The organism is Verrucomicrobium sp. BvORR106, assembly GCF_000739655.1.
Lineage (GTDB): Bacteria > Verrucomicrobiota > Verrucomicrobiia > Verrucomicrobiales > Verrucomicrobiaceae > Verrucomicrobium.
On sequence record NZ_BATR01000040.1, the window covers coordinates 1 to 57671 of the forward strand.

40 protein-coding genes and 1 pseudogene (1 of these 41 running past the window's edge) are annotated in these 57671 nt (G+C 62.4%); 23 read left to right on the forward strand and 18 right to left on the reverse strand.

The genetic code is table 11. The features are described from left to right. Window positions 1-267 (forward strand): annotated as a pseudogene (locus tag BV106_RS06100) (hypothetical protein); the annotation flags it as partial. 41 nt (window positions 268-308) lie between these two features. Here the strand turns inward: BV106_RS06100 and BV106_RS06105 are convergent. Together BV106_RS06105 and BV106_RS06110 are read right to left on the reverse strand one after the other, a co-directional pair. Next, the gene (locus BV106_RS06105) at window positions 309-785 is read right to left on the reverse strand and encodes a very short patch repair endonuclease (RefSeq protein WP_038162067.1); all 477 of its coding nucleotides are present in this window, start codon (window positions 783-785) and stop codon (window positions 309-311) included. A gap of 1043 nt (window positions 786-1828) precedes the next feature. Beyond that, window positions 1829-5008: an inverse autotransporter beta domain-containing protein gene (locus BV106_RS06110; protein WP_265595383.1), complete on the reverse strand. Its 3180-nt coding sequence runs from the start codon at window positions 5006-5008 to the stop codon at window positions 1829-1831. A 1100-nt stretch (window positions 5009-6108) separates the two neighbouring features. On the opposite strand from BV106_RS06110, the gene BV106_RS35120 reads away from it, so the two are divergent. Together BV106_RS35120 and BV106_RS06120 are read left to right on the forward strand one after the other, a co-directional pair. Further along, complete coding sequence (locus BV106_RS35120; RefSeq protein ID WP_051945236.1) at window positions 6109-7212, forward strand: HD domain-containing protein; 1104 nt, start codon at window positions 6109-6111, stop codon at window positions 7210-7212. 141 nt (window positions 7213-7353) lie between these two features. Continuing rightward, entirely contained in the window at window positions 7354-8502 is a 1149-nt protein-coding gene (locus tag BV106_RS06120; protein ID WP_038162073.1) for an AAA family ATPase, read from the forward strand. A gap of 145 nt (window positions 8503-8647) precedes the next feature. On the opposite strand, the gene BV106_RS06125 is transcribed toward BV106_RS06120, so the two are convergent. Further along, window positions 8648-9118, reverse strand: a complete 471-nt coding sequence (locus tag BV106_RS06125; protein WP_051945238.1) for a thioesterase family protein — start codon at window positions 9116-9118, stop codon at window positions 8648-8650. Window positions 9119-9768: 650 nt separating this feature from the next. Between BV106_RS06125 and BV106_RS06130 the strand changes: the two genes are divergently transcribed. From BV106_RS06130 to BV106_RS06165, 8 genes are all read left to right on the forward strand, one after another. Next, window positions 9769-11298: an SLC13 family permease gene (locus tag BV106_RS06130; protein WP_038162189.1), complete on the forward strand. Its 1530-nt coding sequence runs from the start codon at window positions 9769-9771 to the stop codon at window positions 11296-11298. 369 nt (window positions 11299-11667) lie between these two features. After that, entirely contained in the window at window positions 11668-13053 is a 1386-nt protein-coding gene (locus BV106_RS06135) for a dicarboxylate/amino acid:cation symporter (protein WP_038162076.1), read from the forward strand. Between the two features lie 236 nt (window positions 13054-13289). Beyond that, window positions 13290-14798: an RIP metalloprotease RseP gene (rseP, locus tag BV106_RS06140; RefSeq protein WP_051945241.1), complete on the forward strand. Its 1509-nt coding sequence runs from the start codon at window positions 13290-13292 to the stop codon at window positions 14796-14798. Window positions 14799-14849: 51 nt separating this feature from the next. Then, the gene (ispG, locus tag BV106_RS06145) at window positions 14850-16640 is read left to right on the forward strand and encodes a (E)-4-hydroxy-3-methylbut-2-enyl-diphosphate synthase (protein WP_038162080.1); all 1791 of its coding nucleotides are present in this window, start codon (window positions 14850-14852) and stop codon (window positions 16638-16640) included. Between the two features lie 89 nt (window positions 16641-16729). Then, on the forward strand, window positions 16730-17323 hold the full coding sequence (gene trmB, locus BV106_RS06150) for a tRNA (guanosine(46)-N7)-methyltransferase TrmB (RefSeq protein ID WP_038162195.1): 594 nt from the start codon (window positions 16730-16732) through the stop codon (window positions 17321-17323). Between the two features lie 292 nt (window positions 17324-17615). Continuing rightward, window positions 17616-18098, forward strand: coding sequence for an Rrf2 family transcriptional regulator (locus BV106_RS06155; RefSeq protein WP_038162083.1), 483 nt, complete (start codon window positions 17616-17618; stop codon window positions 18096-18098). A 53-nt stretch (window positions 18099-18151) separates the two neighbouring features. Then, a complete protein-coding gene (locus BV106_RS06160; RefSeq protein WP_038162087.1) occupies window positions 18152-19426 on the forward strand; it encodes a hypothetical protein in 1275 nt (424 codons plus the stop codon). A gap of 18 nt (window positions 19427-19444) precedes the next feature. Then, entirely contained in the window at window positions 19445-19900 is a 456-nt protein-coding gene (locus BV106_RS06165; protein ID WP_038162090.1) for a hypothetical protein, read from the forward strand. Between the two features lie 640 nt (window positions 19901-20540). On the opposite strand, the gene BV106_RS06170 is transcribed toward BV106_RS06165, so the two are convergent. Next, window positions 20541-21254, reverse strand: a complete 714-nt coding sequence (locus tag BV106_RS06170; RefSeq protein ID WP_038162094.1) for an ATP-dependent Clp protease proteolytic subunit — start codon at window positions 21252-21254, stop codon at window positions 20541-20543. Window positions 21255-21395: 141 nt separating this feature from the next. Beyond that, window positions 21396-25514, reverse strand: coding sequence for a tetratricopeptide repeat protein (locus tag BV106_RS06175; protein ID WP_038162097.1), 4119 nt, complete (start codon window positions 25512-25514; stop codon window positions 21396-21398). Between the two features lie 200 nt (window positions 25515-25714). Here BV106_RS06175 and BV106_RS06180 point away from each other — a divergent pair, with 200 nt between their 5' ends. Beyond that, window positions 25715-27013: a PQQ-binding-like beta-propeller repeat protein gene (locus BV106_RS06180; RefSeq protein WP_038162100.1), complete on the forward strand. Its 1299-nt coding sequence runs from the start codon at window positions 25715-25717 to the stop codon at window positions 27011-27013. 237 nt (window positions 27014-27250) lie between these two features. On the opposite strand, the gene BV106_RS06185 is transcribed toward BV106_RS06180, so the two are convergent. Further along, complete coding sequence (locus tag BV106_RS06185; RefSeq protein ID WP_038162102.1) at window positions 27251-27445, reverse strand: hypothetical protein; 195 nt, start codon at window positions 27443-27445, stop codon at window positions 27251-27253. 386 nt (window positions 27446-27831) lie between these two features. On the opposite strand from BV106_RS06185, the gene BV106_RS06190 reads away from it, so the two are divergent. Continuing rightward, on the forward strand, window positions 27832-28686 hold the full coding sequence (locus tag BV106_RS06190) for a TIGR02587 family membrane protein (protein ID WP_038162105.1): 855 nt from the start codon (window positions 27832-27834) through the stop codon (window positions 28684-28686). 47 nt (window positions 28687-28733) lie between these two features. Then, window positions 28734-29126 (forward strand): hypothetical protein, encoded by a 393-nt coding sequence (locus BV106_RS06195; protein WP_038162108.1) that lies wholly within the window; start codon window positions 28734-28736, stop codon window positions 29124-29126. 32 nt (window positions 29127-29158) lie between these two features. Here the strand turns inward: BV106_RS06195 and BV106_RS06200 are convergent, their stop codons facing one another. Continuing rightward, complete coding sequence (locus BV106_RS06200) at window positions 29159-29794, reverse strand: DUF4412 domain-containing protein (protein ID WP_038162111.1); 636 nt, start codon at window positions 29792-29794, stop codon at window positions 29159-29161. 600 nt (window positions 29795-30394) lie between these two features. Between BV106_RS06200 and BV106_RS06205 the strand changes: the two genes are divergently transcribed. Continuing rightward, complete coding sequence (locus BV106_RS06205; RefSeq protein ID WP_265595384.1) at window positions 30395-32905, forward strand: VIT domain-containing protein; 2511 nt, start codon at window positions 30395-30397, stop codon at window positions 32903-32905. A 532-nt stretch (window positions 32906-33437) separates the two neighbouring features. Here the strand turns inward: BV106_RS06205 and BV106_RS06210 are convergent. The 9 genes from BV106_RS06210 to BV106_RS06250 all read right to left on the reverse strand — a co-directional run bounded on the left by BV106_RS06210 (window position 33438) and on the right by BV106_RS06250 (window position 43790). Next, a complete protein-coding gene (locus BV106_RS06210; RefSeq protein WP_081891550.1) occupies window positions 33438-34472 on the reverse strand; it encodes an AAA family ATPase in 1035 nt (344 codons plus the stop codon). After that, complete coding sequence (gene pnuC / locus BV106_RS06215; protein WP_038162115.1) at window positions 34469-35101, reverse strand: nicotinamide riboside transporter PnuC; 633 nt, start codon at window positions 35099-35101, stop codon at window positions 34469-34471. The genes BV106_RS06210 and pnuC overlap by 4 nt, the downstream gene beginning before the upstream one ends. Beyond that, complete coding sequence (locus BV106_RS06220) at window positions 35098-36459, reverse strand: AMP-binding protein (protein ID WP_038162119.1); 1362 nt, start codon at window positions 36457-36459, stop codon at window positions 35098-35100. Before BV106_RS06220 ends, pnuC begins: the two co-directional genes overlap by 4 nt. Before the next feature lie 9 nt (window positions 36460-36468). Next, window positions 36469-37053 (reverse strand): hypothetical protein, encoded by a 585-nt coding sequence (locus BV106_RS06225; protein WP_038162122.1) that lies wholly within the window; start codon window positions 37051-37053, stop codon window positions 36469-36471. Window positions 37054-37132: 79 nt separating this feature from the next. Beyond that, a complete protein-coding gene (locus BV106_RS06230; RefSeq protein WP_038162125.1) occupies window positions 37133-38161 on the reverse strand; it encodes a radical SAM protein in 1029 nt (342 codons plus the stop codon). After that, the gene (locus BV106_RS06235; RefSeq protein WP_038162129.1) at window positions 38158-40047 is read right to left on the reverse strand and encodes a hypothetical protein; all 1890 of its coding nucleotides are present in this window, start codon (window positions 40045-40047) and stop codon (window positions 38158-38160) included. The genes BV106_RS06230 and BV106_RS06235 overlap by 4 nt, the downstream gene beginning before the upstream one ends. Further along, entirely contained in the window at window positions 40044-41120 is a 1077-nt protein-coding gene (locus tag BV106_RS06240; protein WP_038162132.1) for a hypothetical protein, read from the reverse strand. Before BV106_RS06240 ends, BV106_RS06235 begins: the two co-directional genes overlap by 4 nt. A 141-nt stretch (window positions 41121-41261) precedes the next feature. Then, window positions 41262-42845 carry an AAA family ATPase gene (locus BV106_RS06245; RefSeq protein WP_038162135.1) on the reverse strand — a complete coding sequence of 528 codons (1584 nt, stop codon included), beginning with the start codon at window positions 42843-42845 and terminating at the stop codon, window positions 41262-41264. A gap of 312 nt (window positions 42846-43157) precedes the next feature. Then, entirely contained in the window at window positions 43158-43790 is a 633-nt protein-coding gene (locus tag BV106_RS06250) for a DUF4412 domain-containing protein (protein WP_038162138.1), read from the reverse strand. A 138-nt stretch (window positions 43791-43928) separates the two neighbouring features. Here BV106_RS06250 and BV106_RS06255 point away from each other — a divergent pair, with 138 nt between their 5' ends. Beyond that, window positions 43929-44405: a hypothetical protein gene (locus tag BV106_RS06255; protein WP_038162141.1), complete on the forward strand. Its 477-nt coding sequence runs from the start codon at window positions 43929-43931 to the stop codon at window positions 44403-44405. 20 nt (window positions 44406-44425) lie between these two features. Here the strand turns inward: BV106_RS06255 and BV106_RS06260 are convergent, their stop codons facing one another. Beyond that, entirely contained in the window at window positions 44426-46051 is a 1626-nt protein-coding gene (locus BV106_RS06260) for a hypothetical protein (protein ID WP_265595385.1), read from the reverse strand. 996 nt (window positions 46052-47047) lie between these two features. On the opposite strand from BV106_RS06260, the gene BV106_RS06265 reads away from it, so the two are divergent. After that, complete coding sequence (locus BV106_RS06265; protein ID WP_038162146.1) at window positions 47048-48388, forward strand: NPCBM/NEW2 domain-containing protein; 1341 nt, start codon at window positions 47048-47050, stop codon at window positions 48386-48388. Window positions 48389-48480: 92 nt separating this feature from the next. On the opposite strand, the gene lpxD is transcribed toward BV106_RS06265, so the two are convergent. After that, window positions 48481-49533, reverse strand: a complete 1053-nt coding sequence (gene lpxD / locus BV106_RS06270) for a UDP-3-O-(3-hydroxymyristoyl)glucosamine N-acyltransferase (protein WP_081891551.1) — start codon at window positions 49531-49533, stop codon at window positions 48481-48483. Between the two features lie 151 nt (window positions 49534-49684). Between lpxD and BV106_RS06275 the strand changes: the two genes are divergently transcribed. The 6 genes from BV106_RS06275 to ptsG all read left to right on the forward strand — a co-directional run. Next, complete coding sequence (locus tag BV106_RS06275) at window positions 49685-50752, forward strand: putative zinc-binding metallopeptidase (protein ID WP_038162153.1); 1068 nt, start codon at window positions 49685-49687, stop codon at window positions 50750-50752. 238 nt (window positions 50753-50990) lie between these two features. After that, window positions 50991-51296 (forward strand): RNA-binding protein, encoded by a 306-nt coding sequence (locus BV106_RS06280; protein ID WP_038162157.1) that lies wholly within the window; start codon window positions 50991-50993, stop codon window positions 51294-51296. 112 nt (window positions 51297-51408) lie between these two features. Next, window positions 51409-51636 (forward strand): hypothetical protein, encoded by a 228-nt coding sequence (locus BV106_RS06285; RefSeq protein WP_038162160.1) that lies wholly within the window; start codon window positions 51409-51411, stop codon window positions 51634-51636. Between the two features lie 450 nt (window positions 51637-52086). Further along, window positions 52087-53814, forward strand: coding sequence for a carbohydrate porin (locus tag BV106_RS06290; RefSeq protein WP_038162163.1), 1728 nt, complete (start codon window positions 52087-52089; stop codon window positions 53812-53814). Between the two features lie 71 nt (window positions 53815-53885). After that, the gene (gene ptsP / locus BV106_RS06295; RefSeq protein WP_038162166.1) at window positions 53886-56519 is read left to right on the forward strand and encodes a phosphoenolpyruvate--protein phosphotransferase; all 2634 of its coding nucleotides are present in this window, start codon (window positions 53886-53888) and stop codon (window positions 56517-56519) included. Window position 56520: 1 nt separating this feature from the next. Beyond that, window positions 56521-57671: the 5' portion of a PTS glucose transporter subunit IIBC gene (ptsG, locus tag BV106_RS06300; RefSeq protein WP_038162168.1), read on the forward strand. The gene runs 628 nt beyond the window's last position; 1151 of the gene's 1779 nt are visible here — the first part of the coding sequence; it begins with the start codon at window positions 56521-56523; its stop codon lies off the right edge, out of view.

A 57671-nucleotide genomic window follows, 5' to 3' on the forward strand; every position in this document is an offset into this window, starting at 1 on the left:
CCGATGATTCTGGTCGCGGAAGACCTCGCCAGCGGACGGCTGGTCGCCCCCTTCGACGGACCCCGGCTTTCCACCTGGCACTACTTTGCCTATGTGCCCACCGGACTGGAGGACCAGCCCGGCGTGCGGAGTCTGCTGGCCTGGCTGGACGGCGAGGCGGGGCAGGGGGCTGTCATGCCGGATCCGCCGTCGCCGGTGCGGGATAAAAGCTCTGCCCCGGCAACACCTGGGCGAGCGAGGCGTGCCACCGGAAGTCGTCCGGGTTAAGTGCACCTGCTACTCCCGCACGTCTTTATCCACACAGGTTCTCAGAGATGCTCATCAGGGGCGCTGGCCTGCAGCATTCGTCCCAACCGTCCCATCGTCCGGTTCACCTGCTTCGCCGCCAGCGCGCATTCCCAGAGGCGCAGCACCCGCCATCCTGCCTTCCGGAGCTGGCGTGTTACCTTCGTATCCCTCGCCCGGTTGGCGGTCACCTTGGTATCCCAGAACTTCCGGTTCTGCTTCGGCCGCACATAGCAGCGCGGGCACCCGTGCCAAAAGCATCCATCCACAAACACCGCCACCCGCAGCCGCCAGAACACAAAATCCGGCTTCACCTTGAGCATCGGCCGAGTCGCATGGCGGGAGGTGTCCGGCACGGTGATCAGCGCATGCCGCCGCCATCCCCGGATCCCCGCCGCCCGCAGCAGCAGCATGAGCCGCAGTTCCGTGTCCTTGTTGCCCGTGGACCGGATCAAGGACATCACCTGCGAGCGCTTTTCGGGCGTGAAGACGTCAGGCATGAAGTTGATTCGGCTTGATGGTGGGCGAGTCGGTTGTCTCTGACTGTCTGCAGGCGCTCATGCTCGAACGCAACGGGTTCCCTACAACCCTGGCCCGTTCTGTTGGGGGAGGAGTTCGCGCTTACTCTGGCTGCCAGTTTCGTTGTGGCATCAGCTCCCGTTCAAAGACAGAGCGTACCTCTCTCGCGACCCTTCAGGCCGCCATACACGGGAGGGCTCTAATCCCAGGGTCTACGTCCACTTCGTGGCCTCCGCCCCTGGGCTGAGTTCTCTGGGCCTTTCAGGCCCGAAGCGCTTCGCGGGACGTGGGGCAAGCCGTTGAGGAAGCTTAGAGTAGTATAGCGGTGGCACATCAGTCGCGTCCCCAGTGCCTCTATCCAGCCTGAAGCTTCGGAACTCCATGTTACTCGAACGCAACGGGATCGCCTGCATAGGCATGTTGGCATTCGAGTTTCTCAACGTTCTTCGTGGGTCTCAATTGAAAGCAGGTCAGATCTCGCATGAGAGATTGCGCAGATGTGTTTGAAATGTCATTCGGGCCTGAAAGGCCCAAAGAATCCAGCCCAGGGGCGGAGGCCACGAAGTGGTCGCAGACCCTGGGTTGATGTCTCTCCCTTGTACGGCGGCCTGAAAGGTCGCGAGAGTGGTGCGCGTGCCGTTGATATTTGTTCTGCGGTGGATGAATCCAACTCGACTGTCTCAATCGAGGCCGCCGGTCTTCCGTGGTTTGGGCGGTTTGTAGAACTCCGTTGGAGTTCCCTATGCCTTTTCACGATGCCCGGGGTGGCGACCGCTTTGCGGTCTGACCCCGGGCTGATCTGTATCACGCCGTTGGCGTGGGGCTTAACTTTCGGATGGTAGGGGAATGCCGATTTGCGGAAAAGTTCGAGCATTTGTCCGGTATCGGTGGTTGGCCGCAGACCCTGGGACTATGCCTCTCCCTTGTACGATGGCCTGAAACGCCACGAGGGCGCAAAAAAAGGGGTGACCTTTCGGTCACCCCTTTTGCGTTAAGTTAGGTGCTAGAACTTGGCGTTTGCCGCTTACGGCAGGTCCACTTGGCTGCCGTTCAGGAAGAAGCTGCCGGCTGGATCATTGCCCGGGATGTAGATGAGGTCAGAGTTGACATCTAGAATCTCGTTGGAGGCGGCGGGGATGGGGGTGCCGTCGATTTTGATTCGGCTGGTGCCGAATTCACCCAATGACAGACCGTCATCCACGTTGCCGCGGATCAGGTTGCGGTTGAAGTTCTGAATCACGACGTCGGAGTCATCGTAGGACTCGATGTGGAGGAAGTCCCCGGCTGCAGTTGCCACATTGCGCATGCGGTTGTCTGAGATGGTAGCCTCAATCCGGGAGTCGTCAGCGGCATACAGGTCGAAGATGCTAGCCCCGAAGCTGCCCTCGAAGATGTTGTCGGTGATGACGGCGTCCAGTTTTGAGTCAACGTGGGAATCAAGAACGATGGCTCCATAACCGCTGTTGGTGTTGTGTTCTCCGCGGAACTGGTTGCCGGTGATCGAGGCGATCATCCGATTTTCTGGGCCCTCGCCACCTGCGGTGTAGAGGTTGATGGTGTCGCTCTCGAACTCACCCTGGAAGCGGTTGTCCCGGATGGTGATGTCCACCAGGGCGTTGTCCAGCTTGTCGACATCAATGGCTATGCCCTCGAAGTATCCGTTGAAGATATTGTCACCGATCACAGCCACCAACTCGGAGTCGTTGGCATGGCCGTTGTAGCCGTTGAGCTCGATAGCGCTGCTGTTGTATTCACCGTTGAGGACGTTGTTCGTGAAGGTCACGTCCAAGGTCGATTGACCGTATTTTTCACCCTTCAACACCTGGTTGAGCTCGCCGGGGAAGTTGTTGCCGGAGATGGTGGCGATGAGTTTGGACTGGTTGGAGGTATTCAGGTCAATGGTCTCGTCGGAAACGTAGCCACCGAACCGGTTGTCCTGCACCAGGAGCGTTCCATTGGCAGCTGCTTCCAAGTAGAACGCGACGGCGCTGTCACCGAACGTGCCTGCAAAGAAGTTGCCCACGACGACAGCGTTGAGGGTGGCATCGTCCGCAAAGAGGTCGACGCCGTCTTCAATGTCGCTGGAGCTGTCGAACCGGTTGCCGACGAAGTTGAAGTCAACGGTGCCGTCCAGTGCCCTGACCCAGGCTCCTCTGCCTCCGAAGGTGCCTTCGAAGTTGTTGTTGTAAACATTGGCCGTGAGCAGCTCGTCGCTGTTGCTTTCAATCAAGAGGCCCGTTCCATCACCACCGAAATCAAGGCCGACGAACTGGTTGCCGTAAACGTTGGCGGTCAAGGAAGAGTCGCCAAAGGTCACCAGTCTGGCCCCGACGGTCTCGCCCAGCACATAGAGCTGGTTGTTCACGAGGTCCAGACGCATGCGGGCATCGTCACGCAGCTCGACTTCAACCGCCGAGGTGGCGAGCCCGGCAATGTTGTTGGCGATCAGCGTGTAGTAGTCCTCGTCTTCCGTGGCTTCCACGTAGATGGCCGCATCCGGGGTGAACCCGACGATGTTGTCCGTGATGGCCACATTTTTCACGTCATAGGCTTCAATGAGGGAGCCGAAGCCGCCGAAGCCTTCACCGAAGAGGGTGTAGCCGCGCACCACAAGGGTGTCGACGTCTTCCGCATGCACGGCACCGTTCCAGAAGGGTCTCTCGGTATTACCGCCGAACTTGGTGCCATTCAGACCGTTGATGGGAGTGTAGGAGCTGATGAAGCGGGTGCTGCCCGTCGTGTCGAAGGTGTCTTCGTAGAGGTTCCCGGTGTCGCCCTGGGTGTACACACTCCAGAGGCGGGTGCTGGTGTTGCTGTTGTTCCCTGCAACCACGGCGCCTTCGGTGATGGTGTTGAAGGGGTGCTCGGCCGTGCCGTCGGCACCGTTGGCCTCGGTGTCACCGGTCTGGATGCCGTTGCCCACCGCGCCGCCGTTGTTCACGAAGACGATGTCATCTGCCAGGATGATCTGGCCCTGACGCTGGGAGACTACCTTGGTCACACGTTTGACCTTGGTGCTGGTGGTGGTGTCCACATCCACGCTGTTGGCGATCTTGATCGCGGCGTTCTGGCGGTGCACGGGCTCAGCCATGCGCTCGGCCAGGTGGCGGCGGCGGGGCTTGAAGGCATCGCCCATGCGACCCCAGAAGCCTTTGCCATCGCCGAGGTCACCCATCTCAAAGGGAAGCTGAAGCTGGACACCTGCGGTCCAGTCGCTGCCGGTGAGGCGGTCGTCCTCATACCAGGTGCCGGTCAGAATGACGGCTGGCACGGGGCGGATCTCCACGCCGGCCTTCCAGCCTTCCACATTGCCCGTGCCGCCCTCCTGGGGGCCAAAGGGCTGGTTGTCGAAGCTGTAGTAACCACCAATCAGACGGAGGTCGAAGTACTTGTCGAGCCCGGGAACCAGAACGGCCACCTCAGCGTCCCAGCCTTCCATCCCTTCCTCATAGCGGCGGAAGAGGCGGTCAATCGTCGTCGTACGGGTGGTGGTGGTGGCGCGGGTGGTGAAGAGCGCGTCCTGGGCCACCGTGTTGCCTGTCGCGTACGGATCGCTCAGCGGGGTCGTGCTGCTGGACTGGCGGGTGCTGGAGTTCCGGATGATCTCGCGGGTGCGCGTCTGCTCGGCCAGCTGCTTGTCGGAGAGGGGGATGTAGTAGTTGCCACGAACTTCGACATAGCGGGTGCCGGCTTCCACGCCGACGCCGAGCTGCCAGAACTGGTTGTTGGCCTCGGTGTCGAGCATGTCCACGAAGACGTTCGCACCGATGAAGAAGCCTTCCTCAAGGAACCCGGCCTGGCCGGCATCCCTGCGGGTGAGGGCCGAGACAGGCTGCGAGCCGAAGAGGTGACGCCAGCCCAGGCCGAGAGAGGCCGCGACCTCGCCGCCCTCACCCCAGGAGGTGTAGGGTTCGAGGTAAAGGACGTCACCTGAGAGGGTGGCGTCGGCACCCAGCGTGCTGTACACCGGAGCCACGATGGAAAAGTTGCCCTCCGTGTACACATCGCTGGTTTTTACACCCCCGGTAATCGTGCCGAGGTACATGGGGTGTGCTTCCTGAACGGGATCCAGGTTCGGGTTCTTCACCGGATTCTTGTCGAGAGGACCGGCGAAGGTCGCTACGGGGGAAAGGGAGCTCAGGAGCAGCGCAAGCGATGCCAGCCTGAATCCCGCACGACGAGCGTGAGGAGTCGGAGTTTTCAAGAGAGGATGGATGGTACTGTTTGTCTCAAGCGCGGCGTCCGTGTGCACGGTCGGCCGTAGTACCGCAGGGAGGGAGTACTCTGCGGCAACACTATAACTGTTTCAGATCGCATAGAATATCCTACCACGTGTGAAAAACTTCAGAATCGTTGCAATACTATCCGATGGAATAGTTGCTCTTTGCATTAGTATCCGAGAGAAATTATATTTCCTTGAAGTTGGGCGATGGGGGTGCCGGGACAAGCTGTATGACCCCCAGTTGAAGAAACTAGAATGAAGGGTCAGGAGCGGGTTCTAGGCGTCAACCGATGACTCGGGCTCCGGCCCGTCTCTGCCGTTTCATTGTGCAGATCACATTCTGCGATGACGCATACCAAGGCTTGTTTGAAATGATGTTCGGGCCTGAAGGGCCCAGAGAGCCCAGCCCAGGGGCGGAGGCCACGAAGCGGACGCAGACCCTGGGGCTATGCCCCTCCCTTGAATGGCGGCTTGAAAGGTCGCGAGAGTCGTGCGAGTGCCGTAGACGTTCCTTGGGCGGTGGATGAACTCCATATCGATCATCGCAAACGAGTCCGCCTGCTTTCCAAAATGGCCCGCGCCGAGGAAGCTTGGGGAGCGCGCGCATCCTGCGTGCTGTTCGCGGCATCTTGCCGCGAGCGTCAGTCAACGCACGACATCACATACGGCTGAAGTGGGGAGTGTTGATGGCGGTGGGCGGAAGCGGATGCTGTCAGCCTTCCCACCTGATCATCTCCTGCAACGTTACCCAACGTTGACTCGCTTAGGGCTCGTCCAACGTTGGGCTGTGGTAGAGATCCCCGCTGGGGATCAATTTCGAATTGAGTCAGGCACCTCCAGATGATGCCTTGGCGACCACCCTATCACGTACGGTTGGTCTGTTCTCCTGGCAATACCCGAAATGGCGACCGCTTTGCGGTCTGACTTCGCGCTGTTTTTGTCTCACGTCGTTGGCATGAGGCTTCCCTCTTGGAACAGGGGCCCTCGCTCGTCTTGACCCCTGACCTCAGGTCTGGTGTCTTGGGTCTTCCCGTCTTGAGTCTCTGTGATTGTGTCTCCAATTTTGCCGCCTACTATCCCGCATGTCCGAAACCCACAGCGCCTCCCCCTCTGATCTCGATCTGCTGACCGTGCGTCAGCTCAAGACGGTGGCGGGGCCGCAGCCGCAGCCTTACCGGGTGCATGTGCAGGTGGATGGGAACTTGGTGAAGGAGACTTCGCAAGGGAAGCCGTACCATGAGGTCAAGCTGACGGACGGGACGGAGTCACTGGTCTGGCGGGTGTTCGATGGCAGCCCGCTTTTCCTGGAGGTGCAGCCTCTGAAGCGCGGCGGCTGGATCGAGCTTTCGGCCCACTGGGTGGACGCGGGGAAGTTCGGTCTGGAGCCGCGCAATCCGGTCATGCGGGTGCTGGAGGACCAGGAGGTGCAGGCCATTCTGGCCGGGGACGAGGAAACGCGCGAACGCCAGCGCGTGGACTATCAGGCGATCGTGGAATTTGTCGCCAGCATGTCTGATCCTCGCCTCAAGGGCGTGTGCAGTCTTTTCCTGCAACAACACGGTGAGCGCTTCAAGCGGGCGGCGGCGGCGCGGGACTATCATCACGCCCGCCGGGGCGGGCTGGTGGAGCACGTGTCCCAGATGATGCGCAGCGCGGCCAAGATCTGCGAGGCCTATGCAGAGCTGAACCGCGACCTCCTGTTAAGCGGCGTGTTGTTTCATGATTGCGGCAAGCTCTGGGAGAACAACTACCTGGAGGGCGGCTTCACCATGCCCTACACGCTGCATGGCGAACTCATCGGCCACATCTCCCTGGGGATGGAACTCCTGAACAAGCTCTGGCGGCAACTCTTGGAGAGCGATGCCGCGGCCACCTGGTCCACCCTGCAGCCGCAGAATGAACTGGTGCGACTGCACCTCCTCCACCTGGTAGGGTCACACCACGGGGAAATGCAGTTTGGATCTCCCGTCATCCCCAAAACCCCCGAGGCCGTGGCCCTGCACTACGTGGACAACCTGGACGCCAAGCTGGAGATGTTCCGCAAGGGCTACAGCACGAGTGCCGAACTCGGCAACGGCATCCTGGAACGGGTGCGCCCGCTTACCTCGAACCTGGTCAGGCCCTTGGAGGTGGTGGTGAAGAATGCTTTGGACAACCAAAGAGACACAGAGGAAGAACAAAATTAGGAATTAGGAATGATGAATTAGGAATGAGCTGCAGTTCTCTCGGGTTCGGGCATGTGGGACTTCCATTCTTAATTCCTAATTCAGCATTCATAATTTTTGAGGCCTCTGTGGTAGAACCGAATTGAACTCAACTCCAGACACATGCTGAAGATCCTTCACCTGCGCGGTTACCGGTCGCTGTTGGACTTTCGTCTCAGCTTGGCGCGGCTGACGGTGATCACGGGAGAGAACGGGGCAGGGAAGTCGAATGTGTACCGCTCCCTGGCGATGTTGCAGCGGCTGGCGGAGGGGCGGTTCGCGGAAGCGATTGCCATGGAGGGCGGGATGCCCAGTCTGGTGTGGTCGGGAAAGCGGCTGCAGAATGAGCCGGTCAGGGTGAAGTGGTCACTGGAGCACGAGCGCTTCCTCTATGAAATGGAGTGTGGGCTGGTACCGCTCGCTCCCGGAGCGCCTACGGCGTTTCGCACCGATCCTGATGTGAAGCGAGAAGAGCTCTCTCTGGTGCCGCTGCAGGCAGGTGGGGGCAGCAAGGGCAAGGTGCATCTGGTGGCCAAGCGCAAGGGGCCCATGGTGGAGTTGCGCAGTTTTGACAGCGGCTGGGAGAAGTCGCCGTTTCCCCTGCATACCCCGGAGTCCCTGATCTCGGAAGTTCGAGATGCCAACCGTCACCCCGGTCCGGCGCTGGTCCGGGAGACGCTGTTGTCGTGGCGGTTCTACCACCAGTTTCGCACCGATTCCGAGTCGCCCCTGCGGCGTCCCTTGACGGGGGCCTGGTCGCCTGTGCTGGCGCATGACGGCTCCAACCTGGCGGCCACGCTGCAAACGATCATGGAATCGGGTCGGGGCCATCTGTTGGAAGAAGCCGTGCAGAACGCGTTTCCCGATCTGCAATGGCGTCCCGTGGATGACCAGGGGCGGTTCCAGCTGCAGATCTGCCGCGGTTCGCTGAAACGCTGGCTGGAGGCGCATGAACTCTCCGACGGCACCTTGCGCTACTTCTGTCTCTGCGCCGCCTTGCTGGGGCCCAAGCCACCTCCGTTGCTGGTGTTGAACGAGCCCGAGACGAGCCTTCATGCGGAGCTCATGCCGGCGGTGGCCCAACTCATTGCTCAAGTACCCGAGGAGACCCAGATCATCGTTGTCACCCATTCCCAAGCCCTCGCCGCCGCCATCGAAGAGCGCTGCTCACCCTGCCGTCGCCTCGACCTCATCAACGCCCACGGCGAAACCCGCCGCGCCGGGGATGAAGGGGCGAAACGGGTGTGGGTGTTTGAAGAAAATGAGGAGTGAAAAGTTGAGAGTAAAAAGTGAAAAGTGGGGAACGGAAGAGTTAGAAGTCAGGAGTGAACAGAGGGGCTCAGTGGTCCGACGTGAATTGATCGGAGTGGCTCACGAGTCGCGTCGCGACAGCAGCTCTACTTTTGACTCTTCACTCTCAACTTTTTACCCCTTCTCCCTCATCCCTTGACCCTTTTCCCTTCACCAAATGCGCATACCTCTCCGTCCAGTCATCTGGCAGACGCAGGGGGCGCCCTTGGGGCATTTGAACGAGCGCCAGTGACTGGCGGCAGGTGATGAGGAGGGTGTTGTCCACCATGCGGCGCATCTCAAAGGCACACCAGAAACGGACGCGCTCCACGCTGTCGAGGCGGCCGTGAATGACGAGTTCATCGGCGAGCACGGCCGGCTTGCGGTAGTCGATCTCCGTGCGCAGCACCACGGGGAACACCTGGGTCTGCGCCATCTCCTTGAGGGCCATGCCCAGCTTGGCCGCCAGACGGGTGCGGGCGGTCTCGATCATCCGCAGGTACGCGATGTTGTGCACCACGCCACCGCAGTCGGTATCAAAGAACATGACTTCTTCGCGGGTCTCGATGGTGGGCGTCAGGGGATCGGGGGAGGACATAGAGCGACACTAGACTGGCCGGCTGCGCCGGAGACACAAGACTTCCAGACTCCAGACATCAGACTTGAGGTCAAGGGCAAAACCCGCTGCGTGTGAGACACAAGACGCAAGACCTGAGTCTACGCGTGGGAGACTGCTTCCGCGAAGAGGTCAGGTTCAAAGGAGGCGGGGGTTCCTAGCCCCGCGTGGGAGCGGAGGATGGGCGCGTTCGCATTCATACCTGCCAAGTTACCGCCTTGGACTCAGTGCGCATGTTCCTCTGGCGTACTGAACGGCTGAGGACAGCCGAACTACATTTGAGCGGCCGAGTGCGGGCGTAGTCCGACGGTCCCCGTCGGCTTTGGGAGCGGAAGCTGCAGCGTGTTCGGTTTGGCGGTTGAGCATGAAGAGGTCTGCCACCTCAGGGGCCGCACGTCCGACCGGGACAGGAATGTCCCTTGCTCCATTTACTGACAACGAGGCGAAGCAATGTAGTGCAGAGCTTTAGCTCGTCAGTCGCACCACGCCAACGCTCCCATACCGAGCAAAAGCTCCATACTACTTTCAGCTGCCGCATCCTCAGGTCTTGCGTCTTGTGTCTCCCTCGCAGCGGGCAGAATTCACATTTGTACCGTTGCGTTCTCCAAGCGGCGACCTCTAGCATGCGCTCCATGCAAGGTGAAGAACGTCCTGATCAACTGGTGGATGGCGAAGGCAACCTGTTGGAGGGAGGCTATGGCTGGCGTCAGAAGATCGGGTTGTTGCTGGGGTTGGCGCTGTTGCTGACCACCTTTCTGAGCCCGCCGTTGCTGGGTCTTTCTCCCAGTGCCACCAAGGTCGCCTTGCTGGCGGTGACCATGGCCGTCTTCTGGGTCACCGAGGCGCTGCCGATTCCGGCCACCGCGTTGTTTCCGCTCGTCTTGCTGCCCCTGTTGGGCATTGCTCCCATGAAAGAGGCCGCAGCAGCTTATGCGGACCCGATCATCTATCTGTTCATGGGGGGCTTCATGCTCGCCATCGCCATGGAGCGCTGGAATCTCCACCGCCGCATCGCCCTGAACATCATCCATGCCGTGGGCACAAGACCGCGGGCGCTGGTCATGGGCTTCCTGCTGGCGGGCACGTTCATCAGCATGTGGACGAGCAATTCCGCGACCGCGATGATGCTGCTACCCATCGGCATCAGCGTGCACGGTCTGCTCCGGGCCAGCCAGGGGGCCAAGGGCGGCACGGTGGAGATGGGGGCCGCACTGGTGCTGGCGATTGCGTACGGGGCCAACATCGGCGGCATGGGCACGCTCATCGGTACGCCGCCCAATGCCATCCTGAAGGCCTTCCTGGCCAAGACCTACGGCGTGGAGGTGGGGTTCGGGCAATGGATGCTCATCGGGGTGCCGCTCATCCTGCTGGCCCTGCCGCCCGTGTACTTCATCCTCACGCGCCTCAGCTTCAAGGTGGGGAACGAGGAAGTGCCGGGAGTGAAGGACGAGCTCACCACGCAACGGCAGAAGCTGGGTCGCATCACCGGGCCCGAGTGGGCGGTGATCGGGGCCTTCTCCCTGGCTATTGTGCTCTGGGTATCGCGGGAGGCTTGGAAGGCAGAGGTGCCCAAGGCGCCCGGGGCCAGCTGGCCGCTGGGGGCGCTCCTCACGGATGAGGTCATCGCCATGGGCTGCGCTTCGCTGCTGTTCTTCATTCCAGTGGATGTGAAAAAGGGCGTCTTCGTCCTCGACTGGCAGAGCCTGAAAAAGCTGCCCTGGGATGTGCTGGTGCTCTTTGGCGGCGGACTTAGTCTGGCTGCGTCGTTTGAGAAAACCCAGCTTGTGAAAGCCATGGCGAGTGGTCTCTCGGTGATGGCCTCCTGGCCCGCGCTCGCCATCGTGTTCCTGGTTGTGGCTGTCATGATCGGGGCCACCGCCCTGACCAGTAACACGGCCACCACCACCGCCTTTCTTCCGGTGATCGGAGCCCTGGCGGTGGGGATAGACCAGCCAGCCGTTTTGCTCTGCGTTCCCGTGGCCATTGCCGCCAGTGCGGATTTCGCGCTGCCGGTGGGAACACCGCCCAATGCGATTGCCTTTGGTTCCGGCTTGGTGAGCCTGCCGCGCATGGTGAAGGCGGGCCTCGTGGTGGATCTGCTCTTTGCCCTGCTCATTCCGCTGGTGATGTGGACCTTTGGGCGCTGGGCCTTCGGCTTGTGAAGAGTGAAGGGTAGGTTGGACGGGGCGGTTGGTGTTAGTGCATTGAACCCTGGCGGCGGCGGGCGGGCCTGCACATCCGATCCGGCGTCCCTCCGGGACGGAAGGTGATGCCGGGTGGGGGATCCGGTGGTTGTCACCACCGGCTAATTTCCGGCGTCCCTCCGGGACGAGGAGACAGACGCGGTGGGGGTGAGGCGACCGTCAGTCAGACAACATCCCCTGAAACCTTCGGCCGGGGACGGCGTTGGAGTCAGCCGTCGATTTTTCTTAATGGAAAAATGGTTCGCCTCACCTATCTGATGCGGCCCCGGCTCCTCTCCCGGCCGAATCTCCGTTTCCTCACCCTCCCTGCTCTCACCACTGCCGACCATGACCAGCTCTGCCGCCACCGCCCCGACACCGGGGGCCAGGAAACCATTCTACAAGATCCTCTACGTCCAGGTCATCATCGCCATCGTCATCGGGGTGCTGCTGGGCTACTTCTTCCCCGCCACAGGCGCGGCCATGAAGCCGCTGGGGGATGGGTTCATCCGGCTCATCAAGATGCTGATCGCCCCCATCATCTTCTGCACCGTGGTGGTGGGAATCGCCGGGATGGAGGACATGAAGAAGGTGGGTAAGACCGGTGGTCTGGCCCTGCTGTACTTCGAGGTGGTGAGCACTCTCGCGTTGATCGTGGGCCTCCTCATGATCAACATCATCCAGCCGGGCAAGGGGATGAACATCGATCCTGCCACGCTGGACACGGCCTCGGTGGCCCAGTACTCCGGGCCGGGGAAAATGCAGTCCACCACGGACTTCCTCCTCAACATCATTCCCACCAGCGCGGTGGACGCCTTTGCAAAAGGGGAGATCCTCCAGGTGCTCTTGTTCGCCGTCCTGTTCGGTTTTGCCCTGCACCGTTTCGGAGGGCGCGGCACGCTGGTGTTTGATGTCATCGAGAAGACTTCACACGTGCTCTTCGGCATTGTGGGCATTGTCATGAAGGTCGCGCCCATCGGTGCCTTTGGCGCCATGGCCTTCACCATCGGCAAGTACGGCGTGGACTCGCTTTTCTCCCTGGGCAAGCTCATGGGCACCTTCTACGCCACCTGCCTGCTCTTTATCTTCCTGGTGCTGGGGCTCATCACCAGGTTGCACGGGTTCAGCGTCTGGAAGTTCATCAAGTACATCAAGGAAGAGCTCCTCATTGTGCTGGGCACCTCCTCCTCGGAGTCCGTGCTGCCCCGCATCATGGCCAAGCTGGAGAACTTGGGCGTGCAGAAGTCCACGGTGGGTCTCGTGGTGCCCACGGGGTACTCGTTCAACCTGGATGGCACTTCCATTTACCTGACCATGGCCGCGGTGTTCATCGCCCAGGCCACGAACACCCCGCTGGATCTCCAGCACCAGATCACCCTGTTGCTGGTGCTGCTCCTGACCTCGAAAGGGGCTGCCGGGGTGACCGGCAGCGGCTTCATCGTCCTCGCGGCCACGCTCTCCGCGGTCGGCCATGTGCCGGTGGCCGGGCTGGCCCTCATCTTGGGCATCGACCGCTTCATGTCTGAGGCCCGGGCCCTGACCAACCTTGTGGGCAACGGTGTGGCTGCCATCGTGGTGGGCAAATGGTGCGGGGAGGTGGACGAAGCCACCCTGCGCCGCCGTCTGAACAACGAAACCGAGGTCGAGGCCAGCACCCCTGAGGTGGTTCTGGACCGGAAAGAGGCCCACATGGCCGTGGATGATGCCGTGCCGCCGTCTGCCCCGCAACCGTAAGCTGAGGTGGGAGGCGACGCGATTCAGCGGACGTCCGAAAAATGGCGTCCGCTCCTTCTTCCGGCATCCGATCAATGAACACAATGCCCGATTGTGGCTCCAACTCCGGCGTAACACCCCGCCCAGACCGGGCGGGGGCCTGCCGTTCTGCCCTTTGACAACCCTCCGCTCCCCCTGAACTCCTGCTTTGCACGCCCCCAGCGCGGGTGCTAGACTCCCTTTCCCCTCATCCTTCTATGGAATCAGTCCTCAACGCCCTCCATTACGCCGGCATCATCTTCCTCGTCATCATGGTATTCAACCTGATGATCCTCGTACACGAGTGGGGCCATTTCCTGGCAGCACGGTGGCGGGGGCTGAAGGTGGACAAGTTCCAGATCTGGTTCGGAGCCCCCATCTGGAAGAAGACCTACAACGGTGTGCAGTACGGCCTCGGTTGGATTCCCGCCGGTGGTTTCGTGGCCCTGCCCCAGATGGCACCTATGGAGGCGATCGAAGGCGGCAGCGGTGAGCGCGAGCAGCTCCCGCCCATCAGCCCTCTCGACAAGATCATCGTCGCATTCGCGGGCCCGCTCTTCAGCTTCATGCTGGCCTGCTTGTTCGCCGCCATCGTGTTCAAGGTGGGCAAGCCCGAGCAGGAAGGCATGGTCACCACCACGATCGGGTGGGTGGCCCCGGACAGCAACGCCGACAAAGGCGGCCTGAAGGCGGGCGACAAGATCCTGGAAATCGACGGCCGTCCGGTGAGGACCTTCGGCGGTCTCGTGGACAGCGTCCGCTGGAACGTGGTTTCCAGTGAGAACAATCCCATCCCCTTCCTGGTGGAGCGTCCTGGCCAGCCCAAGGCGCTGCTCATCCCGGTGACGGCGGAGGTCGTGGAAAAGGAGAAGGGCTCCATCTTCTCCTTCCTCTTCAAGCGCAAGCAGCTCCGTGAGGTGGGCATCGCCGGGAAGCAGACTCCCATGGTAGCCGGCACCCAGGAAAACAGCCCGGCTGCTGAAGCAGGCATCCAGGCCACAGACCTCATCACCTCCGTGGACGGGCAGGAACTCCTCAGCCTCTATCAGCTGGGTGACTACATTGAGAAGAACCCCAGCAAGAAACTGGAGCTGGGCATTGTGCGGGACAAAGGGAAGCCGACTGAGAAGTCGCTGACCGTGCACGTCACTCCCCGCCTGCCGGACGTCCGCCCGGATGATGACAAGGGCCGTCAGCTCATCGGCGTGATTTGGGATCAGAATGGTCTGCGCCAGATCTCCCATCCGCGTCCCTGGACGCAGATCCAGGATGCGATCAAGACGATGGGGGCCACCATTTCCGCCATCATCTCCCGCAAGTCCGAGATCAATATGGGCCACCTGAGCGGCCCCATCGGCATCGGCCGCGCTTACTACACCCTGCTGGATGATCCCTACGGGCTTCAGCGCATTCTGTGGTTCAGCGTGGTGCTGAATGTGAACCTGGCCATCATGAACATGCTGCCGTTCCCGGTGCTGGATGGGGGTCACATCACGATGGCGCTGTTGGAGTGGATCCGCCGCCGCCCGATCAACATCCGCATCCTGGAGGTCGTCCAGATGGTCTGTGTGTTCCTTCTGCTGGGCTTCATGGTCTTCGTGAGCATGAAAGACGCCGGTGACATGGTCGGCGGGGGAGGCAAAGGAAGCAAACGGGAGCCCAAGCAGGAATACCGCTTCCTCCCAGCCAACCAGCGCCAGACCGCCGCTCCGGCACCCGGCCAGTAAGCCATCTGCTTCTCCCTTCTCTCTCTCTCTTCCCTTTTCCCTCTCCCTGTAATGCACCCGCTTCAGTACTGCCCCGATCTCTACCACTACCAGCGCCGTGAGACCCGGGAAGTCCGGGTGGGCAAGGTGGGCATCGGTGGCGGCAACCCCATCCGGGTGCAGTCCATGCTGACCTCGGACACGCGTGATACGGAGGCCTGTATCCAGCAGACGCTGGACCTGGTGGCGGTGGGGTGTGAGATCGTCCGTATCACCGCCCAGACGCGGCCCATTGCGGAGAATCTCCAGAACATCAAAGCAGGTCTCCTGGCCGCCGGCTGCGATGTGCCGCTGGTCGCGGACATCCACTTCAAGCCCGACGCCGCCATGGAAGCGGCCAAGTGGGTGGAGAAGGTGCGTGTGAATCCCGGCAACTTCGTGGACAAGAAGAAGTTCGCGATCCGCGAGTACACGGATGACCAGTACGCGGAGGAACTGGGGCGCATCGAAGAGGAGTTCATCCCGCTCGTAGAGCTCTGCAAGTCCAAGGACCGCGCCATGCGCATCGGGACCAATCACGGCTCCCTGAGCGACCGCATCATGAACCGCTACGGCGATACGCCGCTGGGCATGGTGGAGAGCGCCCTGGAGTTCGCCCGCGTGGCTCGCCAGCAGGACTATCACAACTTCGTCTTCTCCATGAAGGCGAGCAATCCCAAGGTCATGATCGAGGCCTACCGCCTCCTCGTGGCCCGGCTCAATGACCTCGGTGGGGACTGGAACTACCCCATCCACCTCGGCGTGACGGAGGCTGGCGACGGTGAGGATGGGCGCATCAAGAGCGCCATCGGCATCGGCTCCCTCCTGGCAGACGGCATTGGCGATACCGTGCGCGTGAGCCTCACGGAGGACGCCGTCTATGAGATCCCGGTGGCCCAGACTCTGGTGCAGCCCTACAACGAGGGGCTCCCGGCCCAGTTTGAGGGCGTGAGCAATCCTTCGCCCGTCAGCTATGATCCCTTTGAGTTCGAGCGCCGTCAGTCCTCGGTGTTGAAGGTGAACGGCGTGAGCGTGGGTGGCCACGAGACCATGGCCGTCTTCACCAGCCGGCGGAAGTGGGACGCCGTCGCCCATAAGATCGACAAGCTCGGCGACTACAAGCCCGAGGTGGTGGTGGAGGACAGCGAGGTGGTCGCCCTGGACCCCCGCGACGATGCCGCCATCACCTATGTCAACAGCTCCACCAGCCCCTGTCTGGTGACGGTGAAGGACGGGATCAATCTCCCGGTCATCGCTGCCTTCCGCCTGCTTTCTTCACGATTGGAGTCGCGCCACCCGATCCTGCTCAAGGACACCTTCACGCCCGCCACAGAGCCCAAGGTGGACTTCGTGCCCACGCTGCTGGCGGCGGCCACGAACATCGGCTCCCTGCTGTGCGATGGCATTGGCGATGCCATTCTGGTGCAGGGCGAGGAGGCCCCCGGCCAGTCCTTCCGCATCTCCTACAACATCCTCCAGGCCGCGGGCACCCGCATTTTCAAGACGGACTATGTGGCCTGCCCGAGCTGCGGCCGCACCCTCTTCAACCTCCAGACCACCACGCAGAAGATCCGCGCGGCCACGGGCCACCTCAAAGGGGTCCGCATCGCCGTCATGGGCTGCATCGTGAACGGTCCCGGTGAGATGGCCGATGCTGACTTCGGCTACGTGGGCGGAGCGCCAGACAAGATCAACCTCTACGTCGGCAAGACCGCCGTGAAGTTCAACATCCCCGAAGGCGAGGCCGTGGAGCGCCTGATCGATCTGATCAAGGAGCACAACCGCTGGGTGGATGCCCCAACCGCCCCGGTGGAAGCGGCCTGATTTCCCTGAGATTGAGTTGAGTTGACCAAGCTTTGCCGTCTGAACCCAACTTCCCAGTGGAGTTGGGCCAGACCGCCCCGACATCCGGCATGACCCCTGTTTTTGTCCCCGAAGACTACTTCCAGCATCACGATCCCCACGCGCTCTTTCCGGAAACGGGAGACCGCCCCCTTGAACTGGATCTTGGTTGTGGAGACGGCACCTTCCTCATCGAAATGGCCACCGCCCACCCGGATCGGAACTTTCTGGGCGTGGAGCGCCTGATTGGCCGGGTGGAGAAGACCGCCCGCCGGATCGAGCAGCGGGGGCTGAAGAACGCCCGCGTCCTCCGCCTGGAGACCACCTACACCCTCGGCTGGCTGCTCGCCGCAGGCAGTGTCAGCCGTCTGCACCTGCTCTGTCCGGACCCCTGGCCCAAGAAGAAACACCACGGCCGCCGCCTGCCCAACAGCGTCGCCTTCCTGGAGTCCCTGGAGCGCGTGCTTGTCCCGGGCGGGGAGTTTCTGCTGAAGTCAGACGACCTCCCGTACTACGAAAACGCCCTGGAATCCTTGGCCCAGCGTCCCGCCATGACCCGCCTGGAGTGGCCAGACGGAGCCTTCTACTACCCCACGACCGACTTCGAGAAACAGTGGGTGGCCCTGGGGAAACAGATCTATCGGGCGAGATGGCAGAGAGAGTAGGGATCAAAAAATTAGGAATGCTGAATTAGGAATTATGAATGGAGTTCCCTCGGGCGTCCGACAGCTCATTTCTAATTCATCATTCCTAATTCCTAATTTTTGTTTTCCTCTGTGTTCTCTGTGCCTCTGTGGTTGAACTTCAACGTTCTCCCACCCCTGACTCCCAAAGTTGCCCGAAAGAAGCGGGTTATCTCTACCTTGGCCCAATCCATGCTTGGCATATCGCAACTGACGCTCCCACGTCTGCGCAAGCCCGTCAAAGGTGCATGCGTAATTCACTTTATGCCTCAACATGGAACTCAGCCGTTTCAGCGATTACTCCCTGCGCGTACTCATGTACGCGGCTGCGCGCGAGCATGAAAAGGTAACCCTAAGTGAACTGACCCAGGCTTATCGAGTCTCCCACCACCATCTCGTCAAGATTGTCCACTTCCTCGGGAAGCAGGGCTACCTCAGCAACCGCCGCGGCCGCAGTGGGGGCATTCGTCTGGGCAAGGCCCCTCGCGACATCAAGGTCGGGGATGTGATCCGCCACACCGAGACTCATTTCAACCTCGTCGAATGCTTCGACCCCGTCAACGATCTCTGCAAGCTCTCCCCCACCTGCCGTCTGCGCGGGGTGTTCCGGGAGGCGCGGGATGCGTTTCTGGATGTGCTGGACCATTACACCCTGGAGGATTTGGTGATGGACGGGAAGCCGCTTCTGCGTCTGCTCAGCCCCAGCCCGGGTCACGGCTACGTCGCGGGCGCGACGCTGAACGGCACGCACCCCTGAGGCCCCGGGCTTCCAGCCGGTGGGGGCGCGTTGTTTCCTCATGCTGCGCCGCCTTGCTCGCCTGTACGCTGCCGCTTGCTGCGGCGACCCCGGCACCCGCCGAGCCGTGGAAGACATCTTCTGATCCCGTGGCCAAGCTCTGGCAGCGGGTGCAGAGCGGGCAGGTGAAGCTTCCGGTGGAAGGGGATGAGAAGACGTTTCTAAACGCCGTGCTCAAGGAGCTGGATGTGCCGGTGGCCTCGCAGGTGCTGGTGTTCTCCAAGACCAGCCTGCAGAACGCGTTGATCGGGCCGATGCGACCCCGAGCCGTCTATTTTTCTGAGGAGGTGTACGTCGGCTGGGTGCAGGGCGGCATGATTGAGATAATCGGCATGGACCCGGAGACCGGGCCGCACTTTTACACCTTGAGCCAAAGAGGCGGTGCCGACGCCCCGCACCGCCCGGAGCTGGCCACCGATGAGCAGTGCCTGAGCTGCCATGAGAGCTCCCGCACCGGAGGGGTGAAGGGCCTGCTGGTGCGCTCGGTGTTTGCCGATGCCTCCGGGCAGCCCATCCTCAGTGAAGGGAGCCATGTGACCACGCACGAGAGCCCGCTTTCAGAACGCTGGGGCGGCTGGTATGTGACGGGCCGCCATGGCAAGGACCGGCACATGGGCAACGCGATTGCCAAGGAGACCGGGGCGGGCGTGCAACTGGACCGGGAGCGAGGAGCCAACCTCACTTCCCTGCAGGACATCATCTCCACGCAGCCTTATCTGACGAAGACAAGCGACCTGGTGGCCCTCATGGTGCTGGAGCACCAGTGCAGCACGCACAATCTGCTGACAGATGCGGCTGGCAGCACGCGCGCCGCCATGGCCCGCCAGCGGGATTTGCAGAAGGCCTTCAACGAACCCATCACGGATGTGCCTCAGGGCTCCGCGCAGAGCGTGGTGCGCAGCCTGGCGGAGAAGCTGCTGCGGCAGATGCTCTTTGTGGGCGAATACACGCTACAGGATGACGGGGTGGAGGGAGATCCCGCCTTTCAGGATGCCTTCCGCCGCAACCGGCGGGAGACAGAGGAGGGCCGTTCACTCAAGGACTTCCAGCTTCGCACGCGGCTCTTCAAACACCGCTGCAGTTATATGATCTACTCGCAGGCGTTCGAGGCCCTGCCCCGGCAGATGAAGGACGAGTTCTACTCCCAGCTCTGGCAGATCCTGCGCGGTCACGACGGGCGGGACAAGGAATTCGCCAGCCTCTCAGAGAGCGAGCGGACGCACATCCGTACCATCCTGCTGGCCACCAAGAAAGACCTGCCTGCGTGCTGGCGCGAGCAGACGCCCTGAGTCATACTCGCGCCCATCATGCGCCGTTTTGCCCTCTATGCTTTTGTCATCACCCTGCTCTGGCTGGGGTTTGTTTGTGCCATCAGCTTTGTGGAAGCCCCGCTGAAGTTCAAGGCCCCCGGCGTGGAGCTCAAGCATGCGCTTAGCATCGGCCGGCTCGTGTTTCATGCGTTGAACCGGGTGGAGCTGATCTGTTGCGCGTTCTCCTGGTTCCTCATGATGCGGCTGCGCGTGGTGCGTACGCGGGGCAGCTTGGTCCTGCTCGGTCTCATCACCGCGGTGTTAGCCTTTCAGGTATGGGGCCTCATGCCCGCGCTGGATGTGCGGGCGCAGGCCGTGCTGGCGGGTGAGGTGGTGGCCTCTTCCTGGCATCACAACGCCTACATCGGTCTGGAGTTTCTGAAGGCCGCGCTGCTGGGCGTGCTGGCTGCCGCGCAGATCCAGTCCTTTGCCCGCGCGGTGCTTTCGGAGTGAGGTAGGGAAAGTGGGTCTTGAGGTCCAAATGCAGGCGCACGTTGCTGTCACCCCTCCGGGTGAAGACAAATTCTTGGTCTCCGGGGGTATCGCTACGCTCAACCCCCGGCTAATAGCTGGGATGCCTCCGGCATCCAATTGCTCCGTCACAGTGTTCCGATTTCGATCGGTCATCGACGCAACCTGCCCGCCTTTCCACTGCCAATCGAACTCCATGCCGAAGGCATCCCAGAAGGTAGCCAGGGACTGGGCGAGTTCGACGAGCCCTGTCCCTGGAAAGCTTGGAAAGAGGATTGCACCCTGAAGGGGTGCCAGACAAAAACCCCAGGCGGGTTGTTGCCAGACACCATTGCAGGCGGTCATGGGTGACGTCGCATGCGAAGTCCTTCCCTTCGCTCGCCCGCGGGGCCGGTGACCCCGCCTCCTTTACGCTGCGGCCAAATCACATGAGGCGTGTCGGCAGGCACAGGAGGCGGGGGCGATTCACCTCACTGCATGGCACATCCCCTGACCTGACACGGCTCCCGCCCACAAACAAAAAAGCAGGACCCTTGCGGATCCTGCCTTGCTTGTGAAAACGAGCTGCGTTCGCTGAAACAACGGCCCCCTGCGGAGCCTCTGTTTCAGTTTCAAATTCAGACTACACAGACGTCTGCGGGGAGACATCGCCGCCGCCGTTGCCGCCGCCGGTGGCATCTTTAACGACTTCCATGACGGGCGTGAACTCTTTCTTGTTGTCCAACACCTTGTCCACGAGGCCGTAGGCTGCGGCTTCCTCACCGCTCATGTAGTAGTCGCGGTCGGCGTCACGCTCGACGGCTTCCACGGTCTTGCCGGTGTGGTGAGAGATGATCTTGTTCAGACGGCGCTTGAGGCGGTACATGAACTCCACGGTGCGCTCCACGTCACTGGCCGTGCCCTGGGCACCGCCGCTGACCTGGTGGATCATGATGTGGGAGTTCGGGAGCGCATAGCGCTTGCCCTTGGTGCCGGCGGTCAGGAGCACGGCGCCCATGCTGGCGGCGATGCCGATGCAATAAGTGTTCACGTCACAGGTGACGAACTGCATGGTGTCGTAGATGGCCAGGCCCGCGGTCACAGAGCCGCCGGGGGAGTTGATGTAGATGTTGATGTCCTTCTTCGGATCCTGCATCTGCAGGAACAGAAGCTGGGCGATCACGATGTTGGCCACCTGGTCATCAATGGGGGTGCCGATGAAAATGATGCGGTCCTTGAGGAGGCGTGAGTAGATGTCATACGCACGCTCCATGCGTCCTTCCGCCTCAATCACGGTGGGGATGATGTAGTTGGACGGGCGCTGAATCATGGTGGGGAAATTGGCGGTGGTTGACATAGGGACGAATGAAGGGGGTGGTGAAGGGTTTGTCAAACCCAGCGGAATCGAGTCCGGGCTCTGGAGCGGCTCTCCATTGTAGCAGTACGCCGGGTCCGCGCCCGTGGACGGGAGAGGCGCAAAATCCTCTCCCGTCGCCATTCACTCCTTCCCGGCGGGGGCTTCTTCCCATTGCAGAGGCGGAGTCCACGAGCGGCGCGCAGCCTCCCAGGCATCATGAAACTCAGCGTAGTCGGATGCCGGGAACTCTCCCGTTCGGTTCTGGAAGTCAAAATCCACGGTGACCGTACCGTCGTCGGCGACGGAGGGGGCGAGGTGCCAGGTGGTGAACTTGGAGTCTGACTTTTGTGCCAGGGCTTTGACGGCCTCAGCGCGCAGTCCTGCGGGAATTTTCCAGGTCAGGCGAGACTTGAAATGCAAGGGGTAGAGAAACTCGAACCGGCTCTTGCGGTCTTTGATGTATTTGGTGGCGAGGTAGTCGTCCTCCCAGCATGAGGGGAGTGAGGCCTGGCGTGCGGTCCCGGTCACGGAAATGGCATCCCGCACCCGGTAAGTCGTCACCAGCCGGGCAGGGAGGTCCGGATCATCCAGTGCCTCGAAGCGGAAGGACTCCACCTGGATGGTGCCATACTGAGCGAGGATGGACTGGATCTGATCCTGCTGTTCCTTGGGCGTGAGCCCGGAAAAGCTCTCCCGGATGGCGGAGGCATAGTAGCCATTGAGCTCCAGCTGATCCACCACCACCCAGTCACGCTCGCTGATGGAGACGGTGCGGCGGTTTTCCATCTCCCCACTTCCCGCAGGCATGCTCCCCTTGGGGGAGATCAAACGGGGGCCGGCGGGATCCAGGATGAGGGCTCCACTGCGGAGGGCCACCTGAGCGGGATACCGGGAGAGGCTGAGCGTCTTGTCCGTGGGATCAAGCAGCCAGTTTTTACCCAGCACAGGCACATGGACCACCATGTGGTTGAACTGGTCCAGAGAGGGCAGGCTGGGCGCGGTCTCCCAGTCCGTGTTCACCAGTGCCAGATGGCTGGGCACATCCGCCGCCTTCAGCAGCAGATGCAGGAGCAGGGCATGGTCCTTGCAGTCACCGTAGCGGGAGCGGATCGTATCGGAACCAGCGTTGGGGCGGCGGGCCCGCACCCCGAATTCGATGGCTTTGTAGCTGATCTCCTTCTGCACATGCCTGGCCAGGACCGCCACCCGGGCCTGCGGATCCTTGATGCCCTCCACCAGCTTGGCGGCGAGTTCCTTGAGGTCCTGGCTTGCCTCCAGTCGATCCTGGATCTGCTGGAGATACTCCTTCCCTACGGCGGCCCAGTCACCCTCGTCCCCACCGATCCACAGCATGGGGCATCGCCTCTCTCCCCACACCGAGTAGCTCTCCACCTCGGTGGTTGCTTGGGGCGGCATGACCCACGCCAGGAATTTGTCGTTCCGCAGGGTCTGGGCAGACTCCCCCTGGGCGAAGTGGTGCTTCACTCCACTGGTCTCTCCGGTGATGAAAACCGCCTCTCTCTCGATCGGTGCGGAATTGGCGAACAGACGGCGGGTGAACTCAAAGTGTCTGGCGGTGGACAGGTCCTCGATGGTGACTTCACACTCGATGATGTAGCCGGGTTTCACTCCCTCCACCTGCAGATGCAGCACGCGGTCGGAGCTGGCAGTTCCGTCGTGGAGATCCCGCACATAGGCATCATCCACCGTGGCCTGGGAGATCAGCTTGCCGTCGCCGTCCCGGACCTCCAGGCGGTTCATGAAAATACGCTCAGCCAGCGGGTTGAAGGCGAACTGCATCGAGCTCAGATCCTTCGCCCCCTGGTTGTCCAGCACCTTCACCTTCCGGAACAACGTGCGCCGTGAGGGCTTGCCCTTGGCGTAGTGATATCCCGTCGTGCGCAGCAGGGAGACGGCGGACTGTCCTTCCTCGAACGCGTCCGGCACCTTCACCCCTTCCAGCGCCGAGAGCACCTCTGGCGGGGTTTCCACCGGAGGCAGCAGTTGCTTGATATCCGAGTTGTCGCCCTGCCCGAGCGCCGCTGAGGCGGACCGGATGGCTCCCTGGACATCGCTGTCCTTGGGGTTCTTTTGCGCCACCCGTTCAAAGGTCAGCTTCGCATCCTTGTACCACTTGCGGCCCATCTGGCTCCAGCCCAGGGCCATCAGCGCCCGGTAGGATTCCGTCTCTTCCTTGAGCACCTTCTCCGCCACCTCGGCCGCGCGATTGTGTTCGCCAGCTTCATTGCAGTATTCGGCCAGGTCATAGGCAGACCGCTTGTTGGCGGGATCCGTCGCCAGAATTTCCTCAAACTTCTGCAGCGCCAGCTTGTGGTCGCCACTGGAGAAGAGGGTCTGCGCCAGCCAGCGCCGCACGTTGAGGCTGGGGCGTCTTGCCAGCCAGGCCTCCCCCGAGTGAAGGGCGGTCTTGTAGTCGTCCCGTGCGACCAGCAGTTTGATCCAGGCCAGCAGATCGTCCTCATTCTTCAGCCCCTGGTCGAGCAGCCCCAGGAATTGTTTTTCCGCCTCCTCCGTCTTCCCCGTGAGCACGGCGAGGCGGGCCCTCCGGACTCCGAGTGGCAGGTGCTCGGTGAACCTTTCGGAGAATGGTTTGAGGTACTCCACCGCCTCGGCGGCCTGCTCCGCGTTCTCCAGCGCGTGCGCGTAGTTCTCCAGCATCACGGGGTCGGAGTGTGTTTGCTCGAACCCTTTCTTAAACCACCGCGCGGATGTGGGATACTCCTCCCGCTGGAAGTGATGCAAGCCGATCTGGTTGCACGCCGTTCCGTAGTCGTTCAGGGCCGGGGTGCCGATGGGCGGTGCGGCTCCGCGCGGTTCATGCAGTTCCACGGAGGACATGGCGTTCTCCACCAGCTTCATGTCTCCTTTGCCCTCAAGCACCCAGCCCGCGACCATCACGGCCCCTGTCGGCCAGTGGGCCACGCGGACCTTGTAGCGATACGTTGTGCCATCCACATGCTTGAGCTGCTGCCGGATCTCCAGCCCTGACGCAGCGCCGCCAGAGGGTGCGCCTGGGGGTATCCAGGACTTCTCCGAGCTGGTCTGATCTTCACTGTTCGTGGGATACTCCAGATTGATGGTGGAGAGCAGGGCACTGGCCGCGGCATCGAGGCTGACGGCACCTTCCTCAAACCGCAACGGCACGACCACAAACGCCTCAAGGTGCCGTTGGGCGGAGAAATCAGCGAGCCCGGTCAGTTCTGCGGGGTTGGACCATTTGTTCCACGCGCCAGGCTCCAGATGAGTGGCGTACCCCAGCTCCGGTCTGGCCCGATTCTCGACAGCCTCTCCCAGGATGCGGTCTTTGTTCAGCACGCGGAAGGTGCTCATCATGGCCGTGGCCCGCTCCTGCACCTTCTTCTCATGCTGTTCCGCACCCCAGAAAAGCAGCTGCCAGCAGCGGCCGCCATGCATGACCACCCACTGGTCATAGTACACATTCATGAACACCCCTTCGGGTCGGGTCAGGGTCTGGATCCTGACAAAATCCAGCCCGTTCATCTGCACATTCTCCTGAGTCTGCCTGGAGTTCTTGGTATTGGGGAGGGCTCCGATCCTGACACTCTCACTCAGATCCTCCAGGCGGATTCCGATGCCTGCCTCCTCCGCGATCACGACCATGAAGACCTCGGAATTCTTGAGCCGCAGGGCCATGCAGGACAGCTTGTTGAGCTGCTTGGGATTCGGGATCTCCCACCAGGAGTCGTTGGCGGTGACAGAGAAGTTGAACTGCTCGTTCTTGATCTCGCGTGGGGTTCCGCCATCCACCAGGGAGGAGGAGTCATCGTCGTTGTGCTGGATCTTGCTCGCGATGTTGACCGCGGCGCCAACACCGACGCTCAAGACGATCACTGATGAAAGAACGATCGCCCAGATGGCCTGGGCCTTGCCCTGACGGTAGCGACTGGCATCATAGAGACAGAGGCCCACAATCCCGACCGCCAGTCCGCCAATCAGGATCGCCACCATCACAAAACTCAGGATGATGTGCAGCAGCTCGCTCCGGTAGCCGGTCATCAAAGTGAAGAGACGGACGCTAGACGAGAGTGCCCACCCGATGAACACCAGCAGAAGTGCCGTGACGCACAAGGTGCTGGTGGTGGGGCGGCGCAGGATCTGGGCACAACGGACGACGCCGAAGAGGGTGCCCAACGTTGCGAACACGGTGCCCACGTAGGCGCCTGCTTCTTCCGCCGGGTTTTGGAAAGTCTCTGTCAGTAGGAAGGGGGTAAATTCCATGGAGCCTTCTAGCTTGCTCCGGTGCGCCTAGGCAACCAGGTTTTTCCGTCTTTTTCACGAGCGGCAAGCACCGCCGGCCGAATGGCCCCAGGGCGGACGCGGGCATCCGTTTGAAAGATTTGGCCTCTTTGGGGTGATGACTCCCTGACCAGCGGGAGCGAAGCCTGCCCGGTCGCTTGAAACCTCTGGCCCCGCCCTCAATGCCCCACCGGTTCACCTCTGTCCCCCGTTCGTTGCCGTTTCTTGCGCTGACCGTCGCCGTGACGCTCTGCGCCGCCGCTCCATCCTCCATCCAGGCCAGCGGGACGGAGGAGTGGCCGCGCTTTCGCGGTCCCAACGGCAATGGCGGCTGGAATCCTGCGGGTGTGCCTGGCGACGTCACCGAAAGCGAACCCCGCCTGCTCTGGAAGGCGGATCTGGGCGGCGGCTACGGCGGCGTGACCGTGGCCCAGGGGAGCGTGTATGTGATGGACCGCCAGTCCGGCTCCGGCAAGGCGGAGGTGGAACGCATCCTCTGCTTTGACGCAGCGACTGGCAAGCTCCGCTGGGAGCACTCCTACCCGACGAGTTATGACTCCATGGACTACGGCAACGGGCCGCGTGCCTCCGTGACCGTGCATGAGGGGCGCGCCTACACTCTGGGAGCCCGCGGCGTGGCCGTGTGCCTGGATGCCGTCACGGGCAAGGTGCACTGGCAGGTGGATCTGGTGAAGGATCACGGTGGCGTCATCCCCACCTGGGGCTTCGCCGCCTCTCCCTTCATCTGGAAGGACACGGTACTGCTGCATTGTGGGGCGCAGCCGAATGGCAGCGTGGTTGCCCTTGATCGCCACAGCGGGCGCGAGCGCTGGCGCGGCGGCAGCGATCCCGCCGGCTACTGCACCCCTGTGGTGATCCAGTCGCCCGCAGGTCCCCAACTCATCCAGTGGGGGCCCAAGCACATCACCAGCCTGAACCCAGACTCCGGTGCGGAGCACTGGCGCTTCCCCTATGAAATAACGTACGGCGTGTCCATCGCCCAGCCGCTCTATCATGAAGGCCTGCTCTTCGTCTCCGGCTACTGGCACGGCTCCCGCGCCCTGCGGCTGGGGGAAAAGGATCTCAAGGAGGTGAGCCTGGCATGGAGCGAGGAAAAAACGCTCTGCGGCCTCATGAGCCAGCCCCTGTACAAGGACGGTCATGTGTACCTTCTCACCAAGGCCGAGGGCGTGATCTGCTTCCGCCTCCAGGACGGCAAGGTGCAGTGGAAGGACGGCCATCAGCTGACGCCCAAGGATCGCAATCCCCAGATCAGCCTCGTCTGGCTGGATGAAAAACAGAACCTCGCCTGTGGCCTCAATGCCAGTGGCGAACTCTTCTACGCCCGCTTCACCCCCGAGAAGATGGAGGAGCTGGCCCGGCACCAGATCATCGGCAAGACCTGGGCGCATCCGGCCTTCGCCGGGAACCGCGTGTTTGCCCGGAGTGATTCGGAGCTGAGAGTGTGGCAGGTTTGGTAGCGTGGTTCTTGGTTTGAAGTTTGAAGTTTGAAGTTTGAAGTTTGAAGTTTGAAGTTTGAAGTTTGAAGTTTGAAGTTTGAAGTTTGAAGTTTGAAGTTTGAAGTTTGAAGTTTGAAGTTTGAAGTTTGAAGTTTGAAGTTTGAAGTTTGAAGTTTGAAGTTTGAAGTTTGAAGTGGCGCGTTATCTCATGAACCCTCCGGGTTCGAATCCCACCACTTACCTCTAACTACTCACCGCTCACCGCTCAAGATCGCCCCGCAACATGAGCCGCCGCTCCGCATCCTGCACCTGGGACACGAGACCCCGGGCTTCCTTCAAATGCTCCTCCATCGCCTGCTGTCGTCTTAAGCCTTTCGCGGCACGGGCCAGGGCCTCGTGCGCGTAGCCAAGGTAGAAGGGCGTGTCCCCCCTGGCGAATTCCAGGGCTTGCAATCCGTGTTCCCAGGCCTCGGCATGCCGGCGCGGCCACCGCGCAGGCCCGTGAGACCAGCCAGTGGCCGATGGAACGGTTGCGATCCGTCACGTCCGCTCGCTGGCCCCAGTGTTCCAGCGACTCCAGGGCCAGACGGACCATCTTGGTGTCCTCCTCCTTGCTGCGATCAGTTTTGACCAGCAGGTCCCACGTGAGATTGAAGCACTCAGCGGAGAGCCGGATGCGATCCTGTTCTTCGCTGGATTCCATGGATGAGCCAAGTCCACCACAACGGTGGAGAAGTGACAAGGGTGTTTTGCGCCAGCCTGCATCCATGCCGGAGCCTGTCCGCGATGTGTAAAGGAACGGGAGAGACGGCCCTGGTGGCCTCAAGACCCCCATCCTCATGAGCCGCCGCGCCAGCCCGTCCCGGAAACCCGCCCCCCGCGGCACGAGCCGTCATTTCCTGCGTGGCCTGGCCCGCGCCTTCGCCGGGGCCATCGTGTTTGGCCTGCCCCTGCTCATGACCATGGAGATGTGGTGGCTGGGGTTTCACGCTGACCGCGGGCGCCTGGCCCTGCTGTTCATCTTGTCTTTCCCGCTGCTAGTGGGGCTGTCTCACTACTCGGGGTTTGAGCCCACCTTCGGCTGGGTGGATGACGTGGTGGACACCTTCGTGGCCTGCGCCGTGGGCTTTGTCTCCAGCGGGGTCATCCTGCTGCTCTTTGGCCTCATCGAGCCCGGCATGGCCGCGAGCGAGGTGTTGGGTAAGATCGGGCTGCAGACCCTGCCGGCCAGCATCGGGGCGCTGCTGGCCGCCGGACAGTTTGCCTCCCGGGAGGAGCGGGAAGCGGATCAAAAGCGATTCAGGAAATATCAGGGAGAGCTGTTTCTCATGATGGTGGGGGCCATCTTCCTGGCGCTGAGCATGGCCCCCACGGATGAGATGATGCTCATCGCCTACATGATGACCCCGGCCCACGTGCTGGGATTGATCGTCCTTTCCCTGGGGGTGATGCACGCGTTTGTGCATGCAGTCGAGTCGTCTGGCAAGGCGTACGTGCCCGCTGGCACACCCTTCTGGAGTGTGTTCCTCCGCATCACCATCCCGGGTTATGTCATCGCCCTGTTGATCAGCGCCATCATCCTGTGGGCGTTTGAGCGCACGGATTCCTCTGGTCCCGCCACGTTGATGGGCACTGTCATTGTGTTGGGCTTCCCTGCCGCGGTCGGAGCTGGCGCCGCCCGGCTCATCATCTGACGGCGCAGGCCTTCCACCGACCATCACACCAATCCCCACCCAAATCCATGAACGCCAAAGCTTCGCCGCCCATCCCGCCCGCTGAATGGATCGTTGCTGGCATCGGGCTGGTGGTCTTTGCCTCCGTGCTCGGGCTGATGGTGTGGGATGCCGTGGCGGGAGATCAATCGCCCCCGCGCATCACGGTCCAGGTGGATTCCATCGCTCCCAGCGGGGACGGCTTTCTGCTGAAGTTCCTCGCTCGCAATGACGGTGGTGAGACCGCTGCGGAGGTGGTGGTGGACGGGGAGTCGCCCACGCCTGGAGGGCAGACAGAGACCGCCAGCGCCACGCTGGACTTCCTGCCTGCCCACTCGGAACGTAGGGGCGGATTTTTCTTCAAGACCAAACCGGATCAGAACACCGTACGCCTGCGAGCGAGTTCATTCCGTGAACCCTAGAGCTTTCAGGACGAGCGGGGCCTCCCGGTGACTTAATCTGCGGCCCGGGTCACGGTGTAGCCAGCGGGGGCCTGAAAGGCGGAGTCGGGAATCTCCTCGAACTTCACCGACTTCACCGTCGTGATGCAGGGGAAGCTTTCGCTGCCGGTGCAGCTCTTGAGGATCATCCCATCCATCTCCGGGGGCAGGATGGTCGCATCCCCTTCAGTCTTCACGGTGGCCAGCTCGGCCTTGATGCGTTCGTAGTCCGGGTAGCCCTTCGCCACCCAGAAGGTGGACTTCATGCCCAGCACCTCCATGGTGATGATCGCACATTCGTATCCGTTCACCTTTTCGGTCGTGCCCGTGACGGTGTACTTCGGAGCCGTGGGGGAGGTCGCGGCATCCGCCGTGACCTGGGGCTGGCGCATGACGGTCACTTCACGGGCCGGGTGCATCACGGTCATCACTTCGCGTGCTTTGGTATTGGCGATCGTGCTGAGCTCCTCACAGATGTCGGCGCGGATCATGCCGCCCTGAATGCGCATCACGGTTTCGCTGCGGACTTCAGATCCCTCCACCGTCTGCTCCAACACCAGGCCAGCCCGCAGAGGACCAGCGGTGCAGAGAATCGCGGCACTGGCCACAGCCATGCCGAGCAGGGGGCGGAGGATTGGGCTCGTCTTCATACTACTGGATGCATTTGCGTTTTCCGCGGTTTGTGACGGATTACGTGTGTGACTGGATCTCAGATGGAGCAAAAGGCCTCCTCCGCCGTCGCCTCGCGGTCGGCTTCCTCGCGAGCCGGGCTGGAGGTAATTGTTTCTGCATCAACGATTTCCACCGCTGTGCGGAGACACAAGACTTGAGCTGAACTGACGCCCAAGAGCCCGTGCCCAACGGAACTGATCAGTAAAAGGAGTGAGGGACATTCTTGTCCCGGTCCCGTCGTGCTACCCACGTCAAACAACGCCAGGCTAAAGCCCAGCACTACTTTGAGCTGCCGCCTGCGGCGTAGTCCGGTTGTGCCAACCGGCTCCGTGAGCGGAGGAATATTGCGTCTTGGGCCTTTGAGCGCGATGTGGTCTGCCACGTCAGGGGCACGCGTCCGACCGGGACAAGAATGTCCTTCGCTCCTTTTACTGACCGCTTCGTTGGAGGGGGACTTCCGTGCGCCAGCTCAAGTCTTGCGTCTGGCAGTCTGGCGTCTTCCTCGAAGCGGGCCAGTCACACACGCTCAGAATTCTGATTCCGCATGTTCCAGTCTTGTGGCAAGATCGATGAAAAATATGACCCGATTTGCCAATTTTCTGGCCAGAGCATCGCTCTGGCTCGGGGTGATCTTGCCCATCATCACCCTGGTGTTTGAAGGCCTGACACATGCGTGCTCCAGCACGTTCTTTGATCCTCTGCCCACCTGGTGGCACTATCTGGCGATCTTGCCGGTGCCCATCACCTGCTTCCTCACTTTGCGTTTGTGGAAGAATCCGTCTGAGCAGGCGATCGAACGGCTGTCGTGGGTCAACCGCATTGCCTGGCCCGTCATCCTTCTCTACAACGTCACTTTCGCCTGGGTCAGCATGGTCGCGTGTCTGCTCCTGCCGTTTTCGTTGGCGATGATCTTCAGCAAAGAGGCCCTGTTTATCGTGCTGATCCTGGCCAGCTTGGGGCCGTTGGCGGGCTTCGTCGGCTTGGCAGTTGCTACGGGATCCCTCTCACGGATTCGCGCCTCTCTTCCAGATCCTGTCGCTGCTCGTTGCATCAGGAAAGGCCGCTATGGCTGGATGGCCGGGATCGCTATGCTCTTGATCGCGGAAGGGCCGCTGCTCTGGACGGAGTTCTGGATTGAGGGCGCCGCCGCCAGAGGCCACCCTGCACAAACCACAGCACTGCAGATCTTGCGCAAGACCGGTCGTGAAGACATGCTGCTGCGCCAAAGCTATGAGGCCGGATCTTCCGGACTTCAGGGCCCCAGCCTTGCGCTGCTCTTTGGCAGAGAAGGCGTTCCGTTCTCGTTCCGCGAAGTCCTGCCGGGAGGCCCGATTGGGTTTAACCAAGCCCGGGAGATTTACTTCAAAGTCACGGGCATGCCCTTCAATGAGGCGCGTCCACCTCGCACGTCACAGTTCAGACTATTGGGGATGAACGAAGGCATCCAGCGAGATGGTTCACTCGATGGAGTGGATTGGGATGCGGAGCGGGGTGGAGATTCGGTGGGGGCCAGAGTTCGAGGACTATCTCTCGCGACCTCGAGCATGCAGTGGCATCTCGACTCGGTCGCGGCCCAGGCCTACGGCGAGTGGACGCTGGAGTTTGGCAACGTCCACAGCAGTGCACAGGAAGCCCGCTGCCAGATCCTGCTGCCACCTGGTGGATTTGTCTCCCGGGTGAATCTCTGGATCGATGGTCAGGTGCAGGAGGCTGCCTTCGGGGCCAGGGCCCAAGTGAAGGCCGCCTACCGGCAAGTGGTCGTGGTGGAGCAGCGGGATCCCGTGATGGTGAACATGAGCGGTCCTGATCGGGTGGCGGTGCAGTGCTTTCCCGTGCCGGCGGGCGGTAAGATGAAAATCCGCCTGGGCATCACCGCGCCCCTGGTAGGGGAGCCTGACCACACGGGTCAGCTGGCCCTCCCTGCCTTCCTGGAGCGCAATTTTGCCATTCTCCCGGGATTCAAACATGCAGTCTCATGCCAGCGCGACCGTGGAGCCGTGGAGACACGGGAGGCAAATGACACCACCCTTCTGGGGGAGCGGGTGCTTCCATCAGGAGACCCCGCCCCGCTGGTCTGGGCGAAGGATCCCTTTGCCGCCAATGCGCCCGGTGGGACGCAGCCTGCCTACCTGGCACGTGTGCGGGAGTCCATTCAGCAGGCACCCGCCGCTCGGGTGGTGGTGGTCTTGGACGGCTCGTTTCGTCTCCGGGGGCATGCCGAAGCCATCCGTAATGCCATTGAGGCAATTCCCTCGAACCTCAAGCTGGAAGTCGTCATGGCCACTGACGGCGAGCCGCTGATCTTCGGCCGCGATGCTCTGGCTCAGCGGATCGTGCCCAAGGCATTTGTCGGTGGTCGGGACAACTCCCCGGCCCTTCTGAAGGGTTTGAAGCAGGCTCTTCCCTCCGGCGGGGAGCAAGTGCCTGCCACGCTGATCTGGATGCACGGCCCGCAACCGTGGGCCTTTGATCGTCGCGACGTCCTTCCGCCGTCACGCGAGACTCCCACCAGGGCTGTGGCAGTTCAAAATTCGGAGAGCTATCCGACCGAGCTTGTGGAGTATCTCGCCAAGCTTTCTGCGCCACCCACCCTGCACACGGTGGAGATGGTGCCCGGTCCCAACCGGTTGCTGGAGCAGCTCTATCAATCCACCGAACTTCGCAGCGGCATGCGCTGGAACGGGACGCCTGTGGGATTGAAAGCTCACCTGGCCTCCATTGTGGGCGGAGGAGAGCGGTGGCGATACCGCTACACGCGCAGTGACATGGCCCCCCAAGAGGGAGTTCAGGTGTGGGATCAGCTTGTCCGTCAGCAGGTCTATGAAGAAGTGATGGATGCGTTCAAAGGGGTGAATGTCGTGCCGGACGCCCAGGCAAAACGAGCGGCCCACTACCAACTGGTCACGCCGTATTCTGGGGCCGTGGTGCTGGAGACGAAGCAGCAATATGCGGCGGCGGGTCTCAAGCAGGCAGATCCTGACTCCAGCCCCAAGATTCCCAGTGTTGTTCCTGAACCCTCCCGTGCCTTGTTGCTGGTGGTGGGACTGGGGTGGGCGCTGCTCCGGCGGCGGCGGCGCGGAGCAAAGTAGTCTAGAGCTTTAGCTCGTCAGTCGTGCCACTCCACGCTTCCAATACCGAGCTGAAGCTCTGCACTACTTTGAGCTTCCGATCCCGCGGTCAGTAAAAGGAGTGAGGGACATTCCACCGCTGTGCGGAGACACAAGACTGGAAGACTCCAGACACAAGACCTGAGCTGAACTGAACTGACGCACAAGAGCCCGCACCCAACGGAACTGATCAGTAACAGGAGTGAGGGACATTCCTGTCCCGGTCGGACGCGTGCCCCTGACGCGGCAGACCACATCGCGATCAAAGGCCCAAGACGCCGTATCTCTCCGCTCCCAAAGCCGGTTGGCACAACCGGACTACGCCGCAGGCGGCAGCTCAAAGTAGTGCTGGGCTTTAGCTTGGCGTTGTTTGACGTGGGTAACACGACGGGACCGGGACAGAAATGTCCCTCACTCCTTTTACTGACCAACCCCGCTTTGCGGCCTCTTTGATGCGTGAGCTCAGGTCTTGTGTCTGGAGTCTTCTACTCTTCTGTCTCCCGCGAAGCGGGCGCTACTTTGCCCCGCGCAGGCACGCCTCCACCTGCCTCACCCGCTCTGCAACATTGCCCTGCACCTCCACCCACGTCTCCCCCATGGCGGTGAGTTGTTCCTCGTACCAGTCGTGCTGTTGCTGGCGGAACGCCTGGTCCCGGCGGGTGCCGTCCTGGTCAAAGGGGATGTCCGGGGCACAGAGCACGTAAACGTCGTACTTCCGCTTCGCCAGGGTCCACAGGTCGGGTTCGGCCCGGCCGTGATCTTCCAGGCAGTAAAACAAGGTGGTCAACGGCGAGGTGTCGCAGAACAGATAGCGGTTCGCCCTGCCAGCGGACTCTTCCTCCCTGGCCACCTGCACGACTCCGATGTGCAGCAGGTCCGCATACGCCAGATGGCCGCCCTGGTTCACCCAGAGCTCTCGACCGTACTCCGTGACATACAGCGTGTCGTATTTCTGCGCCAGCGCGGTGGCCAGCGTGCTTTTGCCGGAGGACTCTCCGCCCAGGAGGCAGATACGTTTCACAAAGGAGGCATAGACCACGGGGGACAACCACTGCCGCAGGCCATGGGGATCTGCCCGCAAGGCGGTGCCGCTCACGGGCAGGGCGGTTCTTGCAGGGTCCACCGATACATGGGTCACTACCGGGTGAGCGGGGGTTTCTTCACGGAAGTAACGGGTCAGCTCGGCCGCGAATCCCTCACCGTAGGCTTCACTGGTGAACACCGCATCCACGGTGGCGCGCAGCACCTCCCGGCACACCTGGCCGACAAACCGGCGGTGCCGCGATTCATCGGGATCGTCATTGGGCGGTGGCACCAAACCCCAGGGATTGTCCGCGTCCAGTACGATGCGGGTGGTTTCTGGAAACAAGCTCTCCAGCCACGCCGCCCGCTTCTCCGGTTCACAACCCGGGAACTCCGGCACGGTGTAGCTCACCACCACCACGGTCTCACATTCCGCCAGGGCGCGGCGGATCACGGCCTCATGACCCTTGTGCAGTGGGCAGAACTTGCCCACCACCAGACCACGCTGAAAGCGGCCCGTGATCATGCCACAGCAGAGGCGGAGCCCGCCTCCGGGGTGGATGCCGCTGCGCTGGCCTGTTGCGCCCGCAACAGCCGGTGCCAGTGCCACAGGGAAATCACGGCATTGATCCAGAAGGCGAAGTACAGGCCCGCAGTGACATAGAGCCCGCGACTGGCAAAGAGCGGCACGGAGATCGTGTTCACCACCAGCCAGCACCACCAGTTCTCCACCCGACGGCCCACCAGAAGGAACTGGGCCACCACGCTGAAGGTCAGCACGGTGGAGTCCCAGTAGGGCGCATAGGCATCGGTGTAATGGTGCAGCATGAGCCCGTAGGCCCCCGCCACGGCCAGGGCTGCCATCACCAGCACCAGACCCATCATCGGCGGCGTGCGGCGGATCGGCAACTCGGTCTGCGCCAGACCCTTGCTGCCACCGTGCAGCCAGCGCCACCAGCCTAGGGCACTGGCGGCGATGAAGAAGAACTGTAGCGCCACATCGGCATATAAGTTCGCGTCATAGAATACCTGGGCAAACAGCGCGCAGCCCAGGATGCCCGTCCACCAGGTGTGCACGCTGTTGCGTCCTGCCAGCAGGATGGACAGGGCGTTGACGGTGTTGGCGGCGATTTCCAGGATCAGATCCAGATTCATGTGGTGGCAGGATCGGCGAGATCCGAGGTGTATTGGATGACCTTGCCATCCAGGAAGGCTTGTTGTTCAACATGGAGACGCTGGCCGTCGCCAAGGATCGATTGCAGAATCTGCCGCAGTTGGGTGTTCAGAGAGTCCATGCCGGCATGACGGAACGTCACGGTTCCGTCCGCCGCTTGATGCACGGTCCATTGGGGCAGGGCCAGGGGGCGCAGCGCGTGGGTGATCTCGATGTTGTTGATCCATGAACCCGAGGTGGTTCGATACCGCACGGGGGGGCGCCCCTGCAGGCCCACCAGTACCGGTTCCGGGCCGCTGAAGTCCAGCGCGGCATGATCTCCGGTGCGATAGCGCAGCAGCGGCAGGCAGAAGTTGAACCCGCCCGTCAGCGTCACCTCGCCCCGCTCGCCGGGGGGCAGGGGGCGGTCTTCTTCATCCAGGATCTCCACATACATGCGGGGTTGTAGCAGCACATGTCCGCCCGCGGCGGGATCTGCCACGGCGATGGGCCCCGCCTCGTTCATGGAGTACAGGTCCAGCACTGGGCACTGGAAGCGTTCTTCGAGTCGCTGGCGCAGCCCTGGCAGCAGTGTCATGGACGTGCTCAGGAGCGCCCTCGGCCGCCAGGTCACGGGCAGGGTGAGGAGCTCGGCAAAGGAGATGGGATCGCCCGTGTACACCTCCGCCTTCAGATCGTCGAGGTACTTTGCCCGGTCCTCGGGATCGCGCCAGTCGTCCGGGTGCAGGTTGATCTTGGCCAGCCCCGCCTCATTCATCGTGGGCGTCACGGAGACATAGGTGAAGCACTTCTTCTGGTGACCGATCAGCACCACCCCCACCTCGCCCGCGCCCGCCAGCAGCGTGATGCCGTGACGGCGCAGGGCCCGCTTGTGAAAGGCCAGGTACGAGGCTGCCACCACGGGGTGGGAGGCCAGCAGCAGGGGATGCCCGCTTGTGCCGCTGGTGCGGAAGTTGATCATCCGCTCCACCGGCACGCTGTCCGGCACGAAGGAGGCAATGTCCCGGCTCAGGTCTGCGCGGGAGATGGAGAGAATGTCCTCGAACCTCGCGGGTGGCGTGCCCTGTCGGCGGTAGTGCGGCACGTCGGCATAGGTGCTGGCGGTGAACTCCTCCAGCCAGCGCGGCGGTTCCCCCGCGCGCCAGTCGATGGCGGCCGCGGCCACCTCGCTTTCAAAGGACCGCACGCGCGTCACTTCCTCGGGCAGCAGGCGGTTGCCGCTTTCATTGCGGTAGATCGGGGCATGGGGATGCTCCTTCAGAAAGCTCAGCAGGCGCTGCCCCGCTGGCGTCAGGGTGGGGTAGCGGTCCAGGTCGGTGGGCTGGGGATCGGCGTCCATGCGGAGAATTTATTCGCGGGTGTATTTGTCAGCCGATTCCTCCGCCGCCTTCTTGGCCAGCGCCTCGCGGATGGCCCGGGCCCGCAGCTCGGCAGCCCGGGCGGCGGCGATGACGCGGGCCCGCTCCGTGGCGCTCAGGCTGGTGAGGCGGTCCTGAGCCTGGGCGGACGATTCGCCCTCGGGGCGGAAGTCCAGCCGCGCCAGGGTGATGCGGGTGATTTCCTCGCTCCGGTCCGGGTCGGTGAGGAAGGCACCCGCCACCGTCTGCTCCGCCAGCTCGCGGGCCGTGCCTTCCAGCAGCGGCAGGAGTGTGGCGGCATTGAACCGGTGTTTGATGAACCACTCGTCCGCTGCCAGCCACGTGAGCAGGAGGGTGACGGCCAGCCGGTTGCGATCCCGGGAGGCATCCTTGCCGGTGAAGGCTGCCATCTCGGAGGGCGTAGGGGCGGCACCGTGCAGCCGCAGCAGATCTGCCACCACGGAGTCCACATGCACCCGTCCCTTGGAGCCGATCTTCGGTTCATCCAGAAACTCAGCCGGCGTCTCCGCGAGCCGGTGCAGCAGGGTTTCGAGCGGGGGGCCTTCGTGGGTCATGGAGCTAAGGCAATTATGAATTATGAATTATGAATTATGAATGCGGAATGCGGGGCGGGAGGGATCAAGGCTGAACTCATCACCCATAACTCCTAACGTCTACCTCGACAGTCGTGAACTTCGCACAAACTTGGGTGCTGTGACAGTCTTCACACGCGGCGGCACGCCGGCCGTTGCGAAGCCGACGAAACCGGTCCGGCAGGGACAACAGATCACGTGCGGTCCGCAGTTCTGAGATGGGCACGCCATAGGCCTCCGGCGTGTAGCTGCACAGCGCGATGCGGCCAGCTTCATCCACAAAGAGAAAGCGCTGTCCCGGGTGACAGTCTGCCACGGGCAGATGGCGGCCCTGGGCGGTCATGGCCAGGCGTTGCAGATAGGCAGCCCCGCCCAGCAGGCGCACCCCTTGATCGGCCAGCCGCTGTTGCCAGCCAAGCCAGCGGGCGGTCAACCAGTCCACCTGGGTCGGGAGGAGCCGGTGGTCCGGGTAATACTCCGGCCGGTCCAGCCCGCCGAGCTGGTTGCACGTGATTTCCTCGATGCCCCAGTCCGCGAGACTCTGGCAGAGCGCGGGGAAGGCAGTCACCGTCTCCCGGAAGAGCACCACATTCGCCCGCAGCAGGGGGCCGTGGCCCGTGAGGTGTTTCTGTCGTGCCAGGGCCTGCACGCCGGTGCGCAGGCGGTCATGCAGCCCGGCTTGTCCACGCAGGGCATCGTGAATGGCGGCAGGGCCGTCCACGCTCACGGTCAACTCGGTGTAGTATTCCTGGAGGTGCGCCTGCACCTCGGCGCGATGCAGCGTGGTGCCGTTCGTCGTCGTGCTGAGGCGGAGGTTCAGATCATCCCGGCAGTGGCGGGTGAGCGCCTCCAGCGGCTTCCACAGCAGCGGTTCCCCACCCAGCCAGCTCAGCAGCACCGGGCGACCCGTGGTTTGGGACCAGTCGGCCAGCACGGCGGCAAAACGGCGGATCTCGGCCGGATCCGCCACACCCCGGGGGCGCTCCAGCCGGGCGTCATAGGCGCAGAAAGGGCACCGCAGATTGCAGCGCTCCGTCACACGCCACACCACCACCAGTGGATCCTGGGAATCTGACGCCAGGGAGTTCACAGTTGGATGGGAGGGCGGGGGGCACCGTTGCCGGCGGGTCCGCTGATGGAGGTTCGAGGTCGCACAGGACGGGCGTTCTGCTGGCCCCGGCCGTAGTGCTGCCGGCTGAAGGCCCGGGCAAAGGCCACCAGATCCTCCCAGGTGGCCACCCGGTGCACGTTCCAGCCTTGTTCATCGCGGGCTTTCTTGATGGCGGCGAACGAGGCATAGGTCGATGCATGCTGCTCCCAGTTCTGGGCCAGGTTCAGCACCATGGTGCCGCCGCCGCGCGCCTTCTCCAGGGCCATGGCGCTCACGTCCCAGCCAGAGTTGCCCTTCTCATCCTGTTGGAAGAGCGTGTCCACCCCGTCGTCAGAGATGATGAGGATGTGCGCGGGCCGGGCATCCGGTGGGCGCGGGCCAAAGGTATCGCGGAGCTGGTGGATGGGGAACGCCGTGCCTCCGCCGAAGTAGCCGGTGAGCACGCGCAGGATGGACACCTCATCCCGCACAAAACCCGGGGTCGTGGTGTATTGCTGCTTCCAGCTCCACAGGGTGGCCTGTACGCGTGCGCCGGTGCGCAGGGCGGAGAGGCAGATGATCGCACCCGCCAGGGCAGGGTAGGAGATGAGCCTCTGCGGATTGGCCATGGAGCCGGAGCTATCCACATAGATGTCCAGATCCAGCGGTTCCTTGCGGGGCTCCACGCCCTCGCTCTCACCCCAGATGCGCTGCACCGTGGTCACACCGGGGATGACCTTGGGGCTGATCAGCACACTCTGCATCCAGTCCAATGCATCCATGGGATCGCCCAGCGCCCAGGGCTCCAGCCCCTCCGGCAGGGGATCAGAGCTGCGGGGCAGTTCCCGTGTGGGGAAGGGGATGAGATGGGGCAGGGCCTGTTCGCGGTAATAACGCACCGCGGCATCGTGATCGCTGATGGGCACTCCGGCTGCGCGCAGGAGCTCGCCGTATTCAAACGGCTGTCGTGCCTGTCCCCGCGCCTGCTGATTGGCGGGTACCATGGAGGGCAGAATGTCTGCTGCGACTTCGGTGTCCGCGTCGGCTCCCGTGGACTCGCCGTTCAGTTCCGGATCCAGCGCGGGATGGATCGCCCCCTCCTTCTCGCCCGGTTCCATTTCCGTGAGACCGGTGATCTCGCCACCCACGGCTGCGCCCTTGGTGTCGAAGAACTTCTCCAGCAGCTCCTGGGACTTCTTGTCCTCCAGCAGATGCGGCAGGAGCAGCGCGGCAAAACGTCCGCTGCCCTGGAGCCAGTCGCGGGAGTACACGCGGATGAGCCGCGCCCCCAGCCAGGCATCGCCGTCTGTGCGGTCATCCACGCTGCCTGCCAGCGAACCGCGCTCCAGCCGCCACAGTATTTCATAGATCCGCATGTAGAGCTTCCACACCGCGCCATCGGCGGAGCCCTCCTGTTGTTTGCGGATGCGGCGGTACACCTCATCCATGCGCAGGCCCGCGCTGCGTTGCAGGCGGTCGTTGATGAGGAGGTCCGTGTACAGATTCGCCACCATGGGGGCCATGGCCTCCAGCGTGGGCAGGCCCCAGCGCATGCGGGAGAGCATGCGGCCGTGGTCGGTCAGGTTGGCCGGGGCCAGCACGTGGTGGCCGATCTCGTGGGCCAGGATCTCGACCCCCAGCTCCGCCACATCGGAGGCCATTACCTCCGCCAGGCTCACCACCACCGCCTGGTCCGCGAGACGGATCATCGCAAAACTCCCGGCCAGACCCTCGCGGCGCTCCTCTTCCGGTGTCAGGCAGAGCCGGGGTGGGCTCAACCGGGTGAAGCGGCTCCACGCCTCCAGCGCGGCGGGCCATTGCTCCACCCACCGGAGACGCAGCGCCTCCAGTTGTTGGGGATCGAACCGATGCGGTTTGCGTTTCATGGTTCGTCGCCCTCTTCCCCTCCGTGGCCCGGCACGGCGTAGAGCAGCACCGCATGGGTCAGCGCCCCAGTGATGGCCACGGTGTGGTCCAGCCGGGCCACGCTGGTCACGGGGCCGATGTCCTCAGGTACCTCCACGCCGGCAGGCACCTGCGGGATCTGCGGACGGGCGGCGGCCAGCTCCTCCAGCGTGGCGCGGTGGAAGGTCGCACCAAAGGCGTCTGCCGTGAGCAACCAGCCGTCATTGCCGCTGCGCACATAGAGCTGGTCCTGCGCCACCACCAGACGGGGAGGTTCAGGAAACAGCCCGCCAAAACCGCGGAAGGCCCCCGTGCGCCGCATCAGCCTCGGGGCGCTCGGATCACTCCGGCCGGAGTGGTTCCGACCGTTGTTTCCCAGTCCCCGGGTCCAGCGCTCGTCTTGCAGGCGCTGACGGATCTCTGGCCAGGTAGCGGTATCCGGCGCGGGGGATTCCGCAAAGTGGGAAGCCGGATCTCCGTTGACCTTCCCCGGCACGGTCAGCGCCGCCAGCGCCAGCGCGGGAGGCAGCGTGTCCGCCACCGCCAGGGCACTCTCCCGGTAGTGGGCCAGCCCGCAACGCCAGGCCGCCACCTGTCCGGCTTTGAGAAAGCTTCCTGCGCTGTCCGACAGTGGGGCCACGTGGGTGAGCAGGGCCAGCCAGTCCCGTGGCCGGGCCCCGGGCACGCTGCCCAGTTGGTGGGCTGCATTGCTCAGGGCGCCGATCACCTCACGCGGTGCCGCCGTCACGTGCTGCTCCGCTACGGGCAAGACCTCGTCCCAGAGTTGCTGAATCCACGGGTGCCGGGCCTGTGCCCCCACCAGCCGTTGGGCCACCAGCTCCAGCCCCACTTCATACGCCGCCTGCGCCACCGGTCCCGCAGCCTCAGGGTTCGTGGAATGCACCGTCGCCACCAGCGGATCCACCGTGGCCTGCAGGAAGTTGGAGAACGCCTCCGCCTCCAGCGCCGGGAACTGTTTCTTCGCCAGCGCGTACTGGGCGTTGAACTCCTCGCGACCGGACTTGAGGATGGCGGTGAAGACTGCGGAGATCATGGGGGAAAGAGGTCCATTCTGTTTAACCACAGAGACACAGAGAGCACAGAGGAGGGGAAGATTCTGGATTCAACGACTCGCCCGCATCCCGGTTCACTGAATCACTGAGCTACTGAATTACTGGCTTACCGAATTACTGAATTACCGGCTCTTCAGCCATCGCAGGTAGTTCGTGTACCGCTGGTGCAGGTACTTCAGCTTCAGCATGTCGTCGTAGAGATGGCCGTACAGCTTGTTGCCCCGGGCCCAGTCGGTGATGAGTCGCTCGATCCTCACGAGGCGGGAGGCCACTTCGGATTCGGCCACGCCGTCCAGCCCCAGGCGGAACTCGCTGGCCAGTTGGGCCACGGGATCGTCGCGATCCAGGTTCAGGCGGTCGTACTCCGCACAGCTCAGGTCGAAGACCCGGCGCAGCCAGCCCACGCGGTCGGAGCGGAAGGCGGTGTTGCCCGGGCTTTCGAAGAACGGCGCGTCCACGTCCTGCACGAGCTTGTCGAACAGCACGAACGGCAGGATCTGCCGCAGGTCCTCCAGCTCCACCTCGGGGTTGCCGCGGAAGTAGGCGATCGCCTTCGCGTAGTGGATGATGGTCATGAGCGCCCGGACGGAGAGACCGTTGCGGGTCTGGCAGCCCAGGTCCTTGATCTTGTCGCGCCCCGTGTCGCGGGCGGTGAGCGTGGCCCATTCCACCCCCGCCAGGCGGGCGGTGTCCTTCGTTTTGTACTCGAACTGCTCGCCTGCCACCTCGCAAAACTCAAACTGACTGGTGAAGAACTCCAGCCGCCGCCGCACCTGGACAGGCAGCGCCACCGTGCGGATCTCATCCTGCAGGCGGTCGATCTCGGTCTCGGTGAAGATGATCTGCTTGGGCACCACTTCCTCGGGGCGGATCCTTTCCTCGATCCGTGTCACCAGATCGGAGAGGAAACGGGGGTTGAAGGCCAGCGCCTGCACCACCACGTCGATACGGTCGCGCAACGCCTCGATGACCTGGTACGTGCCGCCGCCCTGGTCGTCATTTGCCGTCAGGAACCACGCCGCTTCCGGGCACTCATGGATGTGGTCCATGATCTCCGCGTAGTTGTCACCCATCACCGTCAGCAGGGCGCTCTGGGTGCGGGTGGGGATGCGGTTGTATTCGTCGATGATCTTCACCCGCATGTCCAGCCAGCCGCGCCAGGCGATGCGGATGTCCTTGATGTCCTGCGCGTTCACCAGGTCCGCTGGCAGGGGATTGCCCAGCAGGTCGGCGATGGTCATCTGTGGGTGACCATGCAGCATGGCCCGCCGCACCTCCCGCACCGGGTAGCCACCCAGCACGCCCATGAGCAGGGCGCTCGCTGTCTTGCCGCGGCCCGGCCCGCCGATGAAAAGGCACTTGCGCCGCGTGGCGAAGGTCAGCAGCGGCAGCAGCACAAAGCTGGAGTAGCTCTGCGAGGAAGGGAGGGTCAGCCGGCTCTTGGAGTCGCCCAGCACAAAGGAGCGGGGCGGCTCCGTGTTGTACTCCACATCATAGTGCGGGCTGATGATCGCCGTGTTGACGATCCAGAAGTACGCCTGCCGCAGCTTTTCATCCAGCGGCAGCCCTCCGCCCGTGCCGGTCGCGGCGGTGTCGGACACCGGCCCCCGGTAGAGATCAGCCACATCAAACTGCCGGCTGACCGGGGCGGTGTGGGGGTTCGTGGGAGCCTGGGACAGGCGCTGAAAGAGATCTCGCAAGGCCATGGGGAGTCAGTTGTCGAGGGGGGCTTGGCGTGAAATGCCGCGTCGTGGGGGCGCGGCAGGCACGGCAGAATTCAACACGGAACGGCGGGCGGAGGCAAATGGGAAGCGTTGCTTCTCCTATATCGCCAACGGGGCAGGAGCGCCCCTCCGCCGAACCTCAGACCACGTGAGGGCGCCCCGGGCAAGGTAGAAGAGCCGTCCCGGCTCTTGGGAGCGCTGGGTGAGGCGGGGGCAAAACCGAGACGGTTCTTCTACACTGGCTGCATACGAGCGCGTCAACCAAGCTTCCCTCCCTCAGACCTCAACCGCACCTCACTGGCGGCTCACCGTGTACCCGGCCGGAGCCTTGAACACGTCTGCGGGTATTTCCTCGATCTTCACGGACTTGATCGTGACGATGCCCAGGTACTTCGGGCCCACGGTACTGGTTTTCAGGATCAGCCCGTCCAGTTCCTTCGTCGTCTCGGGTGCACCACTGGCCGGCTTGATCGTGGCCATCTCGGCCTTGATCTTGTCATAGTCGGGATACGACTTGGCCACCCAGAACGTGGATTTCATCTCGCCCATCTCCATGCTCACGACGTTGCATTCGTAGCCGTTCACCTTCTCGGTCATCCCGAGCACCTTGTACTTGGGCGTGGGCAGGTGGGGGATCTTCGGGGCTGCATCGCCTTTCGGCTGGCTGATCACCGACACCATCTTGGCCGGGTGGATGATGGTCATCACCTCTCCTGCCTTCGTGTCCGCAATCGTGGAAAGCTCCTCACTGATATCCGTCCGGATCATCCCGTTCTGAATCCGCATGGTCGTCTGGCTCGGCGCCTCCGAGCCCTCCATGGTCTGTTCCATGATCAATCCGGCGTGGGTGGCGGCAGGAGTCAGCAGGGCGGCGGTGCTCAGGGCGAGGCCGAAGAGAGGGGAAAGGAATTTGTGAGTGTGGATCATGCTGAGTGCATTTGGGTTTGGTGGAGATTGTGACGGAAAACCTGAGCTGATATTGCTTGCGAAAATGATGCAATCGACAAAAAGTTTGCACGTCAAGAGCAGGATGAGGTAGCGTGTGCAGGTCTTCCAGCCGTTGTGATGAAAAAACTACTCTTCAGTTTGCTGCTGATTCATCTGACAGTCCTTCCCTCCAACGCCCGGCTGGGGGAAACCAAGGCCGAATGCGAGAAGCGCTACGGAACGCCGACCGAATCCGGCCGCGAAGATGGCAGGTTCTCTTATTTGAAAAACGGGGTGACGATCGTCGCGAGGTTCCGAGAGGACAAGTGTGTCTCCATCACCTATCGCAACTCGGCGAGACCTTCAGCTGGATCGGCCACGCCATTCACCAACATCGAAATTGGCATACTGAGAGCTGCCAATGAAGGCGGGCAAGTTTGGGAGCTTGTGCCTCCCGGTGCGCCGGAATCTGTCTGGGAAACGACGACCCCTCCCGAAAAAGTCGCACGTCTGAGCTCCAACCACTCCGTACTCAACTTTACCACCAAGGCAGAGGAGCTGCGGTTAAAAACAGAGAAGGCCGAAAAAGAGAAGGAGCGCCTGAAGGATTTTTGACGGGCGAGGAACTGGCGCACCTACAAGCCGGATCGTACGGCTGTCCGCAGTGTCGGTGATGTATTGCCAACATCAGTGCTCCCGGGGAACTCATACCGCGCCCGAGCGCCATCTTCCCACAGGCAATCAAGTTTGCGTTCGGCAGTGAACTTTGCCTGCAGCAGTTGAGCAACGTTGAGGTCGTCCAGCTTTGCTTCTTCCGTCAGAGGCCAGCCTCGGGTTGAAGGCGATGGCGCGAAGCGCCAGTACTCGGACTGTCCGCTTGGACTGACCACCACGAACTCTGCGGAATTGTCCTTGAGGCTGCCGGTGAGGAAGCGCCAGGGGCCTTGAGCGAGGGCGTCATCTTTACCGGTCAGAGCCAGGGCGCCGTTTCTGCCGGGATGCAGGATCAGTCTGGCCATGGTGCCCCCGTTCTTCGGGGCACGGACAACGCGGACCTCGGTGGTGCCGAGGGGAAGGAAGTCGATGTAGGAGTGGGCGTTGATGCCTGACTTCGTTAACAACTCAATGGGTAAGGGGACCGCGCCCCAGTTCTGAACTTGTAGGGGAATCAGTTCACCATCGCAGGTGATCAACGGCAGCTCAGCACCTCCCGGTGACAGGTGATCCAATACCTCGAACCTTCGTGGTGGTCGCCCTCCGCGCATGTAGAGAAAGCTCTGTATGCCTGTGAACTGGGTTCCCGAGCTTTCCAACGCGGAGCCGATGGGCGTGAAGGCGGTTTGCTGCCAGATATCCTGAGTTTTTGTAAAGCCCTGGTAGTAGGTGAGTCCCGCTGCGCTGCCCCGCCAAATGGCGATCTGGTGATCCGTCGCAAATCCTGCGGAAAGGGTGAGATGGCGATCTCTCAGTTCAGCACCAGAGGTGCGTTGGAGCATTTCAGGGCGGCCACCATTAGGAAGCCAGACCAGCGACTTGTCGAACTCTCCAGGTTGAGCGGGGTGTTTGATGAGGTAAAGCAAGCCATTGTTCAGCCGACGTTTCGCGCAGACCTCTGTCTCATAGCCAGGAGGGGCCAGCGCGGGTTTTACTGCATCCAATGGAAGGGCCAGATGAGTCACATCGATCACCGGGCCGCCCGGCTCCCGGGTGGCTTTCAGGGTGAGGGGCCGCTCCTCGCTCGCCGTCACCAACAACGGGGGCTGGGAAGAGGAGTAAGTCAGTTCCAGCTCCCGGGCCGACTTCAAAGTGATCTTCCGGTCTTTGGCATGCGTGACCTGATGCAGCAGGGCTGATTCGATGGCGAAGCCGGTTGGGCTGGAGGAGCCGGGCTGCCACGCAATGAGTTGGTGGTACGAGAAACCCTCTTCCAACAGGACGAGCACTTGGTCGCCCACTCGGTTCGCCGTGATGAGGCGGGTGGGAGGATGGTAAAGCTCATAAGGCAACGCATTCCAAAGCCGGACTGGTTTGCCCTGAGGGGGATGATAGGTGAGTTGCTCGCGGAAGCTCCCGTAGTAGTCCTGTGAACTCAGAACTACCTTTCCGCCGCCGGGGAGGGGCATTTCGGTGGAGCGGTCCGTGGATGGTGCGGAAGTCGAGGCGGTCGGCGAGGATGGCTCCGCCGCAGCGGCGACGGGAAGAGAGAGACTGGCCAGGACGCAGGCACAGCCAACCAGGGAGAGGAGGGTTTTAGGGGGCATGGCGTGGAGAAAAAGCATGCCAGTGCCGAGGCGGGAATGCCAGCGCGAAATGCAGTGGGGCGGGAGGAGCGGTGATGAAGGGTGAATGCGACGGTTTGTAGAACTCGCTTTGGAGTTCCCAGCTTCATGACAAGCGTACCCAGGGTGGCGACTGCTACGCGGTCTGACCCCGGGCTATTTTTTATGACGCCCTTGGCGTCGGGACTGGGAGACTCACGAGGTCGCTGGTGCATGCACGGTGCATCCGCTCCGGCGAAGTAAAGTAGTCACAGGCTTCAGCCTGTTCAGTCGCGAGGTCCACGTCGCACAAAGGCAGGCTGAAGCCCACCACTACTTTCCACGTCGCAGCCTGCGATATCGTAGGGAGCTTTAGCTCGTCAGTTGCGCACGCTAGGCTGGAGACTCCAGACGAGAAGACGCGAGACACAAGGCCCACCTGACTCACAACGGCGCACCCGTCAGTAAAAAGGAGCGAGGGACATTCTTGTCCCGGTTCCGGCCAAACGTCCCATGATGTTTTCTCCTCCCTCAGCCCCCAAACTTCCCAGCAGTATCTGTAGGGCGACCGCCCCGGTTGTGCCTCAGTCAGGGGCCGCTCGCGGCATGCGGGCGCTTGCCCTACAGCGTCGATAGTTGAGATGCCGGAGACGACGTCGCTGGCATCTGCTCCGGGATGCAATCCTGAATCTGAACTTCCGGAGGTATCAGTCGCTACGCTCCTTCAACCGTCCGGCTAATGGCTATGATGCCTCCGGCATCGGGCAATCCGGGCTGGGACACCATCAGATCGTCAAAGTCGACAAGCCAACTTCCCGATGAGTGCACTGGTTGATGGGGACGCGCAGGGAAGCATCTCGCCAATCGCTCCTTGCGCCAACCCTGCCGCACGGCGGCCGAGGTTCGTGATTCCTCTGAGAAAATCTCGAGCGATCACGTTTCATCCTTGCTCATCCGGTCATTGCACGGGTGTGGACATCGATCTGCCTTTGTCATGTCATGAACGCCTGCACCCGCTTCCTCCAACACCGCCTGTTCCCGTTGGCCCAGGTATTCGCCATCGCGGCGGTCGCGCTCCTGCCGCTCTCATCCGCCCACGCCTGGGGTGAGCCGCATCTGGCCATCACGAAAGCCGCCACGGAGGCTCTCCCTGACTGGCAGAAAGAATTGCTGGGCCCCGAGATGGAAAAGCTGGCGAGCAAGTACTGCCTGATCCCTGATGAGGTGTACACGGACAAGGAGAACGCGAAATACGCAGCGATGCCGGAGGCCCGACCGGGAGAGGTGTACCTGCTCAACCTGCACCTGCCGGATGCCTCCCAGGCGGTGAACCTGGACACGTTGCGTTATTTCATGGGCCGGGCAGTGGCGGCGCTCAAGGCGGGGCAGACGACCGATGCGGCCAAGTATCTGGGCACGATCTGCCACCAGGTGGAGGACTACGGCAGCCCTTCGCACACGGTTCCGGGTGATAACATGTTCACCCTGCTCACCCAGTTCCTGCCGCCTCCCGATGACATGAAGGGCCTGCCCATGCATGGCCCCATCGAAAATGGTACCCTGGACGTGAAGATCCCCGGCTATAAACCGCAACTGCTAGGCCTGAGCGTGGAGGAGGCTTCCTGGCGTCTTCTGCACCGCATGCATGAAGGCATCCTCAATGCCCGGCAGACCACCATCCCCATCCTGCAGGCGCTCTATGCGAAAGACACTGAGACCGTGAAGACCTGGCAGATGAAGGCGGCGGTGGTGGATGCTCAGGTCACGGCGGATGCGCTCTACACCGTGCTCTGTCTGGGACAGGAGCGCGGCGATCCCGCGGAGCTGACTGCGCTGCGCGATGTGGATATCGCGGGCTTCTTTCCCATCGAGGCGGTGAATCTCTATTACCCTCAATCGCAGTTTGCCGGCTCACCGAACTGGGGCTGCGCCCGCAGCGGTTTCCTCATGGAAAAAGGGACACGTCCCGTTCCGCTGAAGCTCATTGCACCCGGCCCCACAGGCGATGGCACAACCACGGAGACCCGCGAACTCGCCCGCGGCATCAGCGTGGTGATGGGCAAGACGCTGACCTTCCCTCTGCCCAAGAACGTCTATGGCCGCTTCACCGTGCTGGCCGGGTTGCACCCTGAACTGGGAGCCAAGGGGCGGGTTGAGTTCACCGTACTGGGCGATGGCAAACCGCTCACCAGCGTCACCGTCAACGGCACCGATCCCGCCCAGCTCATGACTTGCGACCTCACCGGCGTCTCCTCCCTGCAACTCCTCGCGAAGGGGCGGGGAGTTGACCCCAAGGCGAACTACGCCATCTGGGGAGAACCGAGGGTCGGTAAAAGGTAAGTGGTAAGCGGTGAATGGTAAGTGGTAAGCAACTAGCCAGGGCGGATACGTTGGCCTGACGCACTGACGCACTGGCCTACCGACGCACTGGTTTACTGAGTCACCGATTTCTGTGTTTGTTCGAGGTTCCGGACGCGCTCCATGAGCGCGGGGAGCTGGCGGCTGGCGACGATGCGGCGGCGTTCATCCATGACGGGGGCGGCGGGGAAGCCCATGTAGGCTCCTGAACCGGCGGGGATGTCCTTGGTCACCACGGTGCGGGCGGCGAGCGTGCACTGGGAGCCGATGCTGACGTGACCGGCGACGCCGCACTGTGCGGCGATGATGACGTAGTCGCCCATCCGGCTGCTGCCAGCGATGCCGCAGCCAGCGACGATGACGCAATGCTTGCCCACCACCACGTTGTGAGCGATCTGCACCTGGTTGTCGATCTTGGTGCCTTCTCCGATCCAGGTGCGGCCAAAGCGGGCGCGGTCCACAGTGGAACTGGCACCGACCTCCACGTCATTGTCGAGCTGGACGATGCCGGACTGGCGCACCTTCCGGTGGCGCCCATCCTTGAACACATAACCAAAGCCGTCGGCACCGATCACGGAACTGGAGTGAAGGACGACGCGGTCACCCAGCTGGCTGCCCTCGTGGACGGTGGAGTTGGCGTACAGGCGGCAGTCTGCACCCAGGGAGGCACCCCGGCCAATGAAACAGCCGGCTCCGACTTCGGAACCATCACCGATGTGCACTCCGTCTTCGATCACCGCATGGGGGCCGATCTTCACCTTGTCCAAGTTCGTGTTCACGCAGTTGCCGACGATGGCAGAGGCATGAACCCCGGGAGTGAAGGTTGCAGGCTGGAGGCCGAAACGCTCCGTAACGGTCTCAAAAGCGACTGAGGGATTCTGAACGCCCAGACAAACCACGTTTGCAGGAAACGCGGTCCAGTCCATCGGAATGAGCACGGCGGTCGCCTGGGTCTGGTCCAGCAGGCGGCGGTAGCGCATGTCGCTGAAGAAGCTCAAGTCACCTGGAACCGCCTCCTTGAGCGAGGCGAAACCTGAAATGCGCGTACTGCTACAACCGGACAACAGCTGTGCCGGAAGAAGAGCCATGAGTTCCGACACGGGGATGTTCATCGCCCCCTGTCGCATAGTCACCGGTATTAGATAGGGAATTGACAGCAAAAGTGTATCACGGGTTCAGCTTGGGGATTGAGAAACGGGTTGCGGATTCCGGCACAGGGCGGATGGAGCAGGAAGCCATACCAGGGTGAAGATCCGGCTTTTCCGTCCTGCCTGTCTGATGAAACGCTTCCTCTGCCCCTGCGGCAACACCCTGTTCTTCGACAGCACCTCGTGTCTGGCCTGTCGTCGCCCGGTGGCCTGTGATCCGGTGCGGAAGGCCTTTGTGGTGCTGGAATCCGCCGGTCCGGCGGCCGCACGACTCTGTGCCAATGGACTCCAATATGGGGTGTGCAACTGGCTGGCCATGCCCGGGCAGCAGGCGGGCTTGTGCCTTTCCTGCCAGATGGACCGCGTGATCCCCAATCTGGGTGACCGCCGCAACGTGATGCTGTGGGGCAAGGTGGAGGCTGCCAAGCGACGGTTGATCTTTGAGCTGATCGGCCTCGGCATTCCCATGACGCCAGGCGGACGCAATCTCTTTGACGGGCTGACCTTTCGCATCGTCAGCACCCGGCTGGACTCCGGCGTCACAATGGGGCATCTGAACGGATTGATCACGGTGAACCTGGAGGAGGCGGATGACACCTATCGCCAGATCAACCGCCAGACTCTGGGCGAAGAGAGCCGCACTCTCCTGGGTCATTTCCGTCACGAGAGCGGTCACTTCGTGTGGCAGCAGTGGTTTGATGCCTTGTCCTGGAATCATGCGCACCGGCTGGCTTTCAGGGAGTGCTTTGGGGATGAGCGTCAGGATTACAGCTGGGCCTTGTATCATCACTATGCAGTGGGGAGCGCGCGTTCACCGGACAACTTCATCAGTGCCTATGCCTCCTGCCACCCCTGGGAAGACTGGGCGGAAACTTGGGCTCACTATCTGCAGATGATGGACGGCCTGCAGACCTTTCATAGTCTGGGGCTGGACCTGTCCCAGCTCACGCTGGCCTGCGATCAGTTCGAGCCTACAACGGTGGCGCTGCCCGGGGTGCTCGGCATCCGCAAGCTGGACGATGCAGGATTCCTCGTGAACCTCTCCGCGTGGTTGCAGGTTGCGGCCGTGCTCAATGAGCTGTCTGCCAGCGCGGGACAGCCGATGCTCTATCCCTTTGTGATTGACGGGGGCGTGGCCCGGAAGCTCCGGCTCATTCACTATTTCGTACAAACCTGCCGCCAGGGGGCGCGACGGTGAAGGAAGACAGGCCCTGTTAAAGATGATGACACTGAGCTGTTTCTGACTCCACGGGCATTTTAGTCAAAACTAATGCTATCTTTCGTCTGGAAGAGGACGATGCTGCGACAGCTAGAACAGCTGTCCAATCAAAGGCATGGTAGGTCACCCTGATGAACGTTGTGTTCGTGAGTGATTTGAAACCCGGAAAACTCGGGAACAGTCCAAGACGCAAGCAGAGGGTCCGAGCACCAATACTATGAACACCAAAATGTACGTCGGCAACCTGCCATGGACTGCTACTGAAGATGACGTTCGCAGCCTTTTCTCCGCCCACGGCGAAGTTCGAGAAGTCAACATGCCCACCGACCGCACCTCCGGGCGCCCGCGTGGTTTCGCTTTTGTGACCATGGACTCCGCTGAAGCCATGCAGTCCGCCATTCGCGCTCTGGGTGGCAAAGAATGGATGCAGCGCAAGCTGGAGGTCTCTGAGGCCCGTCCGCGTACGGACCGCCCAGAAGGCCAGTTCAGCAACAGCGGCGGCGGTGGCGGCGGTCGCTGGTAAGTCCAGTGTGATGGCGGGGGAATCATTCCCCATTTGTTTGAGAGGGTGTCATCTCGCATGACCCCTCCTTATTTGTTTACAGGCGCTTCCTGCGCTGTGAAGAGGGGCCACCATGAAACACTTCCGCATCTGGTTCATTTGCGGACGGGTCTGCCTGCATGATGCGGACAGTTATACAGAGGCCGGAGGTTGTGTGACGTTTTACCGCGGTCCTCAAAGCACTCCCAGTGCCTGCCACGTCATGGCGATCGTGGACCACATCGAGGAATCAGAATCCGGCGTGCCTTTTCCCGTGACTCCGTGTCCCGTGGTAGAAGGGCATATCCGGCCGCCGGTGTAGCGCGCGGCAAGCGGAGCGCTAGCCCTACAGCATCGAGGGCGGAGTAAAGTAGTCACAGGCTTCAGCCTGTTCAGTCGCGTTGCCCAAGTCTCCCAACACCGAGCTAAAGCTCTGCACTACTTTCAGCTGCCGCCCACCGCGTAGTCCGGTTGTGCCAACCGGCATTGGGAGCGAAGCGGGAGATGAGGTGAGGCAATGAGACGAGATAGCCGTCTGCCACGTCAGGGGTGGCGCGTGCAACCTGGACTGGAATGTCCCTTGCTCCCTTTGCTGACAACCCTGCTGCATGTGCCCTCCGCCTTCTCCCAAGTGCCATCTCGAACCCGGGCCCGTCTTTTCCACTGACGGTCACACATCCTGCTTGCCAGAAAACGGCCCGCCGGATTATTTTGATTTTGTCTATTACGATGCAGCGTCGGGAATGGATTAAAATTCAACGCGTGAGCCCTTATGAAGCCCGTGCTTTCACCTCGGAACAAGCCGTCTCTTGCCACCCGGGCCACGGTCTCTGTAGCCCGGATGCTGTTTATCCTTGGCCCTTCTGCGGCGCTGGCCGTGGAGGTGGATCCGGAGCAACTCAAGGCGATGATCCAGGCGCAGGTGGAGGCGCAACTGGGCGCGGTGAAGGCGGGATATGAATCACGGATCGGCAAGTTGGAGGAGCGCATCCACACCCTGGAGAGTGACAATGCACGGCTGAAACGACAGGGGCCAGTGAAGACGGGTGCTGCTCAGGAGTCGGAGCTTGCCTTGATGAATGAGCGCATCAAGGAACTGGAGAAGGCGACGGAGCAGCCCTCCCCCCAACTGCTGGCCACCACTCGACGTGCCCAGGCCAATGCCGAAGCGATTGAATCGATCAAGTCCAAGCTGCACGACAGCGCCACGGAGTCGCGGGACATTTATCGTGATGCCTCCGGGTGGTCATTGGATCCCGCCAAGCTCTATGATCTGCCCTCGCCCTTTGAGTTCCACGGGTACCTGCGGTCCGGCTTTGGCATGAACGGTGAGGGCGGGAAGATGGAGGCCTTCAAGGCCCCCGGCGCGGGTGCAAAGTACCGGCTGGGCAATGAGTCTGACACCTACGGGGAACTGGGCCTCACGCACAACTGGCTGCGGGAGGATGATCCGCTGGAGGCACCGTATGTGCGGACCACGGTGATGCTCTCCTACAGCAGCACGGAGAACTTCAGCTACGACTCGCTGAACAACGTGGATGACGGCAACGACATCGCCTTGCGCCAGGCTTTTATCGAGGGGGGCAATGTCATCCCCGGTTATCCGGACATCCGCTTCTGGGGCGGGCAGCGCTACTACCGCCGGCATGACATCCACATCAATGACTTCTACTACCTGGACATGAGCGGCTACGGCGGCGGGGTGGAGGAAGTGCCGCTGGGCGACTTCGGCAAGCTCGCCCTGGCCTGGATCGGTGGCAGTGTGGATGACTACGTCACGGACAATGGCGATGTGGCCAAGCAGAACCTGGACCTGCGCCTCTACGACATCGATGTGCCGCTGGGCAAGCTCACGCTGTGGTTCGATCTGGCTACGACCAAGGGCGGCGAGGTGCGCAACATCGCGAACCCGGACGGCAGCCGTCTCTCGCTCGACAGTTCCAACGGCTGGGCGGTGGGGCTGATCCATCGCACGGGGGATGAGGCCTTCCTGGGCGGGTACAATGAGTTCACCGCGCAGTATGGAAAAGGGGCCGCGTACAACTTCGCCAGCACGTTGGATTCCTCCGGGCCGGATCTGGACAGTGCGGACCGCTTCCGGATCACCGATCACTTCACCATCCAGCCCTCACCTCATTTCTCCATGCAGGCGCTCGGGCTCTATGAAGAAACAGACTACGGCGGGCAGAACTCCTCGGAGCGCTGGGCCTCCCTGGGCATGCGCCCCATCTACCACTTCAACGATCGTTTCAGTGTGGCCCTGGAGACCGGGATGGACTGGGTGCGGAGCGAACCGCAGGATGCGGAGGGGCATCTGTGGAAGATCACTCTCGCCCCGCAGATCTCCATGGGGGGCAAGTTCTTCAGCCGGCCCGTGCTGCGCGGGTTCGTGACCTACGCGCAGTGGAGCGATGGGTTCCGTGGACGCGTCGGCGGGGATGCGTATGAAAACGCGACGGACGGTCTCTCCTATGGCATCCAGGTGGAGGCCTGGTGGTAGGCGATTCATGTCCGCACCCTGTTGAACGTGAGGCTCGTACATACGGTAGCAAATTCTCTCCTCCTCCGGCCATGGCCACCCTCCGCTTGCTCGCCCCCCTGTCCGGCCAGACCTGGCCGATCGAACGCATCCCTGACCCCGTGTTTGCCCAGAAGATGGTGGGCGACGGCATTTCCATCGACCCGATCGATGGCGTGCTGAAGGCCCCGTGTGATGGAGAGGTGATGACCCTGCATGCCGCCGGGCATGCGGTGACCCTGCGCACGGCGGAGGGCGCAGAGGTGCTCATGCACATCGGCATCGATACGGTGGCGCTCAAAGGCCAGGGCTTCACCTCGAAAGTCAAGGTGGGGGACCAGGTGCAGGCCGGGACTCCGCTCATCGAGTTCGACCTCGACTTCATCGCCACCCACGCCCGCAGCGTGCTCACGCAGGTGGTGATCGCCAACAGCGACCGCGTGGAGCGCTGGGAGAAGGCCTCTGGCAATGTGGTGGCAGGGCGGGACGTTCTGTTGACCCTCGAACTCAGCGCCGCCGCTGAAGGCGGGTACGGCAGTGACGGGGCGTCCGTCACCTCGGCGGCCATTCTCATCCCCAATCCCTCCGGACTCCATGCGCGGCCTGCGGCCGTGGTGGCGAATCTGGCGAAGACCTTCCACGGCACCAACATCAAGCTGCAGGTGGGGGACCGTCAGGCGAATGCCCGCAGCGTGACCTCCATCATGGCTCTAGAGGTGGCGCGTGGGGACAAGGTCTATGTCATCGCCAGCGGAGCCCATGCGGAAGCCGCAGTGGCGAAGCTGGCCGAGGTGCTGGCGCAAGGCAGCGGGGATGAAGGCTCCGCGCCAGCTCCTGCCCCGGCCTCCACCACCGTGGCCCCTCTTTCTGCCCCACCGGAATCCGTGCGGAGGAAGTCAGAGGATCCGAATGTGCTGGAGGGCGTAGCGGCCTCACCGGGGCTCGCAGTGGGAGAGATCTTCCAGGTGCGGCATACGGAGATCGCCGTCACCGAAGAAGGCGAAGGCGTGGACGCAGAGCGTCGCCATCTGAGCGCCGCCATCGACGCCGCCAAAGGGCAGCTTGGGGCCATCCGGGCGCAGCTTCATGCGAAGTCGGATGCCGCCAAGGCCGCCATCTTTGCCGCGCATGAAGAGCTCGTTTCAGACCCGGATCTGTTGGAGATCGTGGAATCGGCGATCTCCAAGGGCAAGAGCGCGGCCTTTGCCTGGCGCGCGGCGGTGAACACGCATGCCAACCTGCTGGCCGCGCTGCGCAATGAACTGCTGGCCCAGCGTGCGAATGATGTCCGCGATGTGGGCCGCCGGGTGCTGGCGCTGCTCACGGGGGCGGAAATGCCCCGGCTGGAGTATCCGCAGAATGCCATCCTCATTGCCGAGGATCTTACGCCCTCGGATACAGCGTCGCTGGATCGCGGGAGAGTCATGGGCTTCTGCACTGTGCGCGGTGGCGCCACCTCGCACGTGGCCATCCTCGCCCGTTCCCTGGGGCTGCCAGCCCTGGCGGGCACTGAGCCTGCGGTGCTGGATGTTCCCAATGGCACCGTCGCCATCCTGGATGCGGGCAAGGGCACTCTGCGCCTGCATCCAAGTCCAGAGGAAATAACCCGCATTCACGCCGCCCAGGAGCGTGCGGAACGCCGCCGGGTGGAAGACCAGGCCCATGCTCATGAGCCAGCCATCACCCGGGACGGCCATCGCGTGGAGGTGGTGGCGAACATCGGCGGTCTCAAGGAGGCGAAAAAGATCGCTGGTCTGGGTGGTGAAGGCGTGGGCCTGCTGCGCTCGGAGTTCCTCTTCATGGAGCGCTCCGATGCTCCCACTGAAGACCAGCAGTACGAGTCCTATCGCGCCATCATCGAGGCGGTGGGCACGGACGGCCCCGTGATCATCCGGACTCTGGATGTGGGGGGCGACAAGCCGCTGACCTACCTGCCCATCCCCAAGGAAGACAATCCCTTCCTGGGCGAGCGGGGCGTGCGCGTGGGGCTGGACCGCCCTGAACTCCTGCGCACCCAGCTCCGCGCCATCCTGCGGGCGGCGCCGGCGGGGAAGAAGGTGAGTGTGATGTTCCCCATGATCGCCACCCTGGGTGAGTTGCGTGAGGTGAAGGCCATCATGGCCGAGGAAGCGGCCCGGCTGGGGCTGCCCACCATCCCCACCGGCATCATGGTGGAGGTACCCGCCGCGGCCGTCATGGCCGCGCAGTTTGCGAAGGAGGCGGACTTCTTCTCCATCGGCACCAACGACCTCACCCAGTACACCCTGGCCATGGACCGCGGGCACCCCAAGCTGGCACCCAAGGTTGACGGCTTGAACCCTGCGGTGCTGCAGCTCATTGCGCTCACCGTGGAGGGCGCGCATCGGGAGGGGCGGTTCGTCGGCATCTGCGGCGGTCTGGCCAGTGATCCGCATGCGGTGCCCATCCTCATCGGCCTGGGTGTGGATGAACTGAGCGTGAGCCTGCCATCGATCCCCGCCATCAAGGCGCAGATCCGCACGCTCAGTCTGGCGGATTGTCGCGTGCTCGCGCAGCAGGCGCTGGCCGTGGGTTCCCCGGAGGAGGTGCGCGCCCTGGTGCCTGATCCTGATGAGTCGTCATTGCCGCCTTCCGCAGGTGCAGGGGGCGCTCCCTCTGCCCCGGCCGCACCCGAGCCCGTGCCCGAACCAACCTTAGCCGCCCATTGACATGCCCTCGCTCAAACACGCCTTCTCGCTGCTCCAGAAGATCGGCAAGTGCATGATGCTGCCGGTCTCGGTGCTCCCCGTGGCCGGCATTCTGCTCGGGGTTGGCAGCGCGAACTTCTCGTGGCTGCCGGAGATCGTCTCCCAGATCATGGCGGCCTCGGGGAACGCCATCTTTGCCAACCTGCCCCTGCTCTTTGCCATCGGCGTGGCCATCGGTCTCACAGACAACGATGGCGTCTCCGCCCTGGCGGGCACGGTGGGGTTCGTGGTGTTTCTGGCCGCCATGGGCATCTGCGCGAAACTGCGTGGGATTGAGGTCACGCCCATCATGGGCATCCCCTCCATTGAGACCGGGGTGTTTGGCGGCATCATCGTGGGGCTCATCGCGGCGGCGGTGTTCAACCGATTTTACAAGATCCAGCTGCCCAGTTACCTGGGGTTCTTTGCCGGGAAGCGCTCGGTGCCCATCATCACGGCCTTCGCCGTCATCATCGCGGGCGCGGTGCTCAGCTTCATCTGGCCGCCTATCGGCGGGGCCATCAAGGCCTTTTCCAACTGGGCCGTGCACGGTCAGCCCGCCCTGGCCTTCACCATCTACGGGCTGGTGGAGCGGGCGCTCATCCCCTTTGGCCTGCACCATGTGTGGAACGTGCCCTTCTTCTTCCAGGCCGGTGAATTCCAGGATCCGGTCTCCGGCCAGATCGTGCATGGGGAGATCGCGCGGTTCATTGCCGGGGATCCCACTGCGGGCAACATGACCGGCGGTTATCTTTTCAAGATGTGGGGCCTGCCCGCCGCCGCCATCGCCATGTGGCGCTCCGCTCGTCCGGAAAACCGGGCCAAGGTGGGCGGCATCATGATCTCCGGCGCGCTCACCGCCTTCCTCACCGGCATCACGGAGCCCATCGAGTTCGCCTTCCTCTTCGTCGCCCCCGTGCTGTACGGCATCCACGCCGTGCTCGCCGGACTGGCGTACTGCCTCTGTGTGCTGCTGGGCATCAAGCACGGCTTCACCTTTTCGCACGGCCTCATCGACTACGTCGTGTTGTTTCCCAAGTCCCACGGTGCCCTCTGGCTCTTCGTTCTGGGCCCCATCTGGGCCGTGCTGTATTACAGCGTGTTCAAGTACGCCATCCGCAAGTTCAACCTCAT

Coding starts and splice junctions, on each gene's coding strand:
- BV106_RS06105 (WP_038162067.1), bottom strand. CDS start 785: ATGCCTGACGTCTTCACGCCCGAAAAGCGCTCGCAGGTGATGTCCTTG.
- BV106_RS35120 (WP_051945236.1), top strand. CDS start 6,109: ATGTCCGAAACCCACAGCGCCTCCCCCTCTGATCTCGATCTGCTGACC.
- BV106_RS06120 (WP_038162073.1), top strand. CDS start 7,354: ATGCTGAAGATCCTTCACCTGCGCGGTTACCGGTCGCTGTTGGACTTT.
- BV106_RS06125 (WP_051945238.1), bottom strand. CDS start 9,118: ATGTCCTCCCCCGATCCCCTGACGCCCACCATCGAGACCCGCGAAGAA.
- BV106_RS06130 (WP_038162189.1), top strand. CDS start 9,769: ATGCAAGGTGAAGAACGTCCTGATCAACTGGTGGATGGCGAAGGCAAC.
- BV106_RS06135 (WP_038162076.1), top strand. CDS start 11,668: ATGACCAGCTCTGCCGCCACCGCCCCGACACCGGGGGCCAGGAAACCA.
- rseP (WP_051945241.1), top strand. CDS start 13,290: ATGGAATCAGTCCTCAACGCCCTCCATTACGCCGGCATCATCTTCCTC.
- ispG (WP_038162080.1), top strand. CDS start 14,850: ATGCACCCGCTTCAGTACTGCCCCGATCTCTACCACTACCAGCGCCGT.
- trmB (WP_038162195.1), top strand. CDS start 16,730: ATGACCCCTGTTTTTGTCCCCGAAGACTACTTCCAGCATCACGATCCC.
- BV106_RS06155 (WP_038162083.1), top strand. CDS start 17,616: ATGGAACTCAGCCGTTTCAGCGATTACTCCCTGCGCGTACTCATGTAC.
- BV106_RS06165 (WP_038162090.1), top strand. CDS start 19,445: ATGCGCCGTTTTGCCCTCTATGCTTTTGTCATCACCCTGCTCTGGCTG.
- BV106_RS06170 (WP_038162094.1), bottom strand. CDS start 21,254: ATGTCAACCACCGCCAATTTCCCCACCATGATTCAGCGCCCGTCCAAC.
- BV106_RS06175 (WP_038162097.1), bottom strand. CDS start 25,514: ATGGAATTTACCCCCTTCCTACTGACAGAGACTTTCCAAAACCCGGCG.
- BV106_RS06180 (WP_038162100.1), top strand. CDS start 25,715: ATGCCCCACCGGTTCACCTCTGTCCCCCGTTCGTTGCCGTTTCTTGCG.
- BV106_RS06190 (WP_038162105.1), top strand. CDS start 27,832: ATGAGCCGCCGCGCCAGCCCGTCCCGGAAACCCGCCCCCCGCGGCACG.
- BV106_RS06195 (WP_038162108.1), top strand. CDS start 28,734: ATGAACGCCAAAGCTTCGCCGCCCATCCCGCCCGCTGAATGGATCGTT.
- BV106_RS06200 (WP_038162111.1), bottom strand. CDS start 29,794: ATGAAGACGAGCCCAATCCTCCGCCCCCTGCTCGGCATGGCTGTGGCC.
- BV106_RS06205 (WP_265595384.1), top strand. CDS start 30,395: ATGACCCGATTTGCCAATTTTCTGGCCAGAGCATCGCTCTGGCTCGGG.
- BV106_RS06210 (WP_081891550.1), bottom strand. CDS start 34,472: ATGATCACGGGCCGCTTTCAGCGTGGTCTGGTGGTGGGCAAGTTCTGC.
- pnuC (WP_038162115.1), bottom strand. CDS start 35,101: ATGAATCTGGATCTGATCCTGGAAATCGCCGCCAACACCGTCAACGCC.
- BV106_RS06220 (WP_038162119.1), bottom strand. CDS start 36,459: ATGGACGCCGATCCCCAGCCCACCGACCTGGACCGCTACCCCACCCTG.
- BV106_RS06225 (WP_038162122.1), bottom strand. CDS start 37,053: ATGACCCACGAAGGCCCCCCGCTCGAAACCCTGCTGCACCGGCTCGCG.
- BV106_RS06235 (WP_038162129.1), bottom strand. CDS start 40,047: ATGAAACGCAAACCGCATCGGTTCGATCCCCAACAACTGGAGGCGCTG.
- BV106_RS06240 (WP_038162132.1), bottom strand. CDS start 41,120: ATGATCTCCGCAGTCTTCACCGCCATCCTCAAGTCCGGTCGCGAGGAG.
- BV106_RS06245 (WP_038162135.1), bottom strand. CDS start 42,845: ATGGCCTTGCGAGATCTCTTTCAGCGCCTGTCCCAGGCTCCCACGAAC.
- BV106_RS06250 (WP_038162138.1), bottom strand. CDS start 43,790: ATGATCCACACTCACAAATTCCTTTCCCCTCTCTTCGGCCTCGCCCTG.
- BV106_RS06255 (WP_038162141.1), top strand. CDS start 43,929: ATGAAAAAACTACTCTTCAGTTTGCTGCTGATTCATCTGACAGTCCTT.
- BV106_RS06260 (WP_265595385.1), bottom strand. CDS start 46,051: ATGCCCCCTAAAACCCTCCTCTCCCTGGTTGGCTGTGCCTGCGTCCTG.
- BV106_RS06265 (WP_038162146.1), top strand. CDS start 47,048: ATGAACGCCTGCACCCGCTTCCTCCAACACCGCCTGTTCCCGTTGGCC.
- lpxD (WP_081891551.1), bottom strand. CDS start 49,533: ATGCGACAGGGGGCGATGAACATCCCCGTGTCGGAACTCATGGCTCTT.
- BV106_RS06275 (WP_038162153.1), top strand. CDS start 49,685: ATGAAACGCTTCCTCTGCCCCTGCGGCAACACCCTGTTCTTCGACAGC.
- BV106_RS06280 (WP_038162157.1), top strand. CDS start 50,991: ATGAACACCAAAATGTACGTCGGCAACCTGCCATGGACTGCTACTGAA.
- BV106_RS06285 (WP_038162160.1), top strand. CDS start 51,409: ATGAAACACTTCCGCATCTGGTTCATTTGCGGACGGGTCTGCCTGCAT.
- BV106_RS06290 (WP_038162163.1), top strand. CDS start 52,087: ATGAAGCCCGTGCTTTCACCTCGGAACAAGCCGTCTCTTGCCACCCGG.
- ptsP (WP_038162166.1), top strand. CDS start 53,886: ATGGCCACCCTCCGCTTGCTCGCCCCCCTGTCCGGCCAGACCTGGCCG.